50 protein-coding genes (2 of these 50 only partly in view) are annotated in these 56380 nt (G+C 67.0%); 30 read left to right on the top strand and 20 right to left on the bottom strand.

The genetic code is table 11. The annotated features are described in order from the left end of the window. A protein-coding gene (locus GV161_RS07905; RefSeq protein ID WP_152015228.1) for a M20 family metallopeptidase crosses the window boundary here: on the bottom strand, positions 1-1090 show its 5' portion. The gene continues 335 nt to the left of window position 1, outside the view; the window shows 1090 of its 1425 coding nt (coding positions 1-1090); the start codon lies at positions 1088-1090; the stop codon falls past the left edge of the window. A 143-nt stretch (positions 1091-1233) separates the two neighbouring features. On the opposite strand from GV161_RS07905, the gene GV161_RS07900 reads away from it, so the two are divergent. After that, positions 1234-2388, top strand: a complete 1155-nt coding sequence (locus GV161_RS07900; RefSeq protein ID WP_244624136.1) for a glycosyltransferase family 4 protein — start codon at positions 1234-1236, stop codon at positions 2386-2388. A gap of 2 nt (positions 2389-2390) precedes the next feature. After that, a complete protein-coding gene (locus GV161_RS07895; RefSeq protein ID WP_152016208.1) occupies positions 2391-3056 on the top strand; it encodes a methyltransferase in 666 nt (221 codons plus the stop codon). A 17-nt stretch (positions 3057-3073) separates the two neighbouring features. Here GV161_RS07895 and GV161_RS07890 read toward each other — a convergent pair whose 3' ends face one another. From GV161_RS07890 to GV161_RS07875, 4 genes are all read right to left on the bottom strand, one after another. After that, positions 3074-3289 carry a DUF1059 domain-containing protein gene (locus GV161_RS07890; RefSeq protein WP_152015230.1) on the bottom strand — a complete coding sequence of 72 codons (216 nt, stop codon included), beginning with the start codon at positions 3287-3289 and terminating at the stop codon, positions 3074-3076. A 221-nt stretch (positions 3290-3510) separates the two neighbouring features. Further along, positions 3511-4218 carry a L,D-transpeptidase gene (locus tag GV161_RS07885; RefSeq protein ID WP_152015231.1) on the bottom strand — a complete coding sequence of 236 codons (708 nt, stop codon included), beginning with the start codon at positions 4216-4218 and terminating at the stop codon, positions 3511-3513. A gap of 140 nt (positions 4219-4358) precedes the next feature. Beyond that, positions 4359-5426, bottom strand: a complete 1068-nt coding sequence (locus GV161_RS07880; protein ID WP_201302997.1) for a patatin-like phospholipase family protein — start codon at positions 5424-5426, stop codon at positions 4359-4361. Beyond that, positions 5423-6208: a 3-hydroxybutyrate dehydrogenase gene (locus tag GV161_RS07875; RefSeq protein ID WP_152015232.1), complete on the bottom strand. Its 786-nt coding sequence runs from the start codon at positions 6206-6208 to the stop codon at positions 5423-5425. Before GV161_RS07875 ends, GV161_RS07880 begins: the two co-directional genes overlap by 4 nt. 126 nt (positions 6209-6334) lie before the next feature. Between GV161_RS07875 and GV161_RS07870 the strand changes: the two genes are divergently transcribed. The 3 genes from GV161_RS07870 to GV161_RS07860 all read left to right on the top strand — a co-directional run bounded on the left by GV161_RS07870 (position 6335) and on the right by GV161_RS07860 (position 10475). After that, positions 6335-6895, top strand: a complete 561-nt coding sequence (locus GV161_RS07870) for a transcriptional repressor (protein WP_152015233.1) — start codon at positions 6335-6337, stop codon at positions 6893-6895. Between the two features lie 156 nt (positions 6896-7051). Continuing rightward, a complete protein-coding gene (gene ispG, locus GV161_RS07865) occupies positions 7052-8329 on the top strand; it encodes a flavodoxin-dependent (E)-4-hydroxy-3-methylbut-2-enyl-diphosphate synthase (protein ID WP_152015234.1) in 1278 nt (425 codons plus the stop codon). A gap of 160 nt (positions 8330-8489) precedes the next feature. Continuing rightward, the gene (locus GV161_RS07860; protein WP_152015235.1) at positions 8490-10475 is read left to right on the top strand and encodes a potassium transporter Kup; all 1986 of its coding nucleotides are present in this window, start codon (positions 8490-8492) and stop codon (positions 10473-10475) included. Between the two features lie 4 nt (positions 10476-10479). Here the strand turns inward: GV161_RS07860 and GV161_RS07855 are convergent, their stop codons facing one another. Further along, positions 10480-11433, bottom strand: coding sequence for a polyprenyl synthetase family protein (locus GV161_RS07855; protein WP_244624137.1), 954 nt, complete (start codon positions 11431-11433; stop codon positions 10480-10482). Positions 11434-11516: 83 nt separating this feature from the next. On the opposite strand from GV161_RS07855, the gene mtgA reads away from it, so the two are divergent. Both mtgA and rpmF read left to right on the top strand, forming a co-directional pair. After that, the gene (mtgA, locus tag GV161_RS07850; RefSeq protein WP_244624138.1) at positions 11517-12230 is read left to right on the top strand and encodes a monofunctional biosynthetic peptidoglycan transglycosylase; all 714 of its coding nucleotides are present in this window, start codon (positions 11517-11519) and stop codon (positions 12228-12230) included. 141 nt (positions 12231-12371) lie between these two features. Beyond that, positions 12372-12557: a 50S ribosomal protein L32 gene (rpmF, locus tag GV161_RS07845; protein WP_057189713.1), complete on the top strand. Its 186-nt coding sequence runs from the start codon at positions 12372-12374 to the stop codon at positions 12555-12557. A gap of 77 nt (positions 12558-12634) precedes the next feature. Here rpmF and GV161_RS07840 read toward each other — a convergent pair whose 3' ends face one another. Then, entirely contained in the window at positions 12635-12853 is a 219-nt protein-coding gene (locus tag GV161_RS07840; protein ID WP_152015238.1) for a hypothetical protein, read from the bottom strand. A gap of 167 nt (positions 12854-13020) precedes the next feature. On the opposite strand from GV161_RS07840, the gene GV161_RS07835 reads away from it, so the two are divergent. After that, positions 13021-14715, top strand: coding sequence for a GGDEF domain-containing phosphodiesterase (locus tag GV161_RS07835; protein ID WP_152015239.1), 1695 nt, complete (start codon positions 13021-13023; stop codon positions 14713-14715). A gap of 35 nt (positions 14716-14750) precedes the next feature. Here GV161_RS07835 and phaR read toward each other — a convergent pair whose 3' ends face one another. Beyond that, entirely contained in the window at positions 14751-15326 is a 576-nt protein-coding gene (gene phaR, locus GV161_RS07830; RefSeq protein ID WP_152015240.1) for a polyhydroxyalkanoate synthesis repressor PhaR, read from the bottom strand. A 249-nt stretch (positions 15327-15575) separates the two neighbouring features. Here phaR and GV161_RS07825 point away from each other — a divergent pair, with 249 nt between their 5' ends. From GV161_RS07825 to GV161_RS07810, 4 genes are all read left to right on the top strand, one after another. Next, positions 15576-16754, top strand: a complete 1179-nt coding sequence (locus GV161_RS07825) for an acetyl-CoA C-acetyltransferase (RefSeq protein WP_152015241.1) — start codon at positions 15576-15578, stop codon at positions 16752-16754. Positions 16755-16767: 13 nt separating this feature from the next. Beyond that, positions 16768-16983, top strand: coding sequence for a DUF1737 domain-containing protein (locus GV161_RS07820; RefSeq protein ID WP_152015242.1), 216 nt, complete (start codon positions 16768-16770; stop codon positions 16981-16983). 40 nt (positions 16984-17023) lie between these two features. Then, the gene (gene phbB / locus GV161_RS07815; protein WP_152015243.1) at positions 17024-17749 is read left to right on the top strand and encodes an acetoacetyl-CoA reductase; all 726 of its coding nucleotides are present in this window, start codon (positions 17024-17026) and stop codon (positions 17747-17749) included. Positions 17750-18129: 380 nt separating this feature from the next. Continuing rightward, the gene (locus tag GV161_RS07810) at positions 18130-21267 is read left to right on the top strand and encodes an autotransporter outer membrane beta-barrel domain-containing protein (protein WP_152015244.1); all 3138 of its coding nucleotides are present in this window, start codon (positions 18130-18132) and stop codon (positions 21265-21267) included. Positions 21268-21300: 33 nt separating this feature from the next. On the opposite strand, the gene GV161_RS07805 is transcribed toward GV161_RS07810, so the two are convergent. Then, positions 21301-22500 carry an MFS transporter gene (locus tag GV161_RS07805; RefSeq protein ID WP_152015245.1) on the bottom strand — a complete coding sequence of 400 codons (1200 nt, stop codon included), beginning with the start codon at positions 22498-22500 and terminating at the stop codon, positions 21301-21303. Between the two features lie 94 nt (positions 22501-22594). Next, positions 22595-23254, bottom strand: a complete 660-nt coding sequence (locus GV161_RS07800) for a GntR family transcriptional regulator (RefSeq protein WP_152015246.1) — start codon at positions 23252-23254, stop codon at positions 22595-22597. 44 nt (positions 23255-23298) lie between these two features. Between GV161_RS07800 and GV161_RS07795 the strand changes: the two genes are divergently transcribed. Next, on the top strand, positions 23299-24465 hold the full coding sequence (locus GV161_RS07795; protein ID WP_152015247.1) for a pyridoxal phosphate-dependent aminotransferase: 1167 nt from the start codon (positions 23299-23301) through the stop codon (positions 24463-24465). A gap of 8 nt (positions 24466-24473) precedes the next feature. On the opposite strand, the gene GV161_RS07790 is transcribed toward GV161_RS07795, so the two are convergent. Continuing rightward, on the bottom strand, positions 24474-25460 hold the full coding sequence (locus GV161_RS07790; RefSeq protein WP_152015248.1) for a GlxA family transcriptional regulator: 987 nt from the start codon (positions 25458-25460) through the stop codon (positions 24474-24476). A 122-nt stretch (positions 25461-25582) separates the two neighbouring features. Between GV161_RS07790 and GV161_RS07785 the strand changes: the two genes are divergently transcribed. Then, the gene (locus GV161_RS07785; protein WP_152015249.1) at positions 25583-26413 is read left to right on the top strand and encodes an alpha/beta hydrolase; all 831 of its coding nucleotides are present in this window, start codon (positions 25583-25585) and stop codon (positions 26411-26413) included. 178 nt (positions 26414-26591) lie between these two features. Further along, positions 26592-27479: a DMT family transporter gene (locus tag GV161_RS07780; protein ID WP_152015250.1), complete on the top strand. Its 888-nt coding sequence runs from the start codon at positions 26592-26594 to the stop codon at positions 27477-27479. Position 27480: 1 nt separating this feature from the next. Here GV161_RS07780 and GV161_RS07775 read toward each other — a convergent pair whose 3' ends face one another. From GV161_RS07775 to gloB, 3 genes are read right to left on the bottom strand one after another with little or no spacing between them, the layout of a single operon-like run. Then, positions 27481-28242: a GNAT family N-acetyltransferase gene (locus GV161_RS07775; protein WP_152015251.1), complete on the bottom strand. Its 762-nt coding sequence runs from the start codon at positions 28240-28242 to the stop codon at positions 27481-27483. Positions 28243-28244: 2 nt separating this feature from the next. Next, complete coding sequence (locus tag GV161_RS07770; RefSeq protein WP_152015252.1) at positions 28245-28700, bottom strand: cupin domain-containing protein; 456 nt, start codon at positions 28698-28700, stop codon at positions 28245-28247. 19 nt (positions 28701-28719) lie between these two features. Next, positions 28720-29484 (bottom strand): hydroxyacylglutathione hydrolase, encoded by a 765-nt coding sequence (gloB, locus tag GV161_RS07765; protein ID WP_152015253.1) that lies wholly within the window; start codon positions 29482-29484, stop codon positions 28720-28722. A 153-nt stretch (positions 29485-29637) separates the two neighbouring features. On the opposite strand from gloB, the gene GV161_RS07760 reads away from it, so the two are divergent. The 4 genes from GV161_RS07760 to GV161_RS07745 all read left to right on the top strand — a co-directional run bounded on the left by GV161_RS07760 (position 29638) and on the right by GV161_RS07745 (position 34232). Further along, positions 29638-30408, top strand: coding sequence for a class I SAM-dependent methyltransferase (locus tag GV161_RS07760; protein ID WP_152015254.1), 771 nt, complete (start codon positions 29638-29640; stop codon positions 30406-30408). A 118-nt stretch (positions 30409-30526) separates the two neighbouring features. Next, the gene (locus GV161_RS07755; protein ID WP_193219556.1) at positions 30527-31480 is read left to right on the top strand and encodes an acetyl-CoA carboxylase carboxyltransferase subunit alpha; all 954 of its coding nucleotides are present in this window, start codon (positions 30527-30529) and stop codon (positions 31478-31480) included. A 198-nt stretch (positions 31481-31678) separates the two neighbouring features. Beyond that, entirely contained in the window at positions 31679-33100 is a 1422-nt protein-coding gene (locus tag GV161_RS07750) for a murein L,D-transpeptidase family protein (protein ID WP_152015256.1), read from the top strand. Positions 33101-33314: 214 nt separating this feature from the next. Further along, positions 33315-34232, top strand: a complete 918-nt coding sequence (locus GV161_RS07745; protein ID WP_159650188.1) for a TorF family putative porin — start codon at positions 33315-33317, stop codon at positions 34230-34232. Positions 34233-34304: 72 nt separating this feature from the next. Here GV161_RS07745 and GV161_RS07740 read toward each other — a convergent pair whose 3' ends face one another. Next, positions 34305-35126: a helix-turn-helix transcriptional regulator gene (locus tag GV161_RS07740; protein WP_152015258.1), complete on the bottom strand. Its 822-nt coding sequence runs from the start codon at positions 35124-35126 to the stop codon at positions 34305-34307. A 104-nt stretch (positions 35127-35230) separates the two neighbouring features. On the opposite strand from GV161_RS07740, the gene GV161_RS07735 reads away from it, so the two are divergent. Beyond that, the gene (locus GV161_RS07735) at positions 35231-36436 is read left to right on the top strand and encodes an MFS transporter (protein WP_152015259.1); all 1206 of its coding nucleotides are present in this window, start codon (positions 35231-35233) and stop codon (positions 36434-36436) included. A gap of 18 nt (positions 36437-36454) precedes the next feature. After that, complete coding sequence (locus GV161_RS07730) at positions 36455-37024, top strand: exonuclease domain-containing protein (RefSeq protein ID WP_152015260.1); 570 nt, start codon at positions 36455-36457, stop codon at positions 37022-37024. Here GV161_RS07730 and GV161_RS07725 read toward each other — a convergent pair. Beyond that, positions 37014-37589, bottom strand: coding sequence for a YcxB family protein (locus GV161_RS07725; RefSeq protein ID WP_152015261.1), 576 nt, complete (start codon positions 37587-37589; stop codon positions 37014-37016). The two genes, GV161_RS07730 and GV161_RS07725, sit on opposite strands and share 11 nt — an antisense overlap. Before the next feature lie 141 nt (positions 37590-37730). Here GV161_RS07725 and GV161_RS07720 point away from each other — a divergent pair, with 141 nt between their 5' ends. Continuing rightward, positions 37731-38519: a fumarylacetoacetate hydrolase family protein gene (locus tag GV161_RS07720; RefSeq protein ID WP_244624139.1), complete on the top strand. Its 789-nt coding sequence runs from the start codon at positions 37731-37733 to the stop codon at positions 38517-38519. A gap of 33 nt (positions 38520-38552) precedes the next feature. On the opposite strand, the gene secA is transcribed toward GV161_RS07720, so the two are convergent. Further along, positions 38553-41399, bottom strand: coding sequence for a preprotein translocase subunit SecA (gene secA, locus GV161_RS07715; protein WP_152015262.1), 2847 nt, complete (start codon positions 41397-41399; stop codon positions 38553-38555). Between the two features lie 304 nt (positions 41400-41703). On the opposite strand from secA, the gene GV161_RS07710 reads away from it, so the two are divergent. The 5 genes from GV161_RS07710 (at position 41704) to mutT (ending at position 45780) form a co-directional block, all read left to right on the top strand. Next, positions 41704-42564 carry a peptidylprolyl isomerase gene (locus GV161_RS07710; protein WP_152015263.1) on the top strand — a complete coding sequence of 287 codons (861 nt, stop codon included), beginning with the start codon at positions 41704-41706 and terminating at the stop codon, positions 42562-42564. A 129-nt stretch (positions 42565-42693) separates the two neighbouring features. After that, entirely contained in the window at positions 42694-43947 is a 1254-nt protein-coding gene (argJ, locus tag GV161_RS07705; protein WP_152015264.1) for a bifunctional glutamate N-acetyltransferase/amino-acid acetyltransferase ArgJ, read from the top strand. Continuing rightward, positions 43916-44857 (top strand): DMT family transporter, encoded by a 942-nt coding sequence (locus tag GV161_RS07700; RefSeq protein WP_152015265.1) that lies wholly within the window; start codon positions 43916-43918, stop codon positions 44855-44857. Before argJ ends, GV161_RS07700 begins: the two co-directional genes overlap by 32 nt. After that, positions 44854-45369 carry a carboxypeptidase regulatory-like domain-containing protein gene (locus GV161_RS07695; protein WP_152015266.1) on the top strand — a complete coding sequence of 172 codons (516 nt, stop codon included), beginning with the start codon at positions 44854-44856 and terminating at the stop codon, positions 45367-45369. Before GV161_RS07700 ends, GV161_RS07695 begins: the two co-directional genes overlap by 4 nt. 6 nt (positions 45370-45375) lie before the next feature. Further along, on the top strand, positions 45376-45780 hold the full coding sequence (gene mutT, locus GV161_RS07690; RefSeq protein WP_152015267.1) for an 8-oxo-dGTP diphosphatase MutT: 405 nt from the start codon (positions 45376-45378) through the stop codon (positions 45778-45780). A 134-nt stretch (positions 45781-45914) separates the two neighbouring features. Here mutT and GV161_RS07685 read toward each other — a convergent pair whose 3' ends face one another. Together GV161_RS07685 and gltB are read right to left on the bottom strand one after the other, a co-directional pair. Next, a complete protein-coding gene (locus tag GV161_RS07685; protein WP_152015268.1) occupies positions 45915-47339 on the bottom strand; it encodes a glutamate synthase subunit beta in 1425 nt (474 codons plus the stop codon). Between the two features lie 4 nt (positions 47340-47343). Next, positions 47344-52080: a glutamate synthase large subunit gene (gltB, locus tag GV161_RS07680; RefSeq protein WP_152015269.1), complete on the bottom strand. Its 4737-nt coding sequence runs from the start codon at positions 52078-52080 to the stop codon at positions 47344-47346. Positions 52081-52772: 692 nt separating this feature from the next. On the opposite strand from gltB, the gene GV161_RS07675 reads away from it, so the two are divergent. Both GV161_RS07675 and GV161_RS07670 read left to right on the top strand, forming a co-directional pair. Next, entirely contained in the window at positions 52773-53831 is a 1059-nt protein-coding gene (locus GV161_RS07675; protein WP_152015270.1) for a low specificity L-threonine aldolase, read from the top strand. A 102-nt stretch (positions 53832-53933) separates the two neighbouring features. Continuing rightward, entirely contained in the window at positions 53934-54734 is an 801-nt protein-coding gene (locus GV161_RS07670; protein ID WP_152015271.1) for a hypothetical protein, read from the top strand. Positions 54735-54811: 77 nt separating this feature from the next. Here GV161_RS07670 and GV161_RS07665 read toward each other — a convergent pair whose 3' ends face one another. Next, positions 54812-55273, bottom strand: coding sequence for an Hsp20 family protein (locus GV161_RS07665; protein WP_152015272.1), 462 nt, complete (start codon positions 55271-55273; stop codon positions 54812-54814). 177 nt (positions 55274-55450) lie between these two features. On the opposite strand from GV161_RS07665, the gene GV161_RS07660 reads away from it, so the two are divergent. Then, positions 55451-56380, top strand: partial view of an alpha/beta hydrolase gene (locus GV161_RS07660; RefSeq protein ID WP_152015273.1) — the 5' portion only. The gene runs 138 nt beyond the window's last position; the window shows 930 of its 1068 coding nt (coding positions 1-930); its start codon is at positions 55451-55453; its stop codon lies off the right edge, out of view.

Below are 56380 nucleotides of genomic sequence, written 5' to 3'. Positions count from 1 at the left end.
GCGGCACCGTGAAATCGGCGAGCTCGGCATCGGTCTTCTGCACGCCGATCGCGCGCCAGACGGCGGCGATGTCCTTCTGCGACAGGGTCGCGCGAATCTGGCGGGCGAACTCCTTGTCGGCGTCGTCGAAATGCGGCGGGCCGAGATCTTCCATGATGCCTTGCAGCGCCTGCTCCAGCGGGCCGTTGCCGACGACATTGGAGACGGCGGAGACGATCTTCATCTCCATCGTCGTCTCGGTCATCAGCGCCGCGCCCTCGGCGATCTTCTTGACCCGGCCGACGAGCTCGAGCATCCCCGGCAGGTCGCGGGCGCGGATCGAATAGCGCACGCGGGCATGGGCCTGGACGACGTTGGGGGCGATGCCGCCGGTGTCGAGCAGGGCGTAGTGGACGCGGGCATCGCTCGGCATGTGCTCGCGCATATAGTTGACGCCGACGCTCATCAGTTCGACGGCGTCGAGGGCGCTGCGGCCGAGCTCGGGCGAGGCGGCGGCATGCGAGGCGCGGCCGGTGAAGATGAAATCGGCGCGGGTATTGGCCAGCGAGAGCGGCGGGGTGACCTCCCAGAAGCTGCTCGGGTGCCAGGAGATGGCGATGTCGGCATCCTTGAAGGCGCCGGCGCGGACCATGAAGGCCTTGGCGGCGCCGCCTTCTTCGGCCGGGCAGCCATAATAGCGGACGCGGCCGGGCAGCTTGTTCTCGGCGAGCCAGTTCTTCATCGCGGTCGCAGCGAGCAGGGCGGCCGAACCGAGCAGGTTGTGGCCGCAGCCATGGCCGTGGCCGCCGGTCTCGATCTCGCTGTGCTTGGCAACGCCCGATTCCTGGCTGAGGCCGGGCAGGGCGTCATATTCGCCGAGGAAGGCGATGACCGGGCCGCCTTCGCCGGCCTCGCCGATCACCGCGGTCGGGATATCGGCGACGTTTTCGGTGATCCTGAAGCCCTGGTGCTGGAGCTCCGCGACATGCTCGGCGACCGAGCGCTTCTCGGTGTAGCAGACCTCGGGAATGGCCCAGACCCGGTCGCTGAGCTCGATGAAGCGCTCTTTGCTGGCGTCGACGTGACGCCAGAGGTCGTTGCGATTGTCCATGTCTTGTCTCGCTGGAGAGGGAAGCCTCGCCTCCTTTTCGCAAGCGTGGCGGCAGGCGTCCAGCAACCGCAGGGCATGGCGGACCTGCCTCGTGACTTTCTTATGCGCTTGCTTTTCGGCGCGGCATCGGCCTGATGCGCGCCATGGCCCGCCAGAAGCTGTTGTTCGTCGCCACCGAGGACTGGTTCTTCGTTTCGCATTTCCTGCCGATGGCTCGCGCTGCGGCGGAGATGGGGCTCGACGTTGCGGTGATCGCGCGGGAGCGCAATCACCGCAAGGCGATCGAGGCGACGGGCGCAAGGCTGATCGCGCTCGAGGCCGAGCGGCGCTCGCTCTCGCTGGTGGCGCTGGTCAAGCAGGTCATGGCGCTGAAGCGCCTGATCGAGCGCGAGAAGCCCGATATCCTGCACTGCATCGCGCTGAAGCCGATCGCGCTCGCCGGCCTCGCCGGACGGCTTGCCGGGGTCGAGCGGCGGGTCTACGCCCTGACCGGCCTCGGCTTCCTCGGTGCGCGCGAGGGCGCAGCCGCCGATGCGGCGCGGCTGGCGGCGAAATTCTGGCTGCGCGAGGCGGTCGACGGGCCGCAGGTCCGTTTCCTGTTCGAGAATCCCGATGATCCCGTCACTCTTGGGCTCGATCCGGCCGATGCCGGCAAGGTCGCAATCGTCGGTGGCGCCGGCGTCGACCCGCTGGTCCTGATGCCGGAGCCGATGCCGCCGCAGCCGCCGCTCAAGGTCGCGCTGGTTGCCCGCATGCTCTGGTCGAAGGGTGTGGACCTTGCGGTCGAGGCGGTGACCTTGGCGCGCAAGCAGGGTGCGCGGGTCGAGTTGACGCTGCACGGAGCACCCGACCCGTCCAATCCCAAGGCGGTGCCGGAGGCGACCTTGCGCGAGTGGTCGGCGCGGCCGGGGATCACCTGGGCCGGCCCGACGCGCGATATCGAGGGCGTCTGGCGGGGGCACCATGTCTGCTGCCTGCCCTCGCGCGGCGGCGAGGGCCTGCCGCGGACCTTGCTGGAAGGCGCCGCCTGCGGGCGGGCGCTGCTGACCACCGACGTGCCGGGCTGCCGCTCCTTCGTCCGCACCGGCCAGGATGGCTTCGTCGTGCCGGCCAACGACACTGCCGCATTGGCGCAGGCGCTGGTGACGCTCGCTGCTTCGCCCTCCCAGGTCGAGCGCATGGGCGTGAGCGCGCGCGAGCGCCTGCTCGCCGGCTATACCGAGCGCGACGTGATGGACGGGGTGAAGGGCCTTTATCGCTCCCTGCTCGGCCAGCGCCAGGCGGATCTGGTCGCGTGACTATGGTCGACGCCACGCTGGATCGGCTCGCTTTCATCCGTGCTCATACGCGGCTCTTGCCGGTGCCGCATGCGCCGGAGATTTCGCTGCATGTCGCCGAGGAAGCGACCGAACTCTGGCAGAAGACAGAGGACGAGCTGGCGACGATCAGCCTACCGCCGCCGTTCTGGGCCTTCGCCTGGGCCGGCGGGCAGGCGCTGGCGCGCTATATCCTCGACCATCCCGAGACCGTGCGCGGCAGCCGCGTGCTCGATTTCGCCAGCGGCTCCGGCCTTGTCGCCATCGCGGCGGCAAAAGCTGGGGCGGCTGAGGTGATCGCCGCCGATATCGACGCCTTTGCCGCCGCCGCGATCGGGCTCAACGCCCAAGCGAACGGCGTCTCGATCGAGGCCCGCCTCGACGATCTCATCGGTCTCGACCAGGGCTGGGACGTCATCCTCGCCGGCGACATCTGCTATGAGCGCGAGCTGGCGGCGCAGGTGATCGACTGGCTCTCGGGCCTCTCGCAGCGCGGCGCGACCGTGCTGATCGGCGACCCCGGCCGCAGCTATCTGCCCAAGGACAGGCTCGCCGAGGTCGCGACCTATCAGGTGCCGGTGACGCGCGCGCTGGAGGATGCCGAGATCAAGAAGAGCTCGGTGTGGCGGCTGGCGGGCGAGGGGCGATAGAGGGCGGAAGCCCCCGCTCAGGCGGCCCGGCTCGGCGCTTTCTCCGGGGGAATGCCGTCCTTGATGACGCTCCTGAGCATATCCCGCAGTTCGGACGTATCCTGATGCCCGTGTACCTTGACGGCATGCTGGACGGCGGCCTCCAGCAGTTCGCCTTCGGAATCGGCGCCGATCGCGATTGAGCAGTTCATTTCGCTCGGGAATTCACGGCAGTCGATGAATTTGCGTCCCATGGCATCCTCCCGATTGGAAGATCCGGCGCCCTTCAGGTCAAAGGGCTGCCGCGCTCACGATACGCCCAAGCGTGACAGCCGCAAAAGCGATATGCGGCCCGACGGTGGCGGTAAGCGCGACTATTCAGTCTACTGCGCCATTGATCATTGGGCTCACCGCGCATGAAAAAGGGCGCCGCCGACACCGGCAGCGCCCATACCGAAAGCGCGATGACGCCGCCTCAGGCCGGCAGCACGACCACCTTCGTCTTGACCGGCGTGTTGTTGTACAGGTGGATCATGTCCTGCGTGAGCAGGCCGATGCAGCCGCTGGTGATGCCGTTTCCGATCGATTCCGCATCGAGCGAGGCGTAGATCGTGTAGAGCGTGTAGGCGCCGTTCTGGTAGAGATGGAGCGTGCGTGCGCCGAGCGGGTTGTCGAGGCCGCCCGGCATGCCGCGGGCGTATTTGGCCGCTTCCGGCTGGCGCTTGATCATCTCCTTAGGCGGCGTCCAGGTCGCCCATTCGGACTTGCGCCCGACATAGGCGTCGCCGGTCCAGCGGAAGCCGTCGCGGCCGACATTGGCGCCATAGCGGGTTGCGTTTCCGCCGTCCTCGACGCGGTAGACGTAGTAATTGCCGGGATCGACGATGATCGTGCCCGGCGCTTCCTTGGTGTTGTAGGCGACCGTCTTGCGGAAATATTTCGGATCGACATGAGTGACGTCGATCGCCGGGATCGGGAATTTCTCTTCCGGCACCGGCCCGTAGAGCTTCTGCGCCTCGGCGAGGCTCATGCCGTCGGTCGTGCAACCGCCGAGCGCGAGCGCGCCGAGACCGGCGGCCGAGCCGGCCAGGAAGGAGCGGCGGCCGATGAGGCCCGCCGGGCGCCCGAGCAGGGCGATCTCGTGCATCTTGCGGGCATCGGCCTTGCTATCGTCGATGATCATGTTCCTGGACTTCCCATGTCCTGCTGCCTGGCGAGAGACTACGCTGGCATACACGCGTTGAACGTCTTGGCTGGGCCGAGATTGCCGTCACGCCAGTTGGCTGGCAAGCCGGGCCTTTACCGTATTAGCGGCTTCACGTCTTACGAAATCGCTTCCTTCAGGTCCAAGGTCCCCTGTACGCCGATGGCGGCGTAATTGCGCTTCAGCCAGCGTTTCGCCGCGGTGCGGCCGAGGTCGCGCAGGCTGAGCAGGAAATTCCATTCCGAATTGAGGCGCGAGGAGGAGGTGAGCTGTGCCAGCGGCAGGCCGCCATCGATCCGGTGCATCAGCACGCGCTTGTAGTCGCCGGTCGAGAGCTTGCCGTCGTCGACCAGGCGGTTGACGAAGTCGATGGCGCGCAGTTCGCGCAGCAGCGAGGCGTTGAAGGTGATCTCGTTGAGCCGATCCTGAATCGCCCGCGCATTGGTCGGCAATTCCCGGCGCTCGAGCGGGTTGATCTGGACCAGCAGGATGTCGTCACCGGCGGCCTCGTAGAACAGCGGGAAGAGTGGGGGATTGCCCATATAGCCGCCGTCCCAATAGGCCTCGCCTGATATCTCGACCGCCTGGAACAGCATCGGCAGGCAGGCGGAAGCCATCAGATGGTCGGCGGTCAGTTCCTCGCGCGTGAAGATCTTGATCTTGCCGGTGCGGACGTTGGTCGCCGAAATGAAGAGATTGACGTCGGCGCAGCCATTGACCTTGCCGAAGTCGATCAGGTCGGCGATCACGCCGCGAAGGGGATTGATGTTGAGCGGATTGACGTCATAGGGGCTCGCCACCTTCGACAGGAGCTCGAACCAGATCAGCCCCGGCGGGCGCCCATCGGTCCAGGCACCGAGCATGGTGTCGAGCAGCGAACGCTCCGAGCCGCCATATTTGCCGTCGACGCTGATCCGGCGCCAGAAGTTCTCCAGCGCCGTGCGGGCACCGTCGCTGCCGCCGTCGAGCCAGCCCTCGGTCAGCACCACCGCGTTCATCGCGCCGGCGCTGGCGCCGGTGATCGCCTCGATGGCGATGCGGCCATCGGCGAGGATCTCGTCGAGCACGCCCCAGGTGAAGGCGCCGTGCGCGCCCCCGCCCTGGAGCGCGAGGTTGACCGATTTCTCGGCCTTCGGCCCCGCCAGGCCCTTGACCTGCGGGACGCGGCTGCGCTTGCGGCCGGTCACGCGGCGGTCCAGCCGCCATCCATCGGCAAGGTGGTGCCGGTGATCGACTTGGCCGAATCCGTGCAGAGGAAGACAGCGAGCGCCGCGACCTGCTCGACGGTGACGAACTCCTTGGTGGGCTGGGCCAGCAGCAGCACGTCGTTGATGACCTGCTCCTTGGTCAGGCCACGGGCCTTCATCGTGTCGGGGATCTGCTTCTCGACCAAAGGCGTCCAGACATAGCCCGGCGCGATCGCGTTGACGGTGATGCCCTTGGTCGCGACTTCCAGCGCCACCGTCTTGGTGAAGCCGGCGATGCCGTGCTTGGCGGCGACATAGGCCGATTTGAACGGAGAGGCGACGAAGGCGTGGGCGGACGCGGTGTTGATGATCCGGCCCCAGCCCTTTTCCTTCATCTTCGGCAAAGCGGCGCGCGTGGCGTGGAAGGCCGAGGACAGGTTGATCGCGATGATCTGGTCCCATTTCTCGATCGGGAACTCGTCGACCGGGGCGACATGCTGGATGCCGGCATTGTTGACGAGGATGTCGATCGCGCCGAACTCCTTCTCGGCCTCGGCCACCATGGCGGCGATCTCGTCCGGCTTCATCATATTGGCGGCCGAGTAGCGCGCCTTGACCTTGAAGTCGGCCTCGATGCCAGCGCGTTCCTTCTCGATCGCGTCGGCATCGCCGAAGCCGTTGATCACGACATTGGCACCTTCGGCAGCGAGTGCGCGGGCGTAGGCGAGGCCGATGCCGGAGGTGGAGCCGGTGACGAGGGCAGTGCGATCTTTGAGGAACATAGGGCGGCTCCTGACATTTGGCCTGAGAACGCTTAACTTACCGGCGAAGGCTGGCATTGTGCCAGTGAGGGAGCGTCGGTCACCAGGACGGTGCCCGATGTGCTATTGCAACGCAACATGACGAAAATGCAGCCTGCAAGTGACGCCCATCACCACGATCACGCCCATGATCATGAGCATGGTCTCTGTCAGCATGCGCACGATCATTCGCGCCACGCCGCCACCGGACTGGCGCGGGCCGAGAAGGTCTGCCGCGAGCGCGGCCTGCGCCTGACGCCGATCCGGCGCAAGGCGCTGGAGGCGCTCTATTCCGACCACAAACCGGTCGGCGCCTATGATCTGGCGGACCGGATCTCGCCGCCGGGTGGACGTCGCCTCGCGCCGATCTCGATCTATCGGGCGCTCGACTTCCTGGTTGAGCAGGGTTTCGTGCACCGTTTGAGTTCGCGCAACGCCTTCATCGCCTGCCCGCACGGCCATGGCGCCAATGAGGCGGTGGCGTTCCTGATCTGCGAGGTCTGCGGAGGCGTCGACGAGGACGCCTCGCCGGCGATGCGTCAGGCGATCAGGGGCATGGCCGAAGGCCGGCACTTCCAGACCTCCTATCAGGTGGTCGAAATCGTCGGCCGCTGCGAGCATTGTCGCGACGCTGGAGCCCGTTCCGATCAGCTTGCGTTGCAAGCATGATCGGCAAAACGGTCTCCATCTAAAAGTGGGAGACGGATTCACCGATCAGGTTTATTCAACCTGATCGGACCCGGCTCCGGGCAGCTTGACGATCATCCTGCAAGGGCGCAGTGCAGCCGCGACGAGCCGCTGCCGGCCAAGGATCCGGACCATTCCATGAGCGACCAGCCGCTGACATGCCTGCCCGAGGGGCCTGACGCCGCTCCGGCGCCACGCAAGCGCACCGTGCCGGTGATGGTCGGCCATGTGCAGGTCGGCGGTGGCGCGCCGATCGTCGTGCAGTCAATGACCAATACCGACACCGCCGACATCCCGGCCACGGTCGGGCAGGTTGCGGCGCTGGCGCGGGCCGGCTCGGAGCTGGTGCGCATCACCGTCGACCGCGACGAGGCGGCGGCGGCGGTGCCGCATATCCGCGAGCGGCTCGACATCCTCGGCATCGACGTGCCGCTGATCGGCGATTTCCATTATATCGGCCACAAGCTGCTGAGCGACCATCCGGCTTGCGCTGAGGCGCTGGCGAAATACCGGATCAATCCCGGCAATGTCGGCTTCAAGGACAAGAAGGACAAGCAGTTCGGCCAGATCGTCGAGCTCGCGATCAAGCATGGCAAGAGCGTGCGGATCGGTGCCAACTGGGGCTCGCTCGACCAGGAACTGCTGACGGCGCTGATGGACATCAACGCGGCTGCGCCAAAATCGCTCGATGCGCGCGCGGTGATGCGCGAGGCGATGGTGCAGTCGGCCCTGCTCTCTGCCGAGCGAGCCGAGGAGATCGGCTTGGCCAAGGACAAGATCATCCTCTCGGCCAAGGTCTCGGGCGTGCAGGACCTGATCGCGGTCTACCGCATGCTGGCTGAGCGCGGCGACTATGCCATCCATCTCGGCCTGACCGAGGCCGGCATGGGCTCGAAGGGCCTCGTCGCCTCCTCGGCGGCGCTCGGCGTGCTGCTGCAGGACGGGATCGGCGACACCATCCGTTTCTCGCTGACGCCGGAGCCGGGCGGCGACCGGACGCTGGAGGTCAAGGCCTCGCAGGAATTGCTGCAGACCATGGGCTTTCGGGCCTTCGTGCCGTTAGTCGCGGCCTGCCCGGGCTGCGGGCGAACGACCTCGACGGTGTTCCAGGAACTGGCGATGGACATCCAGAGCTGGATCTCCACCTCCATGCCAGAGTGGAAGACGCGCTATCCCGGCATCGAGGCGCTCAACGTCGCGGTGATGGGCTGCATCGTCAACGGCCCGGGCGAATCCAAGCACGCCGATATCGGCATCTCGCTGCCGGGCACGGGCGAGACTCCGACCGCGCCGGTCTTCGTCGACGGCAAGAAGGTCGCGACCCTGCGCGGACCGTCGATCGCCGCCGACTTCAAGACGATGGTCGAGGATTACGTCGAGCGGCGCTACGGCGCCCGCGCTGCCGCGGCCGAATAGGCGCAGGCGACTATTCAATCGTTTGAAGCGATTCACGGCACGCGTGGCGCGAAAGTGGCTGTCGCCAGCGTGGAACTGCTCTAGCGTCTTTGCTTGGACAGACATGCCGTGCTAGAGGCCCCGGCCTTTCGCTGCATTGCAGCACCCGCGGAGCGCCCTGATGGGTCATGACCAGCAGCACCCGCCGGCCTCCAAGCCGGATGGGGATCGCTTCGGGCTCGAAGAGCCGGCCGGCAACGGCCACTCCACGCAGAGTTACGCCGCATTGGCGCTCGGGGCGCTCGGCGTCGTCTATGGCGACATCGGCACCAGCCCGCTCTACGCGCTGCGCGAGACGATCCTGGCCGCGACCGGCGCAGCCTCCGGCGGGCATGGCGGCGGCGCCGAAGTCGTCCTGACCGGCCCGCTGCCGCGCGCCGCGGTAATCGGCGTGCTCTCGCTGATCCTGTGGTCGCTCGTCGTGGTGGTCACGCTGAAATACGTCGTGCTGCTGCTGCGCGCCGACAACAACGGCGAGGGTGGCACGCTGACCCTAGTCGCGCTGGCACAGCGTGCGCTCGGGCGCACGCGCGGCGGCATCGTGCTCTTCCTCGGCATGGCCGGCGCGGCGCTGTTCTATGGCGATGCGGTGATCACGCCGGCGATCTCGGTGCTCTCGGCGGTCGAGGGACTGAAGCTGGTGACGCCGGTGCTCGACGACTACGTCATCACCATCGCTTCGGTGATCCTGATCGCGCTGTTCCTGGTGCAGAGCCGCGGGACCGGCAAGGTCGCCAACTTCTTCGGCCCGATCATGACGATCTGGTTCCTGACGCTGGCGGGGCTCGGCATCTACCATATCTCCGACGATCTCGGCGTCTTCGCCTCGATCAATCCGTATTACGGCGTGCGCTTCTTCTTCGACCATCCCGGGCTGTCGCTCGCCGTGCTCGGCAGCGTCTGCCTTGCGGTGACCGGGGCCGAGGCGCTCTATGCCGATATGGGCCATTTCGGCCGCGGCCCGATCCGCAGCGCCTGGATCTTCCTGGTCTTTCCGGCGCTCTGGCTCAACTATCTCGGCCAGGGTGCGCTGATCCTGTCCGACCCGACGGCGATCGATAATCCGTTCTACAAGCTCGCCCCGCCGGCGCTGATCCTCCCGCTGGTGATCATGGCGACGCTCGCCACCATCATCGCGAGCCAGGCGGTGATCACCGGTGCCTATTCGCTGACCCGGCAAGCGATCCAGCTCGGCCTGCTGCCGCGCCTCGAGATCCGCCACACCTCCGAGCACACCTCCGGCCAGATCTACATCCCGCGCATCAACATCCTGCTGCTCTTCACGGTGCTGCTGCTGGTCTGGACCTTCAAGACCTCGTCCAACCTCTCGCATGCCTATGGCATCTCGGTGTTCGGCGCGATGCTGGTCGACTCGCTGCTCGCCTTCATCGTGATCTGGCGCGGCTGGCGCTGGGGTCTGGCGGCCGCTGTGGCTGTGATCCTGCCCTTCCTCATCATCGACGTCGCCTTCTTCTCGGCAAACCTCTTGAAGCTGCTCAGCGGCGGCTATGTGCCGGTGCTGTTCGCCATGGCGCTCGTCCTCCTGATGTGGACCTGGGTGCGCGGCACCAAGATCCTGTTCGACAAGACCCGCAAGACCGACGTGCCGCTGCTCGAGCTGGTCGGCATGCTGACCAAGAGCCCGCCCTACCGGGTCAAGGGCATGGCGGTGTTCCTGACCAGCGACCCCGAGACTGCACCTGCCTCGCTGCTGCACAACCTCAAGCACAACAAGGTGCTGCACGAGCGCAACGTCATCCTGACCGTGCGCTCCGCCGACACCCCGCGCGTCGCCGAGAGCGAGCGCGTCAGGCTTTCGCGGATCACCGACGATTTCTGGCGCGTCGAGATGGTCTACGGCTACATGGAAAGCCCGAACGTGCCGAAGGGGCTGGCCATCCTGCGCAAGCAGGGCTTCAAGTTCGACATCATGTCGACCTCGTTCTTCCTGTCGCGCCGCTCGATCAAGGCCTCGCCGCAATCGGGCATGCCGATCTGGCAGGACAACCTCTATATCGGGCTGACCAAGAGCGCGACCGACGCCACCAACTTCTTCCAGATCCCCACCGGCCGCGTCGTCGAGGTCGGCACGCAGGTCACGGTCTGACGCATCAGCTCTTGCGCTGCGCGCTGAACTGCGCCGCCGCGCGCAGCAGCGCCGCCTCCGGGCCGAAGCCGGCGATCGCCGCAATCGCCTCGTCGCTCAGCCGGTCGCGCTCGCGCTTGGCCGCGTCGATGCCGAGCGCGGCGACGAGCGTCGCCTTGCCCTTGGCGTCGTCCTTGGCCGTCGCCTTGCCCATCTGCTCCGGGCTCGCTTCGATATCGAGGATGTCGTCGGCGACCTGGAAGGCTGCGCCCAGCGCCTTGCCGTAACGCTCCAGCGCCGCCATCCGCGTCGGATCGGCCTGGCCCAGGCGAGCGCCGATCAGGACGCTGCCGGCGAGCAATGCGCCGGTCTTCATCGCCTGCATCCGCCGGATCTCGGCCTGGCCGAGCTTCTCTGCTGTATCGTCGCCGCCAAAGCGCCCCTCGGCGGCAAGGTCGAGCATCTGGCCGCCGACCATGCCGCCAAGCCCGAGCGCCCGAGCGAAGAGCAGGATGATCGCGGCGCGTGTCTCGCCGTCCGGATGGGTCCTGGGATCGGCGATGACGTCGAAGGCGAGTGTCAGCAGGCCGTCGCCGGCGAGGATCGCGGTCGCCTCGTCATAGGCCTTGTGCACGGTCGGGCGGCCGCGGCGGGTGTCGTCGTCGTCCATGGCCGGCAGGTCGTCATGGACCAGCGAATAGCAGTGGGCGAGCTCGACGGCGGCGCCGGCGCGCAGCGCCTGCTCGGCGGGAACGCCGAAAAGCTTGGCCGTCTCGACCACGAGGAAGGGACGAAGCCGCTTGCCGCCGCCGAGCGCGCCATGGCGCATCGCGGCGAGGAGCCGGGCAGGGCGATGAATCTCGCCGTTCTCGGATTTCTCCTGCAACAGGGTATCGAGCAGGGCTTCGATCGCTTCTGCCGTCTCCGACAGGGCGCTGGTCAGGGCCGGTGCGGGGGCGGTTGGTTCCGCGGAACTCATCATCGTCTCTCGCGTTGGCTGGCCGAGCTTGCGCGGGGCTTGCCGGAGGCGGCCGTAATCGTCAAGCGTGGGGGATGACGCAGATGGCAGAGAACCCGACTCCGCGACGCGGGAGTCTCGCGGGTCGGATCGTTCGGGGACTAATCCGGCTTGTGCTGGTGGTGGCGATCATCTTCGCCGCGCTGCTGCTGCTCTACCGTTTCGTGCCGCCGCCTTCGACGCTGATGCTCGGCCGCTGGCTGACGTTTCGCTCGGTGGAGCGCGACTGGGTGCCGCTCTCGCAGATCTCGCCCTATCTGATCCGCGCGGTGATCGCCTCCGAGGACCAGCGCTTCTGCTCGCATAACGGCGTTGACTGGGGCGAGCTCAACGCCGTGCTGCAGGATGAGGATGGGCCTAGCCGCGGCGCATCGACGCTGACGATGCAGACCGCCAAGAACCTCTTCCTCTGGCCGGGTCGTTCCTATCTCCGCAAGGGGCTGGAGCTGCCGATCGCGCTGGCGATCGACCTCGCCTGGCCGAAGCGGCGGGTGATCGAGGTCTATCTCAACATCGCCGAATGGGGCGAGGGCGTCTTCGGGGCAGAAGCGGCGGCCCAGCGCCATTTCGGCAAGCCCGCCTCGCGCCTGACGCCGGCAGAGGCCGCCAGGCTGGCGGGGGCCCTGCCGAACCCGATCCTGCGCAACCCGTCGCGGCCGAGCCGGGCCTTGCTGGCGGCCGCCGGCCGGGTGCAAAGGCGGATGAACCAGCTCGGGCCGCTTGGAAATTGTGCGCTTCCGGCCGGTGCCAGCACGTAGGCGCCACTTTTTCCGCCGTATGGTCTAGCCAGAGCGCGCGTGAGCGTGTAAGTGCCAGCCCTCATCACGAATGTGACGTCGTCGCGACAGTGGTGCGGGTGAAATGCCCCGCCTCGCGCGAAGGCATGATGGAGAGTACCGATGGCCGTTCCGAAGAGAAAGACTTCGCCGTCGAAGCGCGGCATGCGCCGCTCGGCCGACGCGCTGAAGCAGCCCACCTATATCGAAGACAAGAACTCGGGCGAGCTGCGCCGTCCGCACCATATCGACCTGAAGTCCGGCATGTATCGCGGCCGTCAGGTGCTGAAGGCCAAGACCGAGGCCTGATATGGCGGGGCCGTGCGGCCCCAGTCTTTGAGACCGAAGAGCGCCGGCCGAAAGGCCGGCCTTTTTGCGTTTGTGCTTCAGGCCGAGCGCAGAAGCTTGAGAGGGGGGTGGCGACGCGCCATTCCTTCATAATAGCGGCGGGCGCCGATGAAGGGCGTCTCGCGGTCGCGGCCGGCGAACGGGCCGATCCCAGCCTGGCTCGCGGCGAGCTGGACGAGGAAGGCGGCGGGAACACTCGGTGTGGGGTCTTCCTGCTCCGTGAAGGAGGCCGCTGCGGGCTGTCCTGTCTCGATCATCGTGCCGCTCCGGAACATCTGGGGGTTCGGGAGCGAATCCTTGCAATCGGGGCGCCGGCCTTAACCGGCCGTTAACGCCGCCTCCTGCATCGTTTCGGGACAGTTTCCCGCCATTCCGCAATCAGGACGGGGCGGCTCTCCAACCCGTCGTCCGAGGCAGCCGCATCATGTCTGCGCCGTCCCTGTTCGGTTCCCGCGACGAGAGGATCGTCGAGCCGCGCAGCCTGCTCTCATCGATCGGCGAAGTGGCTTATAGCTGGGATATCGGCAGCGACACGCTGAGCTGGGGCCCGAATGCGGCCGAGGTGCTCGGTCCTGTTCCACTAGCCGTGCTGCAGCGCGGCCTATCCTTCGCCGGGCTGGTCGAGCCCGGGAGCGGGCGCAGCCGCTACGACGCGATCTTCTCCTCGGGCGGGCATGATCTCGGCGACGGTGCGGTCTATCGCACGCGCTATGCCGCCGATCTCGCCGGTCGCAAGATGTGGATCGAGGATGCCGGGCGCTGGTTCGTCGGGATCGACGGCCGCCCCAGCCGCGCGCGCGGCGTGCTCAGGCTGGAGCGGGCAGTACGGCCGGAGGAACTGACCGCGACCGATGCCGATCTCTGCGATCGCAATGTGCTGGTCGAGCGCGTCGACGAGGCCCTGGCCGAGCATCTGCCGGCGGAACGCTCGGTCGTCGTGCTGGTCGCGGCAATCGGCGAGCTCGCGCGCCTCAATGGTGAGTTCGGCCATGAGGGCACCGAGGAGATCATCGAAGAGGTGCGTCAGCGCCTGCATTCGGTGATGCGCCGACGCGACCAGCTCATGCACTATTCCGGCAATCGCTTCGCCATCCTGCTCAGCAGCTGCCCGGCGAACCAGATCGAGGCGGCGGCGGAGCGCTTCATCAAGGCTGTAGCCCGCTCGGCGGTCGAAAGCTCACGCGGGATCGCGCTGGTCAGGCTGCGCGTCGGCGCAGCGATCGCCCCGGACCTGACCCGTGAAGGCGCGACGCTGGTCAAGGCGGCCGAAAGTGCGCTCTCAGGCGCCGAGGCGGCGGGGCTCGACAATGCGGTGATCGCGCGCCGGCCGGTTGTGGCCGAGGGCGGCGGCGGCGCGCCGCGGCTCGACCTCGAAGCCGTCGCCGCGCTGAACGAGCGTAGGGTGCGGCTGGCCTTCCAGCCGGTGGTGACGGCGAAGGGCCGCACTCTGGCCTTCAACGAGGCGCTGCTACGGGTCGAGCGTCCCCAGGGCGGCTTCCTCGCCGCGGCGGAGCTGGTGCCCCTGCTCGAAAGGCGGGGCCTGGTGAATCTGTTCGACCATCGCGTGCTCGAGCTCGCCATGACGCATCTGGCGGAACGGCAAGACGCGGTGCTGTCGATCAACGTCTCGCCGCGCACACTGGCGGAGGCCGACTGGATCGAGGGGTTCGAGGCCAGCGCCGCGGCGAACCCGATCGCGGCGAAGCGCCTGATCGTCGAGGTCACGGAGACGGCGACGATCGAGGATCCCGAGCGGATGGCCAAGCTCTTGACCAGGATCAAGCAGCGCGGCGCCCGGGTGGCGATCGACGATTTCGGCGCAGGCCACACGTCGCTGCGGCATCTGCGCGCCTTTCCGATCGACATCCTCAAGCTCGACGGCGCTTTCACGCAGAACCTGCGGCGTTCGACCGATGATCGCTTCTTCGTGCGCACCCTGCTGGAGCTGGCGCATCATCTCGGCGTCGAGACCGTCGCCGAATGGGTCGACGACGAGCTGCAGGCTTCGATGCTGTGCGATTGGGGCGTCACCTATCTGCAGGGACACCTGGTCGGCAAGGCCGAGCTGAGCCTGCCGGACGAAACGCATGACAGCCCGCCGCTGCGCGCGGCGGGCTGATATCGCGGGCGATCAGCTCCAGGCGGAATTGCCGCTCACTTGTCCTTGGCGAGCTTGTCGAGCCGCTCGCGCATCTCGTTGAGCTCACGCTTGAGATCGCCGAGCTCGCCGTTCTCGCCCTGGGCCGGCGCTTCGCCCCGGCCTTTCGCGGCGGCAGCCGCCGCGAACGGGTTGAACAGGCGGAAGGCCTCGGTGAACATCTGCATATTGGCGCGCGTCTGGGCCTGGAGTGCATCGATCGCGCCAGTGCCGAAGGCCTTGCTCATCTGCTCGCGGATCTTGTTCTGGTCCTGCGTCAGATTATCCATCGAGAATTCGAGATAGCGCGGCACCAGGGCCTGCATGCTGTCGCCGTAGAAGCGGATCAGCTGGCGCAGGAAGGTGATAGGCAAGAGGTTCTGCCCGTCCTTGCTCTCCTCGTCGAAGATGATCTGGGCCAGTACCGAGCGGGTGATATCCTCGCCGCTCTTGGCGTCGTAGACGACGAAATCCTCGCCCTTGCGCACCAGCCCGGCCAGATCTTCCAGCGTCACATAGGAGCTCGTACCCGTATGGTATAGCCGGCGATTGGCGTATTTCTTGATGACAGTCGGTTCTTTGTCGCTGGCCATCGACCCCACACGGCTAGTTGCGGACAAGCCCGAGGGATCGGGCAAGGCCGGAGAACGGTCCCGGAAGGAACGATAACTCTTCGGCTGCCTGCTGCAAGTTTTTTGAGCGCATGGCGAGATCGAGCCCAGTTTGCCTCGAAGATGAGCTTGGCTACTCAGCCCGCTTGACGGCGTCGTTTCACCCTTCGAAGGTGTGGAAGACATGCCGCTGCGCCGCCTGGCCGGCGAGCGAACCGGAGGAAGAGCCCCATGGCTGAGAATGACATCGTGATCGTCGGCGCAGCGCGCACGGCGGTCGGCTCCTTCAACGGCGCCTTCGCCAATACGCCGGCTCACGATCTCGGCTCGGCGGTGATCAGGGAGGTGCTGAAGCGCGCCAAGGTCGATGCCGGCGAAGTCGACGAGGTCATCCTCGGCCAGGTGCTGACGGCGGCACAGGGTCAGAACCCGGCGCGCAAGGCGGCAGTCGATGCCGGCGTGCCGCAGGGCTCGACGGCCTGGGGCCTCAATCAGGTCTGTGGTTCGGGCCTGCGGGCGGTGGCGATCGGCATGCAGCAGATCGCCAATGGCGATGCCAGCATCATCGTCGCCGGCGGCCAGGAATCGATGTCGCTCTCGGCGCATGCCTCGCATATGCGCGCCGGCACCAAGATGGGCGACGTCAAGTTCATCGACACGATGATCAAGGACGGCCTCTGGGACATCTTCCACGGCTATCACATGGGCACCACGGCGGAGAACGTCGCGTCCAAATGGCAGATCAGCCGCGAGGAGCAGGACCGCTTCGCCGTCGGCTCGCAGAACAAGGCCGAAGCCGCCAGGAAGGCCGGCCGCTTCAAGGACGAGATCGCGCCGATCACGCTCTCGACGCGCAAGGGCGACATCGTCGTCGACACCGATGAATACATCCGCGACGGCGCGACGCTGGAAGCGATGGCCAAGCTGAAGCCGGCCTTCTCGAAGGACGGCACGGTGACCGCCGGCAACGCCTCGGGCCTCAATGACGGCGCTGCCGCGCTGGTGCTGATGACGGCGAAGGAAGCGAGCAAGCGCGGCTTGACCCCGCTGGCCCGCATCGCCTCCTGGGCGACGGCCGGCGTCGATCCGGCGATCATGGGCTCGGGCCCGATCCCGGCCACCCGCAAGGCCCTGGAGAAGGCTGGCTGGAAGGTCGGCGATCTCGATCTCGTTGAGGCGAACGAGGCCTTCGCGGCGCAGGCGCTGGCGGTGAACAAGGATCTCGGCTGGGATCCCTCGATCGTCAACGTCAATGGCGGCGCGATCGCGATCGGCCACCCGATCGGCGCCTCCGGCGCGCGCGTGCTGGTGACGCTGCTGCACGAAATGGCCAAGCGCGACGCCAAGAAGGGCCTCGCCACGCTGTGCATCGGCGGCGGCATGGGCATCGCCCTGGCGGTGGAGCGCTGAGCAGCTCTCCGCCATGCCGAAGCAGACCACGCTCTATCGCTATCTCACCGGTCCCGATGACGCTTCGTTCTGTCATCGGGTCTCGGATGCGCTGAGCCGTGGCTGGATGCTCTATGGCCACCCGACCCTGACCTATGACGAGAAGACGGGGCGGGTGATCTGCGGGCAGGCGATCATCAAGGATGTCGACCGGGCCTACGAGCCCGGTCTCGATCTCAGCAAAGAATAACGCGGCCTTCATAGCCGCGTCTAAGAGGGAGAAGACGACGATGGCTAAGGTTGCACTGGTGACGGGTGGGTCCCGTGGCATCGGGGAGGCGATTTCGAAGGGCTTGAAGGCGGCCGGCTACACCGTGGCGGCAAGCTATGCCGGCAATGACGAGGCCGCGGCCAAGTTCACCGCCGAGACCGGCATCAAGACCTATAAATGGGACGTCTCGGACTATGAGTCCTGCGTCGCCGGGATCGCCAAGGTCGAGGCCGAGCTCGGGCCGGTCGACGTGCTCGTCAACAATGCCGGCATCACCCGCGACGGCATGTTCCACAAGATGACCAAGGAGCAGTGGGACGCGGTCATCAACACCAACCTCAACTCGCTCTTCAACATGACCCGCCCGGTCTGGGAGGGCATGCGCACCCGCAAGTTCGGCCGCGTCATCTGCATCTCGTCGATCAATGGCCAGAAGGGCCAGATGGGCCAGGTCAACTACTCCGCCGCCAAGGCCGGCGACATCGGCTTCGTCAAGGCGCTGGCGCAGGAGGGGGCGCGGGCCGGCATCACGGTGAATGCGATCTGCCCCGGCTATATCGGGACCGAGATGGTCAAGGCGATCGATCCGGCCGTGATCGAGAAGTCGATCCTGCCGCACATCCCGGTCGGGCGCCTCGGCGAGCCCGCAGAGATCGCGCGGGCGGTCGTCTTCCTCGCCAGCGACGAGGCCGGCTTCATCACCGGATCGACGCTCTCCGCCAATGGCGGCCAGTACATGGCGTGAACCCCTCCAGGCCGCCGCTTCGGCATGCGATGCGGCGGCCTGGATCTTCCCTGTGGTCGGCGCAATCTGGCCGCGCTTTTCTGGTTTCTTATTTCAAATACGTGCAATTCGACCATGTGCCGAGCGCAACTCGGAGTGGGCAGAGCCAGGGTTGAGATGGGCTTAAAAATTTAAATATTCCAGTGCCTTATCGTATTCTCAAGTCTCCCCCAGGCCAAATTCCGTTAATTCTCCCTTAATCATCCCGCCGAAACTTCGCTGGACCCCGAGTTTGGAATCGCTTCGACTATCGAGAGGCGATCGAGGGTTGCCTTTGGTGTTCTGCAAGCGAGGTCCAGCAGGCCGCTCGAAGTTATAGGCCGGGAAAAAGGGGGAAGCCGTTGAAGTCTGCAAGGGCACGCTGTCTCGCATTGCTGTCGACCTCGTCGCTGGTCGCCTACGCACTCCACGCAGACGTTGCCTTGGCGGGCTGCGGCGCGACCAGCGCCGGCAACGACATCGTCATCTGCAATGCCGGCACCGCTCCCGATCCGACCGCTGCGCCGGTCGATCTCCAGGCTGGCAACGACACGCTCACTGTCGACAGCGGGACCTATAATGGCGGCATCACCGGCGGGGCCGGAACCAAGACGGTCACCTTCAATGGCGGAACCATTGCGAATTACACGAATACCGTCGGCACCAGCCTGATCACGCTGCCCGGGGGCAGCACCGTCACCGTGACCGGAGGCGTCACCACCGGAGCGGGCGCCGACAGCTTCGAGATCAATGCCGGAGCCGTCAACGGCGCCGTCAACCAGGGAAGCGGCATCGACAGCTTCATCATGACTGGCGGCACCATCGGCTCGCTGGCGCAGGGCGACCAACGCGACACGTTCCTGATGACGGGTGGGACGATCGTCGGCGCGCTCGAGGATGGCGACGTGGCGACGATGACGGGCGGCACGATCGGCCGTGTCGACATGAAGCTCGACAACAACATCTTCGACATGTCGGGCGGCCGGATCATCGGCAATCTGGTCACCGGCTTCGGCAATGATACGATCACTGTCTCGGGGGGCTCGATCGGCGGCAATATCAGCGTCAGCGGCGGCACCGACAGCGTCACCGTGACCGGCGGCGCGATCGGCGGCGAGATCCGGATGAGCGCCGGCAACGACACTTTCCTCTGGCAGGGCGGCGGCACGATCGGCGGCCTGATCGACATGGGCGATGGCGACGATACCGCCACATTGCGCAATCTTGGCGATGCCAATATCTCGGCGACGCAGACGATCACGGGCGGCAGCGGAACCGACCTCCTGGTGCTCGCCGGATCAGGCCCCTCGGCGATGAACGCCAGCCTCGTCACCGGATTCGAGCGGCTGGACAAGATCGAGGCGGGTACCTGGACCCTGAGTGGCTCCCTGACCGATTTCCAGCTCGTCACCGTGCAGCAGGGCACGCTGCGATTGACCGGCGACAACTCCGCCTTCGCAGGCCGGACGATCGTCGATCCGGCAGGCATCCTCGAAGGTCCGGCCCTCGGTATCACGCCGGCCGTCACCAATAACGGCCTGGTCCGTTTTACCCAGCCGGATGTCGGCACCTATGCCGGCACCATCAGCGGCACGGGCGCGGTCGAGAAGACTGGTGCGGGCACAACGATCCTGACGGGCACAAACACCTATGGTGGCGGCACCACCATCACGCAGGGCACGCTGCAGCTTGGTGCTGGCGGGACAAGTGGCAGCATCGTCGGTGATGTCGCGAACAATGGCATGCTCGCCTTCAACCGCTCCGATCTGGTGACATTCGCTGGTATCATCTCCGGAACCGGCGCGGTCAGGCAGGACGGCTCCGGCACGACGGTGCTGACGAGCGTCAATACCTACACAGGCGCAACGAACGTCACGGCCGGAACGCTTGCGGTCGGCGGTGCCGCCAGTCGCGGCGCGGCGCTCGCTGGAGGCGGCCCGGTTTCGGTCGCAGCCGGCGCGACCTTCGGCGGCTATGGCCGCGTTGCCGGCTCGGTGACGAACAGCGGCACCCTTGCGGTAGCCGATGCGCTGGCGGCCTTTGCCGGCGCTGGCAAGGGCAATTTCACGATCGGGGGCACGTTGGCCAATGCCGGTAGGGCGCAGGTCGGCGGCAGTGGTATCGGCAACACCCTCACCGTCTCCAGCTATGTCGGCCAGGGCGGCACCGTTGCGCTCAACACCTATCTCGGCAGCGACGGTTCGCCTTCGGACTTGCTGGTGGTCAATGGTGGCACGGCGAGCGGGACCTCACAGCTCGCGATCACCAATGTCGGAGGACCCGGCGGCGCAACCAGCGGCGACGGCATCCTGGTGATCGAGGCGACCAACGGCGCGACGACGAATCCGACCGCCTTTTCGCTGGCGGGGCCGGTTGCGGCTGGCGCCTATGAGTACATCCTCTTCCACGGCAGCAGCACCGGCGGATCGAGCGAGAACTGGTATCTGCGCAACACGGTCGTCGCGGAAACGGGTGGCTCGGATACGCAGGCCGCGCCCGGCTCGCCGAATTTCCCCGATGTGCCCGCAGGCTCGGATCCGATTCCGCTGTATCGTCCGGAGGTCGCCGCCTATGCCGCGGCTCCGGCGATGGCGCGGCGCCTCGGCGTCGCGACGCTCGGCACCTTCCATCAGCGCCGCGGCGAGCAGGGTCTGCTGAACGCACAAGGCAGCTTCGCCGCCGGCTGGGGGCGCGTCTTCGGCGAACGGACCGAGCAGCGTTGGCGCGGGGCCGTCGATCCGGAATTCGACGGCCGTATCTGGGGGCTCCAAACCGGTCTTGACCTCTATGGGATCGACCGCCCGAGCGGCCATCGCGACCGCTTCGGCCTGTTCTTCGGCTATGGGCGCGCCGAGGGTGATATTCGCGGCTTCGCCATCGGCCAGCGGCGCAGCCCGGTCGGCAAGCTCACCCTCGATGCGAAGAGCCTCGGCGCCTACTGGACGCATCTGGGGCCGACGGGATGGTATGTCGACGCCGTGCTGATGCACAGCTGGCACGATGGCGATGCGCGCTCCAACCGGGGTGTTCGTGGCGACATCGGGGGCAGCTCGGTGACGGCCTCGCTGGAAGGCGGCTATCCGATCGCGCTCGGGGCAGGCTTCATCCTCGAGCCGCAGGCGCAACTGATCTGGCAGCATCTGTCGTTGGACCGGACCCGTGACAGGTTCTCGGCGGTGAGCTTCGACAATGGCGACAGTCTCACGGGGCGGATCGGTGCTCGTCTGCAGACTAGCGTCCTGCTGGGCGGGGCCGAGCTTCAGCCCTATCTGACAGCCAACCTCTGGCACAATTTCAGCCGCACCGACAAAGTTCTGTTCGACGCGACCGATGTGATCCCGACGCGATTCAGGGGGACCTCGCTGGAGGTCGGCGGCGGCGTGATCGCCAAGCTCACCGCCAATGTCAGCCTCTATGCAACGGGCGGTTATGTGACGGCGCTCGGCGACGACAAGGGCCACAGCCTGCGCGGCAATCTCGGGCTGCGCGTCACCTGGTGAGGTCCGCCATGCGCTGCGGGCGGCGCGAGCTTCTCAGCTGCGCGCAGCCTTCGGCAGCAGGAAGGTGAGCAGGCCGAAGGCCGGCAGCCAGGCGCAGAGCCAGAAGACCTGGACGATGCCGATCTTGTCGGCGAGGGCGCCGAGCCCGGCCGCGGCCAGGCCGCCGAGGCCGAAGGCGAGGCCATAGAACAGCCCGCCGACCAGGCCGACGCGATGCGGCACCAGGTCGATCGCGTAGATCAGGATCGCCGAGAAAGCGCTCGCCATGATGAAGCTGATGATCACGCTGAGGATCGCGGTCCACATGAGGTCGGCATAGGGCAAAGCGAGCGTGAAGGGCAGGCAGCCAAGGATCGAGAGCCAGATCACGCGGTGGCGGCCGATCCGGTCGCCGATCATGCCGCCGATGATCACGCCGAAGGCGCCGACGACGAGATAGAGGAAGAGCAGGATCTGCGAGAGCTGCAGCGAGACCTGGAAACGCTCGATCAGATAGAAGGTGTAGTAGGAGGTGAAGGCCGCCGAATAGGCGTTCTTCGAGAACAGGATGACGATCAGCACCGCCATGGCGAGCAGCACCTTGCCACGCGACATGCCATGCGAAGCGATGTCGTCGGCATGCGCCTTGGAGGCGACCTGCTCCTTGCGGAAGGCGGAATAGCGCGAGCCGATCCAGGCCATCAGCAGCATGGCGACCAGTACGATGCCGGAGAACCAGGACAGGCTCTGCTGGCCGTTGGGCACGACGACGGCGGCGGCGAGCAGCGGGCCGATCGCATAGCCGGCATGGCCGCCGACCTGGAAGACGCCTTGCGCCAGTCCCTGCCGGCCCGCCGCTGCATGGCGGGCCATGCGGGTCGCCTCGGGATGGAAGACGGCCGAACCGGTGCCGACCAGGGCGGCGGCGATCAGCACCATGCCGTAGCTGTGGGCGAAGGCGAGCGAGAGCAGGCCGGCCAGCGTCGCGCCCATGCCGGCGACCATCGCATAGGGCCAGGGCTTCTTGTCGGTGACATAGCCGAGGAGCGGCTGCAGCAGCGAAGACGTGACCTGGAAGGCCAGCGTGATCAGGCCGATCTGCACGAAGTCGAGCTGATAGGTCTGCTTGATCAGCGGGTAAACCGCCGGGATCATCGACTGGATGAGGTCGTTGAGCAGATGGGCGACGCTGAGGGCCGCCAGGACCGGCATCAGCGGGCGGGCGGCGGTCGTCGGCAAGGGGAGCGTGGTCATGGCGCACGCATGCGCCTGCGCGCGAGCGCGGTCAATCGCCGCACGGCGCGCAGGTTGCATGGCGGCTATCGCACACGCGCGCGCCGAAGGCGCGTCAGGGCGATGCCAGCAGTTGCGCCGCGAGCGCTTCGCCCGCTGCGAGGATATGGGCTTCGAGCGCCTGGGCGGCCGGTTCGATCCGTCCCGCCGTCAGTTCGGCGAGGATGTGCCGGTGCTCGGCCTCCGAGCGCGGCTGCCAGTCGAGGCCCTGCCAGGTCGCGAACAGGAAGCGCGCGCTCGTCCGTTGCAGGTCCTCGATCGTCGCCAGCAGGCGTGGCAGGCCGCAAGGCGCGGTTATGGCGTGATGGAAGCGGCGATTGGCCGCCTCCCAGACCAGGGCCGCATTGCTCGCCTCTGCTTCGGCGATGGCCGCTGCGGCTGCTTCCAGATCGGCTGCGGCGAGCTTCGGGAAGCCGCGGCGTAGCGCGAGAGCCTCGAGTGCGGCGCGCATCGCCGTCACCTCCAGCACGAGCCCCGGTTCCAGCGGCGCGACCCGCACGCCGCGTCGCGGCTCGCTGACGAGCAGGCCCTGTGCCTCCAGCGTGCGGAAGGCCTCGCGCACCGGCACATGGCTGGCGCCGAACTCGGCCGCGACATGGTCCTGCCGCACCGCAACTCCCGGCGCCAGCGCTCCGGTGAGGATGCGCTGCGACAGGCTTCTGGCGATGCGGCTGGTCAGCGAGGCGCCGGCCTCGCTTTCATCTTGAAAGCTCATGGCACACATGTTTTCATAGATAATATATGAAATGAGGTTTCACGATGACACGCTCTCGTCCAGACCGCCTGCGCCATATCGCCGGAATCGGCGTCGACCGCATGGGATCAATCGCCGATGCTTCGGGCAAGGATTTCCTGCGGCTGGAGAATCTCGACACCGACATCCCTCCCGATCCCGCGGCGATCGCGCGTACGGTGCGGGCCGCCAGCGAGGATGCCGACAACAGCTATCTGCCCTTCGTCGGCCAGGTGCGCCTGCGCGATATCGCAGCGCGCCATGTCTCGGCGATCTCCGGGGTGAGCTATAGCGGCGAACGCAACTGCGTGATCTCGGCCGGGGGGCTCTCCGGCATCCTCAACGTGCTGCTGGCGACGATCGAGATTGGTGACGAGGTGATCGTCACCGATCCGACCTATGCCGGGCTGATCAACCGCATCAGGCTCGCCGGCGGGGTGCCGCGCTTCACGCCCTTCGGCTTCGAGCCGGGCGGCGAATGGCGGCTCGATCGCGAGGCGCTGCGCGCCAGCATCGGGCCGAAGACGACCGCAATGCTGCTGATGTCGCCCTCGATGCCCTCAGGCGGCTGCCTGGATGCCGGCGACTGGGCGCTCGTCGCAGAGCTCTGCGTCGCGCATGACCTGCTGCTGATCGTCGACACCGCGATGGAACGGCTGCTCTTCGACGGCCGGCCGGCGCTGCATCCGGCCGGCTTGCCCGGCATGGCGGAGCGGACGATCACGGTCGGTTCCTCGGCCAAGGAGCTGCGCATGATCGGCTGGCGCGTCGGCTGGATCGTGGCGCCGGAGGCGTTCATGCCGGATCTCGTCGCCGTCTCACTCGCCAATGTCGTCGTGCCAGTCGGGATCGGGCAGGATGCGGTTGCGACTGCGCTCGAGAATTCCGCCGTGACGCTGGCGCCTTATGTCGACGAATTGCAGGCGCGGCGCGATTGTGTGCTCGACGAGCTGCACGGCCTGCCGGTCGGTGTCCCCAGCGGCGGCTGGTCGCTGCTGCTGCGCGTCTCGGATTTCGGGCTCGACGGCGCGGCGATGTCGGAGCGGCTGCTGGAGCAGGGCGTTTGCGCCACCGCCATGGCCGGCTGGGGCGAGAGCCATGGCGCACAATATATCCGCTTCGTCTATGCCAATGAGCCGGTCGAGCGCCTACGCAGGCTTGGCGCTCGCGTTCGCGCGGCGCTTGGCCTGTAGCTGCCTGTTCAGGCGACGGCGACACCGAAGCGGCGGCGGTAATCGGCCGGGGCGAGCCCGGTAATGCGCTGGAAGAGCTTGCGGAAGGCCGAGGCATCCTCATAGCCGACATCCCAGGCGATCTGCGCGACCGGGCGGCGGCTCAGCTCCAGCGCCTCGCGCGCCTTGGCGATGCGGACCTGCTGGGCGTATTCGGTCGGGCGCAGGCCCGTTGCCTTGCGGAAGCGGCGCAGGAAGGTGCGCTCCTCCAGCCCGGCCCGCTTCGCCAGCGCCGGCACGTCGTGATCCCTGGCCCCGCTCGCCTGCAGCCAGTGCTGCACCTTGAGGATCGCGGCGTCGCCATGGTCGAGCCGCGGCACGAAATGGCCATAGGGCTGCTGCGTGCGCCCGGGCGGATCGATCAGCAGGAAGCGCGCGGTCTCCAGCATCACGCTGGGTCCGAGCAGGCGCTCGACCAGCGTCAGGCCGAGATCGGTCCAGGCCAGGATGCCGCCGGCAGTGATGATGTCGCCATCGTCGATCACCATGCGGTCGGTATCGACCTTCGCGGCGGGGAAGCGCGCAGCCAGCTCCTTGGCGAAGGCCCAATGCGTCGTCGCCTCGCGGCCTTCGAGCAGCCCGGCCTCGCCGAGCAGGAAGGCGCCGGCGCAGACCGAGCAGAGCGTCGCACCCGCGCCATGGCGCTCGGCCAGCCAGCGGGCAAGACCGTTCATCGGCTGCATCTTCGCCGGCATGATCAGGCTCGGCGGTGCGATGAGGTGGCTCGGATCGTGCAGGGGGCCGGGATGGCTGTCGAAGACGCATTCCACACCGGCGCCGCCCGTCTCCTGCTGCCAATGGCTGACGCGGATCGCAGGCGCGTCAGGTCCGCCGCGCTCCTGGCTCATCTCCCCGGCGATCCGGAACAGGTCGGTCAGGCCGTAGACGGCCGCGAGCTGCACATCCGGATAGAGCAGGAGCCCGATCTCTGCGACTATCTGCTTTCCCGTCGTCATGCTGTCAGTTTTGCCCCGCTGATTGTCGGTTCCGCCAAGCGGCAGCATGCAATGCCCCGCCTATAACCGTCCACATCGAAGGGCGACGTTCCCGCCGCCCGGAAAGCCGAAGGAGAAGGCAGATGAGCACGATCGCCACCAAGGACGGCACCGAGATCTTCTACAAGGACTGGGGCCCGAAGGAGGCGCAGCCGATCGTCTTCCATCATGGCTGGCCGCTCAGCGCCGACGACTGGGACAGCCAGATGCTGTTCTTCCTGCACCAGGGCTTCCGGGTGATCGCGCATGACCGCCGCGGCCATGGCCGCTCCAGCCAGACTGCGATCGGCAACGAGATGGACACCTACGCAGCCGACGTTGCCGAGCTCGCCGCCCATCTGAACCTCAAGAACGCCGTCCATATCGGCCATTCCACCGGCGGCGGCGAGGTCGCTCACTACGTCGCCCGCGCCGAGCCCGGCCGCGTCGCCAAGGCAGTGCTGATCGGAGCGGTGCCGCCGATCATGGTCAAGTCCGAGAAGAATCCGGGCGGCCTGCCGATCGAGGTCTTCGACGGCTTCCGTGCCGCGCTCGTGGCCAACCGTGCCCAGTTCTATGTCGATATTCCTACCGGTCCGTTCTACGGCTTCAACCGCGAGGGCGCGAAGGTCTCGCAGGGCATCATCGACAATTGGTGGCGGCAGGGCATGATGGGCGGCGCCAAGGCGCATTACGATTGCATCAAGGCCTTCTCGGAGACTGATTTCACCGACGATCTCAAGGCGATCGATGTGCCGGTGCTGGTGATGCATGGCGACGACGACCAGATCGTCCCCTATGCCGACTCCGCCCCGCTCTCGGTCAAGCTGCTCAGGAACGGCACGCTGAAGACCCATGCCGGCCTGCCGCACGGCATGTGCACCACCCATCCCGAGGTGATCAACGCCGACCTGCTCGCCTTCATCAAGGGCTGAGGCGAGGGGGGCTGAGCTTTCGGTCTCCACTCTTTACGACAGGATTGCCGGCGGGGCCGCCAGATTGGCCCTGCCGGCATTTTTTTGCGTGCATGCCGGCCGCTGACGGTAAATGGGCTGGCGAGGGTGCGGTGCAGCGCTTATCGGGTCTCCAGTCGTCACGCTGAAACTCGTTCCCATGACCTCCCGTACTGCCACCGCAACCGGTGCCATCGCGATCCTGCTCTGGTCGACTTTGGCGCTGTTCACCGCCATGTCCGGGCGGGTGCCGCCCTTCCAGCTCGTCGGCATGACCTTCGTCATCGGCGGCGTGCTCGTGCTGGCGATCGCGGCGATGCGGGGGCGCCTGCATGTGGCGCGGCCGACCCCGGCCTCCTTCCTGCTTGGGCTCTATGGGCCGTTCGGCGACACGGCGCTCTATTATGCCGCGGTGAAGACGGCGCCGGCGGCCGAGGCCAATCTGATCCATTATCTCTGGCCGCTGCTGATCGTGCTGTTCGCGGCGCTGCTGCCGGGCGGGGGGCTCAAGGCCCGCCATCTGGTCGGGGCACTGATCGGCCTCGCCGCGACGGCGCTGCTGATCTCCGGCAGCCTCGGCTCAGGGGGCGCCGGCATCCAGCTCGGCCATGTGCTGGCGGCGCTCGGCGCCTTCGTCTGGGCGAGCTATTCGGTGCTATCTAGGCGCTTCGCCGGGGTGCCGTCGGAGAGCCTCGCCATCACCATGCTCGGTTGCGCGATTCCGGCCTTCGCCTGCCATCTTATCTTCGAGACGACCTTGTGGGCGCCAAGCGCGGTCGAATGGGGCGGCGTGCTCGGCCTCGGTCTCGGCTCGATCGGGCTCGCCTTCATCTGCTGGGACATCGGCATGAAGAAAGGCGATGTCGCCTTCCTCGGCGTCGCCTCCTATGCCGCGCCGGTGCTCTCGACCGTTGTCCTGGTCATCGCCGGCTATGCGCCGGCGAGCTGGCTGCTGGCGGTGTCCTGCGTCCTGATCGTCGTCGGCGCGCTGGTGGCGAGCTTCGGGCCGGCTGCGCGGGCTGTCGCGCCGAAGGCTGCCGGCGGTTAGGTCAGGTGTCGAGGATTCGGGTCTCGTAGGCGTAGACCGTACGGAAGCCGAGGCGCTTGTACATCTCGAAGGCGAGGCCGTTGCTCTGGTCGACCTGGAGATAGGCGAGACTGCAGCCCTGCGCCGCCGCCCAGCCCATCAGCCCGAGCATCATCTGCTTGCCGAGGCCCTTGCCGCGCAGGGCTTCGTCGACGATGACCGCACCGATCTCGGCCATGCCACGCTCGGCGACGCTCATCGCATACGCTGCCGGATGCCCCTCGTGCAGCAGTGTCGCGAAGGCGGCGGGGACGCGCACGCCGGAGACGATCGCGGCAAGATGCTCGCGATTGCGCTTCGCGCCAGTCTGGTGAGCGCAGACGCCATCGATCCAGGCATCGTCGGCCAGCGCGGTCGTGAGCATGCCTGGAACAGGCGTATGCAGGCCGGGATCAAGCTCGGCGACCATGCCGAAGGAGGCGGTCTCGATGCGGTAGCCGCGCTCAGTGAAGCGCCGGCGGGCGTCCTCGGCGACCAGAGGGGTGAAGCGGATGCGCGGCGGCAGGCCGGCCTGGCGATAGAGATTCTCGACGAAGGCCAGCGTCGCCTCGTCCATGTCGCCGCCCTGGCGCAGCGAGGAGGCCGAGTTGGCGCGGCCGGAATAGCCGTTGGCGAAGCGGACGACCCATTGGTCGACGACGAGCGTGGTCGGCGCCGGCCAGGCATTGACGATGCGGGTCTCGCAAGCGCCGACCAGCGCCAGATCGGTCACGGGCTTGTCCATGATCAGCCCCCGGCCGGCCGCGGCGTCGGCCGCCAGTTCGGCGGCGCCATCTCGAAGCCGGAGAAGGCGAAGCCCGGCGCGACCGTGCAGCCGACCAGCGTCCAGGCGCCGAGCGAGGTCGCGCTCTGCCAATGCCCGGCCGGCACGACGATCTGCGGGCGCTGGCCGGCGGCAAGGTCCTTGCCGAGATGATGGGCCGAGGCGTCGTGGCCGTTCGGCGAGAGCGTGATCACCATCGGCGCGCCGGCATAATGGTGCCAGATCTCGGCGGCGTCGACGCGGTGCCATTCCGAGGTCTCGCCGACATCGAGCAGATAGTAGATCGCGGTCGAGAAGCCGCGTCCCTCCGGCCCGGCGGGATCGCGGAAGGTCTCGCGATAATACCCGCCCTCGGGATGGGGCTTCAGCTCGAGCAGGCGGATGACCTCGGCGGCGCTGAGGCCGCTCAGCGTGTTCATCGCAGTTCAGAACCTGTTCTCAAAATTTGTTCTTGGCCTCGCGCAGCGCGGCGAAGACCTCGCCGGCCGGCTTGCCGACGATGCCGAGCGTCGCAGCGAGCGCCTGTTCGCCGGCGCGGAAGAATGGGTTGGTCGCTCGTTCCTCGCCGACCGTGGTCACGGCCCAGAAGCGTCCCTCGGCCTTCGCCGCCTCGGCCTCGGCGAGACGCGCCGCGACGGCGGCGTTGCTCGGGTCCATCGCCGCGGCGAAGCGGGCATTCGAGAGCGTGTAGTCGTGGCCGGTGATCAGCGTGGTCGCGTCCGGCAGAGCCATGACCCGTGACAGCGAGGTCCACATCGCCTCCATCCGGCCCGGCATGACGCGCCCGCAACCCATGACGAAGGCGACGTCGCCGACCAAAGCGAGCTTCGCCTTCTGGCTGACGAGGCTGACATGGCCCTCAGCATGGCCGGGCGTCGCCCAGGTTTCGAACTCATAGCTGCCGACCGAGACGCGGTCGCCTTCGCTGATGACGACGTCGACGGGGGCGCCTGCACGTGCGGCTTCCGGCGCGAACACCTTGGCGCCGGTCGCCTGCTTCAGCGCGGCGATGCCCTGGACATGGTCGGCATGCTCATGCGTCACCAGCACCTGGCTGATCGTCCAGCCCTTGGCCTTGGCGGCGGCGAGCACTTCGCCGGCATCGGGAACGTCGACAGTAGCGCAGGCGCCGGTGACGGGGTCGCGCAGCAGCGCGCCGGCATTGTCGCTGAGCGTGCGGAAGACATGGATGTCGAGTGGCATGGGGGAAACTCCGGCAGTCGGCGGTCGAGGTGACTGCTTGCCGCATGCGTCTCTCGGTATCAAGACAATCTGGCACGTGACTGCCAGCGCGTGACGACTGGCGCGCGAGTGCCACCCTTGCGCTCTTGCCCCTGCTGAGCCATCTCCGTCGGCATGGCCTTGGATGTCGTCGACCTGCGCAGCTTCTATGCCAGCCCGCTCGGGCATGTGGCACGGCGGACCGTCGGCCGGGTCATGCTGAGGCTCTGGCCGGATTGCCGGCGCCAGCGCCTGCTGGGCCTGGGATACGCCACGCCCTATCTGCCGCTGCTCGGCGTCGAGGCCGAGCGGGTCATCGCTTTCATGCCGGCGGCGCAGGGCGTGGTGAACTGGCCATCGCCCGGGCTCTCCGCCTCCGCTCTGGTCGAGCCGACCCTGCTGCCGCTGCCGACCGCCTCGGTCGACCGGGTGCTGCTGGTGCACGCGCTCGAGGAGACCGAAAGCCCCGAGGATCTGCTGGAAGAGGTTTCGCGGGTGCTCAGTCCGGGCGGGCGGCTGATCGTCGTCGTGCCGAACCGGCGCGGCCTGTGGGCGCGGATGGATACAACGCCCTTCGGCCATGGCCGGCCGTTCAGCCGTTCGCAGATCGAGGCCTTGATGCGCCGGGCCATGTTCTCGCCCGAGCACTGGGCCGAGGCGCTCTATGTCCCGCCGCTGCGCCGGCGCCTGTTCATGCGCTCGGCCATGGCCTGGGAGAAGGTTGGGGCCGGCTTGTCGCTGCCCTTCGCCGGCGTCTACGTCATCGACGCGACCAAGCAGTTCTACCGGCGCGCGCCGTTGCGCGCGACGCGGCGCAGCTTCGCCTTCCGGCCGGTCCTGCTGCCGCAGGGCCACCCTTCAAGCCGATTACCGCGGCAGGACGACGCGAAGATGCCGGCGGGTTGACAATTTCGCCGGGGCGCGGCCAAGGTCCGCCGCCTTTTTGACCGTTCCGTCGCCGCGACCCCTGGCGGCCGATGCTGCCGCCTCTTCCCTGGGAAAGCGGGACCTGATCTGGATGTCGATGCGAAGCTATCTTGATTTCGAAAAGCCGGTTGCCGAATTGGAGGCGAAGGCGGATGAACTGCGCGCGCTTGACGGCAAGGGCGACGGCTATTCACTCGCCGAGGAGGTCGGCAAGCTCGAAGCCAAGGCCTCGCAGGCGCTGAAGGACCTCTATGGCGCCCTGACGCCCTGGCAGAAGACGCTGGTGGCGCGCCATCCGCAGCGCCCGCATTTCCTCGACTATTGCTCGACCCTGATCGACGAGTTCACGCCGATGGCGGGCGACCGCGCCTTCGGCGAGGACGAGGCGATCGTCGGCGGCTTCGGCCGCTTCCGCGGCGAGCCGGTCTGCGTCATCGGCCAGGAGAAGGGCAACTCGACAGAGACCCGCATCAAGCATAATTTCGGCATGCCCAAGCCCGAAGGCTACCGCAAGGCGGTGCGCCTGATGGAGCTGGCCGACCGGTTCGGCCTGCCGGTGCTGAGCTTCATCGACACCGCCGGTGCCTACCCCGGCATCGAGGCCGAGGAGCGCGGCCAGGCCGAGGCGATCGCACGCTCGACCGAGACCTGTCTTGCCCTGCGCACGCCGAGCGTCGCGCTGGTGATCGGCGAGGGCGGCTCGGGCGGGGCGATCGCGATCGCGGCCGCGAGCAGGGTGCTGATGCTCGAGCATGCGATCTATTCGGTGATCTCGCCGGAAGGCGCGGCCTCGATCCTCTGGCGCGACACGGCGCGTGCCCAGGATGCCGCGACCGGCATGAAGATCACCGCCCAGGATCTGCTGCGCTTCGGTGTGATCGACAGGATCGTTACCGAGCCGACCGGCGGCGCCCATCGCGATCCCCAGGGCGCGATCGAGCGGGCCGGTGCGGCGATCGAGGCGGCATTGTCCGAATTCGCCGGGCTCGGCGCCGAGGAGATCGTCGATCGGCGGGCGCAGAAATACCTGGCGATCGGCCGGGCGCTGTAGCCCAGCCGATTGTGCGCAAGCGGGCGTTCGGCCCGGTGGGCGCTTTACCGCGGCTTCACCATATGGCCATCTGCGAGCCCCCTGTGGTAAGGAACGGTCAAGGCTAACGATCCTGCAACCAGTCGACGGGCATAATTTGGCCGCGTTGTCTGGGGCATTGTCGGCTTTGACGCGTCTGCGCGAAATGGGATTGACGACGTGGCTGTGAGACATTTCGCGCTGGCGGCGCTCCTTGGCCTCAGTTTGGCAGCCTGCGAAGAGGACCGCTATCGCGGCTCCGCGCGCCACAACATCCCGATTCCGTCGGCGACCTACACGCTGATGTCCGAGAAGGGCATGAGCAAGAGCCAGCCGATCGTGATTCGCTCCTACAAGAAGGAGTCGGAGCTCGAGGTCTGGAAGAAGCGCGCCGACGGTAAGTACGCGCTGCTCAAGACCTTCCCGATGTGCCGCTGGTCCGGCCAGCTCGGCCCGAAGGTGCGCGAGGGCGACCGCATGGCGCCGGAGGGCTTCTACGCCATCAGTCCGGCGCAGATGAACCCGAACTCGTCGTTCTACGTCTCGTTCAACATGGGCTATCCCAACGCCTATGACCGGGCGCATGGCCGCACCGGCGCGCATCTGATGGTGCACGGCGCCTGTTCCTCGGCCGGCTGCTACTCGATGACCGACGACCAGATCGGCGAGATCTACGCGCTGGTGCGCGAGGCTCAGAATGGCGGGCAGCGCGCCGTTCAGATGCAGGCTTATCCCTTCCGGATGACGGCGGAGAACCTCGCCAAGCACCGGCTCGACCCGAACATCGCCTTCTGGAAGAACCTGAAGGAAGGCTCGGATTATTTCGAGGTTGCCAAGGACGAGCCTTCGGTCTCGGTAGCCGGCGGGCGCTACGCCTTCAATCGCGACGGCGTCCAGGTCGACCCTTCGCTGACGCAGGCGATCGCGCAGAAGCGCCAGCAGGACGAGATCCAGGTCGCGGCGCTGGTGTCCAAGGGCACGCCCGCAGTCAAGCTGATCTATGACGACGGCGACCAGCATTCCTCGTTCAAGCGCCAGCTTGCCCAGTCTGGCGCCGATTCCTTGAACAGGTCGGTGGCCTGGGGCTCGCGCGATGTCGGCATCAGCCGCGTCGATTCGCTGATCGGCCCGCGCGTCGTGGTGCTCGACGACAAGGGCCGCACCAAGGCGACCGTCCGGGCCGAATCGGCTGATAACGACGCCGTGCTCGCCGCGGTCAGCAGCGCGCAGGTGGAGGAAGCCAAGCCAGTCGTCGCCGCTGCCGCGCCGACCAGGCCTGCGGCTGTTCAGCCCGCCGCCAAGCCGGCGAGCGATGCAGCGGCGCAGGTTGCCAAGGCGACCCCGGGCGAGGCCACCGCTGCCCCGATCCAGACGGCTTCGGCCGAGCCGGCGCAGCCCTCCTTTTATCAGCGCGCGCTGAGCTTCGTGCCGCTGCTCGGTGGCTCCTCGGAGCCGAAGGAGCAGACGCCGATCGCCTCGACCGTGCCGGAGGCGCCGCAGACGGTAACCGTGCCGCTGCCGCCGCGGCGCTCCTCGGCCCTGCGGACCTCGCAGCTCCAGCAGCCCGACGCCGTCTATGCGAGCCAGCCGACGGCTCGCTGAGCAGCCTGCAAATCGCCTGATGTAAAAAAGTCACGCCCGTGGCCAGCAATGGCCGCGGGCGCTTTTCTAGGCGCGGAACCTGCCGAAACCGGCAGATTTGCCTACCGGCGCGGCAGGCTGCCAAAAAGCTCGCCTTGCCGATATTGCGGCTGCGAAGGCCTAATCGTGGCGAATGCATGACTGGAGTCGTGCAGGGATCTCGATGGAGTTCGCGATGGCTGCCTTGAAAACTTCCGGCTTGCTGACGGGCTTTGCGCTTTCGATGGCGCTGACGGTTTCGGGTGCAGCGCTCGCCTCCGATCTGCCGAGCCGCAAGGGCGCTCCGCCCCCGCCGGTGGCACCGAGCATCACCTGGTTCGACATCGCCGTCAGCGTGAAGGGCATGACGGACTATAATTTCCGCGGCATCTCGCAGACGGACCGCAAGCCGGCGATCCAGGGCGGCGCCGAGCTGCAGTTCTACGACAACCTGGTCTATGCCGGCGTCTATGCCTCGAATGTCGACCTGGCGACGCGTCCGCCGGCCGAGATCGATTTCTACGCAGGTATCCGCCCGAAATTTGGCCCGGTCACGGTCGATGTCGGCGTCTGGCAGTACTACTATCCCAGCGAGAAGCAGTTCATCGATACGGCTGGCGTCTACTGGACGCCGCGGAACACCGACTACACCGAGGTCTACGGCAAGGTCAGCTATAATTTCGAGGACAAGCTGATCCTCGGGGCGAACCTGTTCTACGCCTGGGACTGGCTCGGCACCGGCGCCTCCGGCACCTATGCCTCGCTGACGGCGAAGTACAACCTACCCTTCCTGGAAGGCCTCTCTGTCTCCGGCGAGTTCGGCCATTACTGGCTCGGCACGACCAATCTGGCGATCTGGTCGACGGTGCCGCCGACCAACCTGCCCGACTACGCCTACTGGAACGCCGGTGTCTCCTACACCTGGAAGAACCTGACTGCCGATGTGCGCTATCACGACACCAACCTGTCGAAGACCGAATGCTTCGCGCTGACGGCCGATCCGCGCGGCGTCAGCTCCGGCTCGGGGCGCTCGAAATGGTGCGCCCCGACGGTGGTGGCGACGCTCTCCTTCGACATCACCGCCAGCAGCGTCGGCATCTTCGCGCCGAAGTGAGCGCCTTAGCCGCGCAGACTGCTTCAGGGCCGCTCGCGAGAGCGGCCCTTTTCCATGCCGGCTGCGGCGCCGCTATCGCGCCAGCGAGGCCCTCATGTAGTTGCGCGGCGCGGTGCCCAGCCGCCGCCTGAACATGGTCGTGAACGCCGCGACATTGTCATAACCCGCCAGCATGGCGGCTTCCGTGACCGGCATGCCTTCCGCCAGCCGGGGCAGGCAGGCGAACAGGCTGGCCTGCTGGCGCCAGGCGACGAAGCTGAGGCCGGTTTCGCGCTGGAAGAGCCGGGTGAAGGTCCGCCGGCTCATCGCCAGCTTCGCGGCCCAATCATCGAGGCGCTCATTGACCGAGGGTGCGGCCATATAGGCACGGCAGAGGGCGGCAAGCCGCCTGTCGGCGGGGATGGGCAGGCCGAGCGGCCGGATCGGCAGCGCGGCGATCTCGGCCGTCAGCAGCTCCAGGACGAGTGCGAGCTTGCGATGGCCGGGCGGCATGTCGCGCAGGCGGATCGCCTCGACGATCAGCGCGTGCGCGAGATCGGTGACGCCGAGCACCTGCAGCATGCGCTCGGCCAGGTCGTCATCTCCGGTGAGGAGATAGACCGACTTGATGCTGACATCGCTCAGCATCTCCACCGCGTGCTGCAGCCGGGCGGGGATGAGCAGGCCATGGCCTGGCGGGATCATCCAGCTGCCACGCTCGGTGTTGATCTGGACCACACCGGAGAAGGCGCAGAGGAGTTGAATCTGGCGATGGCTGTGCAGCGGGATCGTATAGCCGGCGGGATTGTCGGAGACACGGACCAGAACATCGCCGTCGGCGTCGGCAACCGTGCCGTGGATATGGCGATGGTCGGAATGGAGGGCCTCGACCTGTGGCTGCGGCAGCTTTCTCATCGATTGGCCCGGACACGAAAGAATTAGACCGGAACACGAAAGCAGGTCACGGACAAGCCCTGTAGAAGGAGCGCCGCCGAGAGTTCGCGCGCAGGGATACCGCCATGGTTGCAACGATCGAGGGGAGCCGTCCCCGCTTTGAGAAAACGACACTCTCCGTCCTCCTTGCGGTGAGCTTCTGCCATCTCCTGAACGACGTCATGCAGTCGCTGCTGGCCTCGCTCTACCCGCTGTTCAAAGCCAATTACGCGCTGGATTTCGTCCAGATCGGCCTGTTGACCATGGCCTTCCAGGTCACGGCCTCGCTGCTGCAGCCGGTCGTCGGCATGGTGACCGATCGCTGGCCGATGCCTTATTCGGCGCCGGCTGGCATGGCCTCGACCTTCGGCGGCCTGATCCTGCTCGGCAATGCCCATAACTTCACCGTGTTGATCATCGCGGCCTGCCTGATCGGGCTGGGCTCGGCGATCTTCCATCCGGAGGCGTCGCGGATCGCGCGGCTCGCCTCGGGCGGGCGGCACGGCCTGGCCCAGTCGCTGTTCCAGGTCGGCGGCAATCTCGGCTCGGCGCTGGGGCCGCTGCTGGCCGCCTTCATCGTCCTGCCCTTCGGCCAGGGCAGCGTCGCCTGGCTCTCGGTCATCGCGATGGCGGGTGTCGTCGTCCTGACGCGGGTCGGCTCCTGGTACGCCGCCCATCGCCGGGCGCAGGCCGGTCGTCCGCCGGCGAGCCGTGTCCTGCCGCTGCCGGGCGGGCGCGTCGCCTTCGCCCTGTTCGTGCTGGTGCTGCTGACCGCCACCAAGAACGTCTACATGGCGAGCATCTCCAGCTACTTCACCTTCTACGTGATCGAGCAGTTCCAGCTCGGCTTCCGCGACGCGCAACTGATGCTGTTCCTGTTCCTCGGCGCAGCGGCGGTCGGTACCTTCGCCGGCGGGCCGATCGGCGACCGCTTCGGGGCGCGCTTCGTGATCTGGTTCTCGATCCTCGGGGTCATCCCGTTCGCGCTGCTGCTGCCCTATGCCAACCTGTTCTGGACCGGCGTCCTCAGCGTGATGATCGGGCTGATCTTCGCCTCGGCCTTCTCGGCGATCGTGGTGTTCGCGCAGGAGCTGGTGCCGGGCCGCGTCGGCCTGATCGCCGGCATGTTCTTCGGCTTTGCCTTCGGCGCGGGCGGGCTGGGCGCCGCCTTCCTCGGCGGCTTCGCCGACGCCTATGGCATCACCTTCGTCTACAAGGTCTGTTCCTACCTGCCGCTGCTGGGGCTATTGACGATCCTGCTGCCGCGGCTGCCCCGGCGGGCGCATAGCTGAGGAGTTCGAAGGGGTCGCATGTCGCCATTCTACGTCGTGATGGATTGCGAGTTCGACGGGCCGACGCCGGGCGTCAATTCGATGCTCTCCTTCGGCTCCGTTGCCGTCGCGGCCGATGGCGCCATCATCGGCGAGTTCGAGGCGGTGCTGGCGCCGCTCGACGGCGCGGTGCGCGACGAGAATACGATGGCGTTCTGGGCCCGCCATCCGCAGGCCTGGGCGGCCGCGACAGAGAACCCAGAAAGTCCCATGGAGGCGATGCGGCGGTTCGTGGACTGGATCGGCGCGATCGAGGGCGAGCCGATCTTCGTCTCCCATCCGCTCGCGCTCGACGGGCCGTGGTTCGATTATTACCTGCGCCGCTTCATCGGGCGCCCGCTGCTCGAAGGGCCGTGGGTCCAGAGCCGCATCTTCAAGCACGCGCCGCTGTGCCTGATGTCCTTCGTCGCCGGCAGGACCGGGCGCGGGCAATGGGAGTGCGATGTCGAGCGTTATCCGGTCGAATGGCTGGGCTCGGTCGCGCACACGCATCGGGCGATCGACGATGCCCGCGGCTACGCCAACCTGCTGCGCTTCTTCACCCGCTGAGCTGATCGCTACGGGCGAGTGAGGTGAGGAAGTCGCGCTGTTCGGCCGTCAGCAGGCGCAGCGGGATCATAGTCGGCTGGCCAGCGCGCAGGTGCAGCAGCAACAAGCCGTCGGCGCTGCTGGCCTTGCGGATAGCGCTGCGCCCGATGAAGCTGCGCAAGCCATCGCGGCGGAACCAGATGCCGCGCTGTGTCGCCAGCAGACGCGTGCCGTTCCATTCCGTCTGGAAGGCGTCATAGACAGCCTTGCGCCGCCGTCTGTCGGCAATGCCCGCCGCCAGGCCTGGAGCGGTGATGCCGATCCAGTAGACCCCGAAGCAGAGTGCCGCGATGCCGGCGCCGGAGCGGGCCGTGGCGATGCCGCCGGCGATGGCGAGGAAGGTCGCTCCGGTCGCGACTGCGAGGCCCAGCCCGATGAAGGCGGGCCAGCCTTCCCAGATGGTCGGCCGGGCCTCGGCGAGAGTCTTCTGCGCCAGCATCGCGTCGAACCGGGCAAGCTCCTCCTCGGTATAATCGAGCGTGAGCGCGATATGCGCTGGTCCGGTCGTTTCGTCTGCTGTCGGCATGGCCGGCGGCCCTCGCTGTCGGGAGTTCATGGTCCCTTGCCATAGCGAGAGCAGATCTCGCGACCACCGTGCTCTTGCTGGTGTGGCCATCGGGAGTTCCGGCATGGCAGGTTGGCGGTTCCCGATAGTCGGAGTTCTGCCTTGTCCGAAACAGCCATTACCGCTTCAGCCGATGCGATTGCTACTGCGCGGCTGAGCCTGACACCTCTGGCGCCGCCGTCCGCGGGGGCCACGCCGCGCGACCTAGCGGAAGCCTATGCGGTGCGCGATGCGGTTCATGCGCGCCTTGCCGAAAGCCGTTTTGGCGCGCGGATCGGCTGGAAGATCGGCTGCACCACGCCAGTGATGCAGGCCTATCTCGGCATCGCCCACCCCTGCGCGGCCGGGCTCTTCGCCGGTACCACGCATCGCGGCGATGCCAGGCTTCGGCATGGCGACTTCGTCAAGGTCGGCGTCGAGTGCGAGATCGCGGTGCGGTTGACGAGCGATCTGCCGGAAGGGCCCTTCACGACCGAGAGCGTCCGCAGTGCGGTCGGAGCGGTGATGGCGGCGATCGAGATCGTCGACGACCGCTATGTCGAGTGGCAGGGAACGGGCACGCCGATGCTGGTCGCGGACGATTTCTTCGCCGCCGGAGCCGTGCTCGGCCGCGAGCATGACCCGGCCGCGCTGCCTGACCTTGCGACGCTGCGCGGGCGGGTCCTGATCGACGGGGTCGAAGCCGGCGCCGGCATCGGCGCCGACGTGCTCGGCCATCCCTATGCGGCATTGGCCTGGCTGGCGGAGCACGCCAGCGAGCGCCGGATGCCGTTACGGGCTGGCGAGACCGTCCTGCTCGGCAGCCTCGTCCGAACGCAGTGGGTCAGTGCCGGCGCGAGCGTCCGGATCGAGATCGATGCGCTCGGCGCGGTCGAGGCCAATTTCGCCTGAAGTCCGCGCCGGAGGATCACTCCGGCGCTATGGTCAGACGAACTGGCCGTGGCAGTGCTTGAACTTCTTGCCGGAGCCGCAGGGGCAGAGCTCGTTGCGGCCGACCTTGCCCCAGCTCGCGGGATCGGCCGGGTTGCGCTCGGCCACGGCGAGGTCGCCATCGGTCGCGGCGAATTGCGGCTGGCCGGCGAAGAAACCGGCAGGCGGCGGGGGCAGGGCATCGTTGCCGCCCTGGTCGAAGCCCTGACCGTCTTCCGGCGGCTGATCGAAGCGGACCTCGACGCGCATCAGATTGCCGGTGACCTGCTCGCGCAGGCGGCCGATCAAACTATCGAAGAGCTCGAAGGCTTCCTGCTTGTACTCGTTCAGCGGGTCGCGCTGGGCATAGCCGCGCCAGCCGATGACCTGGCGCAGATGGTCGAGCGTGACCAGATGCTCGCGCCAGAGATGGTCGAGTGTCTGCAGCAGCACCTGCTTCTCGATATAGGTCATCACCTCTTCGGTGTTGCGCTCGATGCGCGCCGTATAGTCCTCGTCGGCGAGCTTGCGGATGCGCTCGCGCAGTTCGGCGTCGGCGATGCCCTCTTCCTTGGCCCAGTCCTCGACCGGCAGTTCGAGGTTGAGATAGGTCGCGACGTCCTCGCGCAGGCCGGCGGCATCCCACTGTTCGGGATAGGCGTCTTCGGGGATGCGGCGCGAGACGGTGTCCTCGACGACGCCGTGGCGCATGTCGTCGATGGTTTCGCGCACGCTTGCCGCGCGCATGAAGTCGCGGCGCTGCTCGAACACGACCTTGCGCTGGTCGTTCATGACGTCGTCGTATTTCAGGATGTTCTTGCGGATGTCGAAGTTGCGCGCCTCGACCTTGCCCTGCGCCTTCTCGACCGCCTTGTTGATCCAGGGATGGACGATGGCCTCGTCCTCCTGCAGGCCGAGCTTCTGCAGCATGCCGTCCATCCGGTCGGAGCCGAAGATGCGCATCAGGTCGTCCTGCAGCGACAGGAAGAACTTGGAGCGGCCAGGGTCGCCCTGGCGGCCGCCGCGGCCGCGCAGCTGGTTGTCGATGCGCCGGCTCTCATGGCGCTCGGTGCCGATGATGTAGAGGCCACCCGGGCGCGTCATGGTCTTGGCCGGGCGCGAGCCCTTGGCCGGCTCGAGCTCGATCGTCTCGGAGGCGTTGAGCACGATCTCCTTGAAGCGGGCGACTTCGGCTTCGATCTCCGCGATCTTGGCCTGCTTCTCCGGCCCGTCCTCCATGCCGGCCGTCTCGATCGAGACGCGCATCTCGACGTTGCCGCCGAGTTTGATGTCGGTGCCGCGGCCGGCCATGTTGGTGGCGATGGTGATGGCGCCGGGGACGCCGGCCTCGGCGACGATGAAGGCCTCCTGCTCGTGGAAGCGGGCGTTCAGCACGGCGAACTGCTTGGTGCTCTTGCCGGTACGGGCGGCGGAGTAAAGGCTGTCGAGCGCGTTAGGCTGGCTGAAGTCGATCTGCTTGAAGCCGGCGGCGACCAGCATCTCGGCGATCTGCTCGGATTTCTCGATCGAGGCGGTGCCGACCAGCACCGGCTGCAGGCGCTCGCTGGCGCGCTCCAGCTCCTTGATGATCGACTTCACCTTCTCCGGGAAGCTGCGATAGACCTCGTCGTCGTCGTCGATACGGGCGACCGGGACATTGGTCGGGATCTCGACCACTTCGAGCTTGTAGATCTGCTCGAATTCGTCGGCCTCGGTGCCGGCCGTGCCGGTCATGCCGGCGAGCTTCTTGTAGAGGCGGAAATAGTTCTGAAAGGTGATCGAGGCGAGCGTCGCGTTCTCGGGCTGGACGGTGACGCTCTCCTTGGCCTCGAGCGCCTGGTGCAGGCCTTCCGAATAGCGCCGGCCGGGCATCATGCGGCCGGTGAACTCGTCGATGATCACCACCTCGTCATTGCGGACGATGTAGTCCTTGTCGCGCGTGAACAGCGAATGGGCGCGCAGCGCCTGGTTGACGTGGTGGACCAGGGTGACGTTGACGGAGTCGTAGAGGTCGCCTTCCTTGAGCAGGCCGGCCTCGCGCAGCAACTGCTCTATATGCTCGTTGCCGGCCTCGGTCAGCGCGACCGTGCGCTGCTTCTCGTCGACCTCGTAGTCGCCCTTGACCAGGCCGGGCAGGACCTTGTCGATCGCGACATAGAGGTCCGACTTGTCGTCGAGCGGGCCGGAGATGATCAGCGGCGTGCGGGCTTCGTCGATCAGGATCGAGTCGACCTCGTCGACGATCGCGAAATGGTGGCCGCGCTGGCTCATCTGCGCGACCTCGTACTTCATGTTGTCGCGCAGATAGTCGAAGCCGAACTCGTTGTTGGTGCCGTAGGTGATGTCGCTGGCATAGGCGCGCTGGCGCTCCTCGTCGTCGAGGCCGTGGACGATGATGCCGAAGCTGAGCCCGAGGAAATTGTAGATCTTGCCCATCCACTCGGCGTCGCGGCGGGCGAGGTAGTCGTTGACGGTGACGACGTGGACGCCCTTGCCGGCGAGCGCGTTGAGATAGACCGGCAGGGTCGCGACCAGGGTCTTGCCTTCGCCGGTCTTCATCTCGGCGATCGAGCCCTCATGCAGCACCATGCCGCCGATCAGCTGGACGTCGAAATGGCGCTGGCCGAGCACGCGCTTGGCGGCCTCGCGCACGGTGGCGAAGGCCGGCACCAGGAGGTCGTCGAGCTTGGCGCCGTCGGCGAGCTGCTGCTTGAAGGTTTCGGTGCGGGCGCGAAGAGCCTCGTCGGAGAGCTGGGACACCTCGGCTTCGAGCGCGTTGATCGCCGCGACGCGGGGTTGGTAACCCTTCACCCGTCGATCATTCGACGAGCCGAAGAGTTTCTTTGCAAGCGCGCCAAGCATGTCTGGCCTTTCAATAGCGAATCCGGCCTGCGCAGACCGCGCGGCCGAAGCGGTAACCTCTAGAATTCACGCGCGTGTTTAGACGGGCGCAGGCGCGTGGTCCAGCACGCGCTTATCCGCGCGCATGTAGGGTCCGGCGGGGTCGCTTCCAAGAGGCTTCGCCCGCCGGCGAGGCATTGCGGTGGATGAACCATGCTTGCCGGCTCGCGTTGATGTGCGATGCGCCGTCTTGCCAAGGCCGCGTTCTGCTGGCACTCAGCCGGCGAGATCGATCTTCGCGCCGTCCAGTCGAAAGGCCGCACCGATGTTGTCCTCCCGTCTCGCCTTGCTGTCGCTCGGCATCGCGCTGGCCGCTGTGCCGGCCCTCGCACAGCAGGACAAGCCCGTCGCCAAGGTCGACGGCATCACCATCACCGAGGGCGACCTCAAGCTGGCCGAGGAGGATCTCGGCGAGCGTACCGCGCAGATGCCGGAAGAGCGCAAGCGCGAGGAGGTGATCAACTATCTGGTCGACCTCAAGCTCGGCGCCAAGGCCGCGGCCGCCGCCAAGGTCGGCGACGGGCCGGAATTCGCCAAGCGCCTTGCCTATAACCGCGACAAGCTGCTGCTCGACGAATACCTCACGGTCGAGGCCAAGAAGGCGGCGACGCCCGAGGCGGCCAAGAAGCTGTTCGACGACACCGTCAAGGCGATGAAGCCTGAGGAAGAGGTCCACGCCCGCCACATCCTGGTGCCCGAGGAGGCGCAGGCCAAGGCGGCGCTGGAGCGGGTGAAGAAGGGCGAGGACTTCGCCAAGGTCGCGGCCGAGCTCTCCAAGGATCCGGGCTCTGGCAAGGAGGGCGGCGATCTCGGCTGGTTCGCCAAGGACCGGATGGTGCCGGAATTTGCCGAGGCGGCCTTCAAGCTCGAGAAGGGCCAGGTCTCCGAGCCGGTGAAGAGCCAGTTCGGCTGGCATGTCATCAAGCTCGAGGACAAGCGCAGCAAGCCGCTGCCGAGCTTCGACGAGGTCAAGCCGCAGATCGACCAGTATCTGGTCCGCAAGGCGCAGCAGGACATCATCGTGGCGCTGCGCGACAAGGCCAAAGTCGAGCGTCTCGACAAGCCGGCTGCCCCGGCGACGCCCGCGCCAGCAACCCCGGCTCCGGCCGAGCCGAAGAAGCCCTGATCGGCACGATTTTCATCGTACCGTCGTGATGCGCCCGGGCCATGCCCGGGCGTTTGCTTTTGGAGGGGCTCGGACTCTTGTCTTCGCGCCGTTGCTGCGGCACATCGGGCCAACCATACGAGGAGGCGCATGATGGCTGGCAAGGATGTTCCCGTTTCTCCGCTCGCGCCGAAGCGCCAGCCCAAGGTCCCGGCGGTGCCGGGCGTGCGCTTTGCCACTGCCGAGGCCGGCATCCGCTACAAGGGCCGCACCGATGTGGTGCTCGTCCTGCTCGACGAGGGCTCGCAGGCCGCCGGCGTCTTCACCCGCTCGAAATGCCCGTCGGCGCCGGTCGACTGGTGTCGGGAGAACCTGGCGCAGGGCAAGGCGCGCGCTATCGTCGTCAATTCTGGCAATGCCAATGCCTTCACCGGCCTGAAAGGCCGTGACTCGGTGGCGCTGACGGCGAAGATCGCGGCCAAGGCCGCTGGCTGCAAGGCGGAAGAGGTCTTCATCGCCTCGACCGGCGTGATCGGCGAGCCGCTCGACGCCAACAAGTTCGAGGGCGTGCTGGCCGATTGCGCCAAGCGCGCCGCCGACGGTCCCTGGCTCGACGCCGCCAAGGCGATCATGACCACCGACACCTTCCCGAAGGCAGTCTCGCGCAAGGCCAAGATCGACGGGCACGAGGTCGTCATCGTCGGCATCGCCAAGGGCGCCGGCATGATCGCGCCCGACATGGCGACGATGCTCTCCTTCGTCTTCACCGATGCGCCGATTGCGGCTCCCGTGCTGCAGGCCCTGCTGTCGAAGGGCGTCAAGGGCTCATTCAACGCGATCACGGTCGACAGCGACACCTCGACCTCCGACACGCTGATGCTGTTCTCGACGGGCAAGGCTAGGGCACGCGGCGTGCCGGAGATCACCGATCCGAACGATGCCCGGCTTTCCGGCTTCAAGCGGGCGCTGAACGCGCTTCTGCTCGAGCTTTCGCATCTGGTCTGCAAGGATGGCGAGGGCGCCCGCAAATTCGTCGAGGTCCGCGTCGTCGGGGCGCAGTCGGCGCGCTCGGCCAAGAGGGTCGCGCTCTCGATCGCCAATTCGCCGCTGGTCAAGACGGCGGTCGCCGGCGAGGACGCCAATTGGGGCCGCATCGTCATGGCGGTCGGCAAGGCCGGCGAGCCGGCCGATCGCGACAGGCTCGACATCTCCTTCGGTGCGATCAAGGTGGCGGAAGCGGGTGCGCGCGCCGGTTCCTATGACGAGCAGGCCGTCTCCGACTACATGAAAGGCGAGCACATCGTCGTCACCGCCAATCTCGGCCTCGGCCGCGGCAAGGCCACCGTCTGGACCTGCGACCTGACCAAGGCCTATGTTGAAATCAACGGCGACTACCGCTCCTGAGCCTTCGGGCCCGGTAGGCCCGAGCAGGACGTTCATCGTCGGTAACCTCGCTGTCTGCTCCTTTCTCTGGGGCAGCAGCTATCTGTTCATCAAGCTGATGGCCGGCGACGTCGCCCCTTGGGCGATCGCCGCCTGCCGCGGCCTGCTCGGCGCGACGACACTGGCACTCTTCGTCGCGGCGCGCGGTCAGAGCCCGCTGCCGCGCCGCCATGAGATCCGCCATTGGCTGGTGCTCGGCACGTGCAATGGCTGGCTGCCGAACGTGCTCGTCGCCTATGCGCTGATCCAGCTCGCCAGCGGCCCGGCGGCGATGATCCAGGCAGCGGGGCCGCTGGTCACGGCGCTGTTCGCGCATTTCCTGTTCTCGGAAGAGCATCTGAGCCGGCGCCGGCTTGGCGGCATCCTGGTCGGCATGGCCGGCGTCGCCATCCTGATCGGCCCGCGCCTGGTCGAGGGCGGCGGCACGGCGCTCAGCCTGCTCGCCATGGTCGGTGCGACGCTGTCCTATACCTGCGCCAACCTCTACACGCGCGCGGTGCCGCCACGAGCAGGCGATCCGATCCGGCTCGCGCTCGGCCAGCAGATGGTCTCCGGCACGGGAGCGCTATTGCTGACGCTGACCTTCTCCGGCTGGGGTGCGCTGCTGGCCCTGGCCCCGCATTGGCAGGCCGCGCTGGCGCTCGGCGTGTTCGCGACAGCGATGCCGGTGGCGTTCTTCATGCGATTGATCCGTGCGGCTGGGCCGACCCGGGCGGCGATGACCGGCTATCTCGTGCCGGCGGTCGCTGCCGTCCTGGGTGTATTCGTGCTCGGCGAAACGCTGGAGTTGCGGCAGATTATCGGAGGTTGCATCATCCTCGCAGGCGTCTTTCTGGTATCGACGGCGCCTGCGGGGGGACGAGCCAGATGATAAGGATAGCGTTCGCGCTGGGCCTTGCGGCCCTGCTTGGAGCCTGTGTCGCGCAGGGACCGTCATCGACGACGGCCTCCTCCTTCTCGGCGGAGGAGGCGGCCTTCATCCGAAAAGCCGGGACCGGCGTCATCGAGGGACATGCCTTCCGGACGCGCTCCAAGGGGCAGGTCGTCAACGCGGCTGGCGAGGTCGTCCGGCTGATCCCGGCGACGGCCTATGCCCGCGAGCGCTTCACTCGCGTTTTCGGCAAGGCCAAGTTCCTGCCACACTGGCGCTATCCGAGCGAGCAGGTCGATCCGCGCTATGCCGAGTTCACCCGCACGACCAAGACAACAGCGCGCGGGAAATTCAGCTTCGACAAGGTCGCGCCCGGCACCTATTTCGTCTCGACCCAGGTGATCTGGGGCGAGGAGGATCAGGTTTTCCGCGAGGGCGGCACGGTCTATGACGAAGTCACGCTGACTGGCAAGGAAACCGAGCCGGTCGAGGTCATCCTCTCGGGACATTAGCCTTTCGTGAAACTGCTGCTCGTCGTCGCCTGCGCGCTGGTCGATTCCGACAATCGCGTGCTCGTCACTCAACGTCCCGAGGGCAAGGCCCTGGCAGGCCTCTGGGAGTTTCCCGGCGGCAAGCTGGAGGCCGGCGAGCGGCCGGAGCCGGCGCTGATCCGCGAGCTTGCCGAGGAGCTCGGCATTACCGTCAAGGAAGCGTGCCTGGCGCCGCTGACCTTCGCCAGTTACGCCTATCCCGAGTTCCATTTGCTGATGCCGCTCTATATCTGCCGGCGCTGGGAAGGGACGGCGATGTCGCGCGAGGGGCAGGCGCTGAAATGGGTGCGTCCCGGCAAGCTGCGCGATCTCGCCATGCCGCCGGCCGACGAGCCGCTGATCCCGCCGCTGGTCGATCTGCTGGGGGCGTGAGCGCCAGCCGTCATTCTCGGGCGGCGCGCAGCGACGACCCGAGAATCCCGTGACAGGAAGGCGCTGGGTGGCGCCTCTTCCGGCTTGAGATGCTCGGGTCTTCGCCCGAGCATGACGTTGCCTTCGATTGCCGCTCAGCGCGGCAGGATGGTCTCGCCCATCAGGTGCTTGTCGATCGAGTGGGCCATCTGGCGGCCCTCGCGGATCGCCCAGACGACCAGCGACTGGCCGCGGCGCATGTCGCCGGCGGCGAAGACTTTCTCGACCGTGGTCTTGTAGGCAAGCATGTTGGCTTCGACATTGCCGCGCCCGTCGAGCTTGACGCCGAGCTTGGCGATGAGCCCGTCATGCACCGGCGAGACGAAGCCCATGGCGAGCAGGACGAGGTCGGCCTTGAGCTGGAACTCGCTGCCCTCGATCGGCTTGAAGCCGGCGTCGACCTTGGCGCAATGCAGCGTCTTCACCTTGCCGTTCTCGCCGGTGAACTTGACGGTGCCGACGGCGAAGTCGCGCTCGGCGCCTTCCTCATGACTGGAGGAGGTCCGCAGCTTCAGCGGCCAGTTCGGCCAGGTCAGCGCCTTGTTTTCCTTCTCCGGCGGTTGCGGCATGATCTCGAGCTGGGTCACCGAGAGCGCGCCCTGGCGCACCGAGGTGCCGATGCAATCCGATCCGGTATCGCCGCCGCCGATGACGACGACGTGCTTGCCGCCAGCGAGGATCGGCCGGGCGTTGCCCGTCGTATCAGGTTCGCCGCCATTGCGGCGGTTCTGCTGCGGCAGGAAATCCATGGCGAACTGGACGCCGTCGAGGTCGCGACCCTCGATCGGCAGGTCGCGCGGCTTCTCGGCGCCGCCGGTCAGGCCGATCGCGTCGTACTGAGCGAGCAGTTCCTGCGGATCGATGTCGATGCCGACATTGACGCCGTAATGGAAGACGACGCCTTCGGCTTCCATCTGGGTGACGCGCCGGTCGACATGCGACTTCTCCATCTTGAAGTCGGGAATGCCATAGCGCAGCAGGCCACCGGCGCGGCCCTGGCGCTCGTAGACATGGACCTCGTGGCCGACGCGGGCGAGTTGCTGCGCGGCGGCGAGGCCGGCCGGTCCGGAGCCGATGATGGCGATCTTCTTGCCCGTCTTGACCTCGGCCGGCTCTGGAACGATCCAGCCTTCTTCCCAGCCCTTGTCGACGATCGCGCATTCGATCGACTTGATGGTGACGGGTGTGTCCTCGAGGTTCAGCGTGCAGGACGCCTCGCACGGGGCGGGGCAGACGCGGCCGGTGAACTCCGGGAAGTTGTTGGTCGAGTGCAGGTTGCCGAGCGCTTCCTGCCACTTGTCGTTGTAGACGAGGTCGTTCCAGTCCGGGATCTGGTTGTTGACCGGGCAGCCATTGTGACAATACGGGATGCCGCAGTTCATGCAGCGCGCCGCCTGGTCACGGGTCGCCTCCCGGCCGAGCGGGATCACGAATTCCTTGTAGTTGCGAATGCGATCCGAGGCCGGACGATACTTCCGGTCGCGGCGGTCGATCTCGAGAAAACCGGTTACCTTGCCCATCGTGTCACTCCGCCGCGACCGAGACGCCGGCCTGGGCCCGCTCGATTTCCAGTAGTGCGCGCCGGTACTCGACCGGCATGACCTTGACGAATTTGGGCAGGTAGTCCGCCCAGTTCTCCAGGATCGCCTGTGCCCGCGCCGACCCTGTGTATTTCAGGTGGTTGGCGATGAGCTGGTGCAGGCGCTCGGCGTCATAGCCGGACATGTTGGCCATGACGTCGATGCGGCCCTTGAACTCGAGGTCGCCGCCATGATGGTAGAGGCGCTGGGTCAGCTCCTCCTCCTCCGGCACCGGCTCGAGATCGACCATGGAGAGATTGCAGCGCTTGGCGAAGCTCCTGTCCTCGTCGAGCACATAGGCGATGCCGCCCGACATGCCGGCCGCGAAGTTGCGGCCGGTCTGGCCGAGCACGACGACGACGCCGCCGGTCATATATTCGCAGCCATGATCGCCGGTGCCCTCGACCACCGCGATCGCGCCGGAGTTGCGCACGGCGAAGCGCTCGCCGGCGACGCCGCGGAAGTAGCATTCGCCGGAGATCGCACCGTAGAGCACGGTGTTGCCGACGATTATCGCCTCCTCGGCGAGCGCACGCGACTTCGGATCAGGGCGGATGATCAGCTTGCCGCCCGACAGGCCCTTGCCGACATAGTCGTTGGCCTGGCCGGTCAGGTCGAGCGTCAGGCCGCCGGCGACCCAGGCGCCGAAGCTCTGGCCGGCCGTGCCGGTCAGCTTGACCGTGATCGCGTCGTCCGGCAGGCCGAGCCCACCATGGCGCTTGGCAATCTCGCCCGAGATCATCGCGCCGGTCGAGCGATCGACATTGCGGATGGAGCTCTCGATCACGACCGGAGCGCCGCTGTCGAGCGAGGCGCCGGCCTTGGCGATCAGCGTGCGGTCGAGCACCGATTCGATCGGGTGAACCTGGCGCTCGACATTGCGAATGGCGACGCCCTTGCCCGGCTCCGGCTTGTGGAAGATGCGGGCGAAATCGAGCCCCTTGGCCTTCCAGTGGTCGATGGCTTCCTTCTTGTCGAGCCAGTCGGAGCGGCCGACGAGCTCGTCGAAGCTCTTGACGCCCATCTCCGCCATGATCTCGCGCACGTCCTCGGCGAGGAAGAAGAAGAAGTTGATGACGTGCTCGGGCTGGCCCTTGAAGCGCTTGCGCAGCACCGGGTCCTGCGTGGCGACCCCGACCGGGCAGGTGTTGAGATGACACTTGCGCATCATGATGCAGCCGGCGGCGATCAGCGGCGCCGTGGCGAAGCCGAACTCGTCGGCCCCGAGCAGGGCGCCGACGACGATGTCGCGGCCGGTGCGCAGGCCACCATCGACCTGCAGGGCGATGCGGCCGCGCAGCTTGTTCATAACCAGGATCTGGTGGGTCTCGGCGAGGCCGATCTCCCAGGGCGATCCTGCATGCTTGATCGAGGTCAGCGGCGAAGCGCCGGTGCCGCCCTCATAGCCGGCGATGGTGATGTGATCGGCGCGCGCCTTGGCGACGCCGGCCGCGACGGTGCCGACGCCGAGCTCGGAGACGAGCTTGACCGAGACGTCCGCCGCCGGGTTGACGTTCTTCAGGTCGAAGATCAGCTGGGCGAGATCCTCGATCGAATAGATGTCGTGATGCGGCGGCGGCGAGATCAGGCCGACGCCCGGGGTCGAGTGCCGGACCTTGGCGATACGCGCGTCGACCTTGTGGCCGGGCAGCTGGCCGCCCTCGCCGGGCTTGGCGCCCTGCGAGACCTTGATCTGCATCATCGCCGAGTTGACGAGATATTCGGTGGTGACGCCGAAGCGGCCCGAGGCGACCTGCTTGATCGCCGAGCGCATCGAGCGGCCATCCGGCAGCGGCTTGAAGCGCTCCGGCTCCTCGCCGCCCTCGCCGGTGTTCGACTTGCCGCCGATCGCGTTCATCGCCAGCGCCAGCGTCGAATGCGCCTCATGGCTGATTGAGCCGAAGGACATGGCGCCGGTGGAGAAGCGCTTGACGATCGAGACCGCGCTCTCGACTTCGTCGAGCGGGATCGGTGTGCGGCCGAGTTCGTCGGCCATCTTGACGTGGAACAGGCCGCGAATGGTCGAGAGCTTCTCGCTCTGGTCGTTGACCAGGTCGGAATAGGCCTTGAACTTGTCGCGGGCGTTGCCGCGCACGGCGTGCTGGAGCAGCGCGATGTTCTCCGGCGTCCAGGCATGCGCCTCGCCGCGCAGGCGGAAGGCGTATTCGCCGCCGATGTCGAGTGCATCGCGATAGATCGGCGAGCCACCGAAGGCGTCGCGATGGCGGCGCACGCTCTCCTCGGCGATCTCGGCGAGGCCGACGCCCTCGATCGAGGAGATGGTGCCGGTGAAGTACTTGTCGATGAACTGCGTGCGCAGGCCGACCGCGTCGAAGATCTGGGCGCCGCAATAGGACTGGTAGGTCGAGATGCCCATCTTGGACATGACCTTGAGCAGGCCCTTGCCGACCGACTTGATGAAGCGCTTGACCACCTCGTAGCGGTCGACCTCCGGCGGGAACTCGCCGGCCTCGAACAGCGCTTCGAGCGTCTCGAAGGCGAGATAGGGGTTGATCGCCTCGGCGCCGAAGCCGGCGAGCAAGGCGAAGTGATGGATTTCGCGCGGCTCGCCGGATTCAATGACGAGGCCGACCGAGGTGCGCAGGCCCTTGCGGATCAGGTGATGGTGGACCGCCGCCGTCGCCAGCAGCGCCGGGATCGGGATACGGTCGGGCCCGACCTGCCGGTCGGAGAGGATGATGATATTGTAGCCGCCATGAACGGCCGCTTCGGCGCGCTCGCACAGGCGCTCGATCGCGCCCTCCATGCCGGCCGCACCCTCGCGGGTCGGATAGGTGATGTCGAGCGTCTTGGTGTCGAAGCGATCCTCGTAGTGACCGATGCAGCGGATCTTCTCGAGATCGTCATTGGTCAGGATCGGCTGGCGCACTTCCAGGCGCTTGCGGCGCGAGGTGCCCTCGAGGTCGAGGATGTTCGGCCGCGGCCCGATGAAGGAGAGGAGGCTCATCACGAGCTCCTCGCGGATCGGGTCGATCGCCGGGTTGGTGACCTGGGCGAAGTTCTGCTTGAAATAGGTGTAGAGCAGCTTCGACTTCGAGGAGAGCGCCGAGATCGGCGTATCCGTGCCCATCGAGCCGACCGCTTCCTGGCCGGTCACCGCCATCGGCGCCATCAGGATCTTGGTGTCTTCCTGGGTGTAGCCGAAGGATTGCTGGCGATCGAGCAGGGCGACGTCGGTGCGCGATGCCCGTGCCTCGACCGGCGGCAGATCCTCCAGCACGATCTGGGTGCGCTTCAGCCAGTCCTTGTAGGGGTTGGCGAGGCAGAGCGTGCTCTTGATCTCGTCGTCGCCGATGATGCGGCCCTCTTCGAGGTCGATCAGCAGCATCTTGCCGGGCTGGAGCCGCCACTTCTGGACGATCTTCTCCTCCGGGATCGGCAGCACGCCGAACTCCGAGGCGAGCACGACGAGGCCATCGTCGGTGACGAGATAGCGGGCGGGGCGCAGGCCGTTGCGGTCGAGCGTCGCGCCGATCTGGCGGCCGTCGGTGAAGGCGATCGCGGCCGGGCCGTCCCACGGCTCCATCAGCGCCGCGTGGTATTCGTAGAAGGCGCGCCGGCTCTCATCCATCAGCGGGTTGCCGGCCCAGGCCTCGGGCACCAGCATCATCATGGCGTGGGCGAGCGAATAGCCGCCCTGGACCAGGAATTCGAGGGCGTTGTCGAAGCAGGCGGTGTCGGACTGGCCCTCATAGGAGATCGGCCAAAGCTTGGAGATGTCGGCGCCGAAGAGCTCGGAATCGACCGAGGCCTGGCGGGCCGCCATCCAGTTGACGTTGCCGCGCAGCGTGTTGATCTCGCCGTTATGGGCGACCATCCGGTAGGGGTGGGCGAGACGCCAGGACGGGAAGGTGTTGGTGGCGAAACGCTGGTGGACGAGGGCGAGCGCGCTCTCGAAGCGCTCGTCGGTCAGGTCCTTGAAGTAGTCGCCGAGCTGGGTGACCAGCACCATGCCCTTGTAGACGATGGTGCGGCAGGAGAAGGAGACCGGGTAATAGGTCGCCGTCGCCCGGTCATGGCGCTTGTAGACCTTGTTCGAGACCGACTTCCTGAGGACATAAACCTGGCGCTCGAACTCGTCCTCGTCGGTGATCTCGGCCGGACGGCCGACGAAGATCTGGCGATGGCAGGGCTCGGTCTCCTTGACGGCCTCGCCGAGGTCGCTGTTGTCGACCGGCACGTCGCGCCAGCCGAGGAAGATCAGCCCTTCCTCCTCGACCGTCTGGGCGACGATCTCCTCGCAGACCGCGCGGTTGTCGGCCTCCTGCGGCATGAAGAACTGGCCGATGGCGTAGTGGCCGGGCTCGGGCAGCTCGATGCCGGCCTTGGCGCACTCTTCCTTGAAGAAGCGATGCGGAATCTGGGTGAGGATGCCACAGCCATCGCCGAGCTTGGGATCGGCGCCGACAGCGCCGCGATGGTCGATATTGTGCAGGATCTGCAGGCCCTGCGCGACGATTGCATGGCTCTTGCGGTTCTTCATGTCGGCGATGAAGCCGACGCCGCAGGAATCCTTCTCATAAGACGGATCGTAGAGGCCCTGGCGGGCCGGCATGGCCGGATCGCGCACCTCGGGGAAGCGCTCGAAAGCGGCCGTCGTCGTGGTGGCAACTTTAGCAGTGGTGTTGGCCATCGCGCTCGCCTTCCTGCTCTCGCTCATCGTCGCCTCCGCCCGCATCGGTCCCGCAGCATCGGCTCGGGAGCCAGCCAAAGTCCACCGCCGCTCCGGCTTCCACCTTGCGGAGCAAGGATCGGGCCGGTCCGGCTTTATTCTCGGTTTGCGAAGGTTGCTTGCGCTGGTCTTGTCTTGCGCCCGCGTCCTCCGCAGGCGCCCCGGGCGTTAAGCCCTGCCGCGCCTGGTCACGCCGCCGTTTTGCGGGCGGCGCGCGTCGTACGGTTGGCTTTGGCTCTGTTTGCCGTACCTCCCGTCATCGTCCGCTCCATCCGCCTGCGCCGGGGCCTCGGCGAGGCCCGCTTCGAAAATGGGACAGCATCGCTGTCCTATTGCCTTGACCTTGCCAGAATTCCAATCTGGGCACAAGCGCCGATTTTGCGTTGCAGCGACATTTTATTGCGACCTCACTCGCTGGCCGGACATTTTCACATCATGATGGCTGGTGCGCCAAGCCGGAAGTTGTCGATCTTAAGAATCGGGGCTGCCCTGCGCGAGAGCCGGATCCGATCAGGTTGAATCAACCTGATCGGTGAATCCGTCGCTCACTTTGAGCTTGGAGACCGTTTTACCGATCGGCTTGCGGTGCAAGCAGATCGGAACGGGCTCCAGCATCGATTGCGCTGCGGCAGGAGGCTGCTTATCCCTCGGAACCTCGCAGCGGCCCGCCGGATATCCCCATGAACTTCATCAGCGACAATCTGGCCGGGGCGAGCGCGCCGGTGATGCAGGCTATGGTGGCGGCCAATGACGGCTTCGCCGCCGGCTATGGCAACGATGCCTGGACCAAGCGGGTCGAAGGGCGGTTCGCCGAGCTGTTCGAGCGGGAGGTCGCAGTCTTCCTGGTCACGACCGGCACGGCAGCGAATTCCCTGGCGTTGGCGAGCCTGGTCCAGCCCTGGGGGGCAGTGCTCTGCCATCACGAGGCGCATATCGCCGCCGACGAATGCGGAGCGCCCGAATTCTTCACCGGCGGGGCCAAGATCGTCGGCCTGCCGGGCGATGGCTGCAAGCTCGCACCGGAGGTCGTCATCGACCAGCTCGCGCGGATGCGCGCGGGCGCCGTGCATCAGGTCCAGCCGCAGATGTTGTCGATCACGCAGGCGACAGAGTGCGGGCTGGTCTACAAGGCGGAGGAGATCGCGGCGCTGAAGCAGGCGATCGCGCCGCGCGGGCTGAAGCTGCATATGGACGGCGCCCGCTTCGCCAATGCGGTCGCGGCGTCGGGTTGCACGCCCGCCGAGATCACCTGGAGGGCGGGTGTCGACGTGCTCTCCTTCGGCGGCACCAAGAACGGCGCCTTTGCAGCCGAAGCGGTGATCGTCTTCGATCCGGCGGATGCAGGTGAGATGCTGTGGCGACGCAAGCGTGCCGGGCACACCCTGTCCAAGGGCCGGCTGATCGGAGCGCAGTTCGAAGGGTTGCTGGCCGATGGCCACTGGCTCGACCTTGCCCGCCATGCCAATGCGATGGCCAAGCGCCTGGCCGATGCCGTCGCGGCTGCGGGCAAGCTGCGGCTGGCCTGGGCCAGCGAAGCGAACGAGGTCTTTCTGGTGCTGCCGCCACGGGTGCAAGCGGCGCTGGCGGCGCAGGGCGTGCAGTACATCGCCTGGTCGGATGGTGCGCTTCCTGTGGGGGAGAAGCTTCAGGCTGGCGAGGTCGTCGGCCGCTTCGTCTGCTCGTTTGCGACGCGAGCAGAGGAGGTCGACCGGCTCGCTGCTGTCCTGGCGACCGTCTAAGCGCCGGAAAGAGCCTGTTTCCCAGCCGATTCACGCCGCAAGCGCGCCGCAATCCTTACCGAGAACTGAAGGCTGCGAATTTCGTCTGGTAAAGGACAGACCATGGCAGTTTTGGTTTCGCCCGCCGCCGCGCCGCGCCGTTTGCGCCATCGGATGGCCGGCCTCGCCGTTCTGGCCGTGATGGCCGGCGCGAGTGGCCCGGCCCTGGCGCAGCTCGACGACTATGGCGGCGGCTACGCCCGTTACGGCTACGACTACGACGATGACTACGGCCCGCGCTACGATTACGCGCCGCGCCGGGCAGCGCCGATTCCGCCGCGGGCTGTCGGACGGATTGCGGCGCAGGAATTTGGTCTGCGCGAGGTGCAGCGGACGGTGCGCACCGGCTCGGCCATCGTCGTCGACGGCCTGGCGGCGAACGGGTCGCGGGTGCGGCTGATCATCGACCGCTTCAATGGCGAACTGATCGACCGGATTGTGCTGCAGCCGCCGCGGGTTGTCAGGCTCGATCCGCGCGAGGAGGAGCGCCCGGCGCCGAAGAAGCTGACGCCGCGCCCGCCCGAGCGGCCGGCCGCGTTGAAGCCGGCGCAGCCGCCGGCCGAGGCGAGCGCGCCGGCGACGGTCGTTCCGCCGTCACCGGCTGCCCCGAAGCCCGATGTGCCCACGACGAAGCCGGCTGCGGTACCCTCGGTCGCGCCGAGCGACATCGGCAAGCCGAAACTGGTCAATCCGCAGGATGTCCGCGGGGCCGAGGAGCCCGATCGCCTGCCGCCGCTGGCACGGGCGCATCCGAGCGGCATCCCGACGCCCGATACGACGCTGCCGCCGGTGCAGATCGAGGAGATGAAGACGGCGCAGCCGAAGCCGGAGACGCCGATAGCGCCGGTCAATCCGCCGAACTGAGGGCGGCAGGTCGGCAAACAAAGAGCCTCCCCGGTTTCCCGAGGAGGCTCTCGTGTTTTAGGGAGGCGAGATACTGGTTACGCCGCCTTCTTGGCCTCGATCACCTTGGGGGCGCTGCCGCCGATCGGGATCAGGCGCGGCTTCTTGGCCTCGGGGATCTCGCGGACGAGGTCGATATGGAGCAGCCCGTTCTCGAGGCTGGCGCCGGTGACCTGGACATAGTCGGCAAGCTGGAAGCGGCGCTCAAAGGCGCGAGCGGCGATGCCCTGGTGCAGGATCTCGCGCTTGTCGGCGTCATCGGCGGCTTTCTTCTCGCCGCGGACGGTCAGCGCGTTCTCCTTGCTCTCGATCGAGAGGTCGGCGTCGCCGAAACCGGCGACCGCGATCGAGATACGATAGGCGTTCTCGGCGGTACGCTCGATATTGTAGGGCGGATAGCTCGGGGCGTTCTCGACATTGGTGGCCTGGTCGAGCAGCGAGAACAGGCGGTCGAAGCCGACGGTCGAGCGATAGAGCGGGGAAAGATCGTAGGAACGCATGATTGTCCTCCAAGGGAAGCGACAGTTGATCACCCGCCTCATCATGAGCGCGGGCTTTGGGTAAGGCTCGCGCAGCCGCTTCACGGCCTGCGCAGCAATGATCTGGGTGACGTTTTCCGGCTTTTCAAGTCCGGGTCCAACTGGGCATAACGAAGCGGTGATCCTGCCGGAGTGTCGATGACCGAGGCCGAATTCTTCCATCAGCCGGATTACCCGGTGCCCGGCCATGGCAAGGTCTGGTTCGGCGAGACCAGCGACAGGGCGCGGCTGCGCCTGGCGAGCTGGCGGCCGAGCGTGCGCAAGGAGAGAGGCACGGTCCTGGTCGTGCAGGGGCGGGCTGAGTTCATCGAGCGCTATAGCGAGACGATCGCCGAGCTGCGTCGCCGCGGCTTTCATGTGCTGACCTTCGACTGGCGCGGGCAAGGCGGTTCGCAACGCTTCACCGGCCGGCTGCGCAAGGGACATATCGGTCGGCTGGTGCATTACGAGCGCGATCTCGCGCTGGTCGTGGCGCAGATGCAGGAGCGCCTGCCGCCGCCCTATTTCGTCCTGGCGCACTCGATGGGCGCGGCACTCTGCCTCGACGCTGCCCGGCACGAGGCGCTGCCAGTGGAGCGACTGGTCGCGATCGCGCCGATGCTCGGCATCGCCATGATCGAGAATCCGCGCGGCGCGCGCTGGCTGGCGCGGGTGCTGTACTGGCTCGGCTTCGGCAAGGCCTTCGTGCCTGGCGGCGGCGACACCGCGATCGGCACCAAGCCGTTCGAGGGCAACCGGCTGAGCTCGGACCCGGTCCGCTATGCCCGCAACGCTGCCCTGTCGGCTGCGGCGCGCGATCTTGCGATCGGCGACCCCAGCGTCGGCTGGATCCACGCCGCCTTCCAGTTGATGGATCGGCTGGCGCAGCCGCGCGCGCCGCTCGAGGTCAGGGTGCCGACCCTGATCGTCGCCGCCGGGCGCGATCCCGTGGTGTCGACGCCGGCGATCGAGCGCTTTGCGGCGAGGCTCAAGACGGGTTCCGCCCTGGTGCTGCCGACGGCGCGCCACGAGATCCTGATGGAGACCGACGCGATCCGGGCGCAGTTCTGGGCAGCCTTCGACGCCTTC

The organism is Bosea sp. 29B (genome assembly GCF_902506165.1).
Taxonomy (GTDB): domain Bacteria; phylum Pseudomonadota; class Alphaproteobacteria; order Rhizobiales; family Beijerinckiaceae; genus Allobosea.
Note: the sequence above shows the minus strand (reverse complement) of the source record. Positions and strands in the feature narration are given on the sequence as shown.

Bases quoted from the DNA above. Each gene is read 5' to 3' on its own strand.
- GV161_RS07725 (WP_152015261.1), bottom strand. From the start codon at position 37,589: ATGCCGACAGCAGACGAAACGACCGGACCAGCGCATATCGCGCTCACG.
- GV161_RS07695 (WP_152015266.1), top strand. From the start codon at position 44,854: ATGATAAGGATAGCGTTCGCGCTGGGCCTTGCGGCCCTGCTTGGAGCC.
- GV161_RS07665 (WP_152015272.1), bottom strand. From the start codon at position 55,273: ATGCGTTCCTACGATCTTTCCCCGCTCTATCGCTCGACCGTCGGCTTC.
- GV161_RS07860 (WP_152015235.1), top strand. From the start codon at position 8,490: ATGGGTCATGACCAGCAGCACCCGCCGGCCTCCAAGCCGGATGGGGAT.
- GV161_RS07800 (WP_152015246.1), bottom strand. From the start codon at position 23,254: ATGAGCTTTCAAGATGAAAGCGAGGCCGGCGCCTCGCTGACCAGCCGC.
- GV161_RS07710 (WP_152015263.1), top strand. From the start codon at position 41,704: ATGTTGTCCTCCCGTCTCGCCTTGCTGTCGCTCGGCATCGCGCTGGCC.
- GV161_RS07740 (WP_152015258.1), bottom strand. From the start codon at position 35,126: ATGAGAAAGCTGCCGCAGCCACAGGTCGAGGCCCTCCATTCCGACCAT.
- rpmF (WP_057189713.1), top strand. From the start codon at position 12,372: ATGGCCGTTCCGAAGAGAAAGACTTCGCCGTCGAAGCGCGGCATGCGC.
- GV161_RS07775 (WP_152015251.1), bottom strand. From the start codon at position 28,242: ATGGACAAGCCCGTGACCGATCTGGCGCTGGTCGGCGCTTGCGAGACC.
- GV161_RS07670 (WP_152015271.1), top strand. From the start codon at position 53,934: ATGGCAGTTTTGGTTTCGCCCGCCGCCGCGCCGCGCCGTTTGCGCCAT.
- GV161_RS07855 (WP_244624137.1), bottom strand. From the start codon at position 11,433: ATGAGTTCCGCGGAACCAACCGCCCCCGCACCGGCCCTGACCAGCGCC.
- GV161_RS07770 (WP_152015252.1), bottom strand. From the start codon at position 28,700: ATGAACACGCTGAGCGGCCTCAGCGCCGCCGAGGTCATCCGCCTGCTC.
- GV161_RS07785 (WP_152015249.1), top strand. From the start codon at position 25,583: ATGAGCACGATCGCCACCAAGGACGGCACCGAGATCTTCTACAAGGAC.
- gltB (WP_152015269.1), bottom strand. From the start codon at position 52,080: ATGAGCGAGAGCAGGAAGGCGAGCGCGATGGCCAACACCACTGCTAAA.
- GV161_RS07700 (WP_152015265.1), top strand. From the start codon at position 43,916: ATGTTGAAATCAACGGCGACTACCGCTCCTGAGCCTTCGGGCCCGGTA.
- GV161_RS07805 (WP_152015245.1), bottom strand. From the start codon at position 22,500: ATGACCACGCTCCCCTTGCCGACGACCGCCGCCCGCCCGCTGATGCCG.
- ispG (WP_152015234.1), top strand. From the start codon at position 7,052: ATGAGCGACCAGCCGCTGACATGCCTGCCCGAGGGGCCTGACGCCGCT.
- GV161_RS07875 (WP_152015232.1), bottom strand. From the start codon at position 6,208: ATGTTCCTCAAAGATCGCACTGCCCTCGTCACCGGCTCCACCTCCGGC.
- mtgA (WP_244624138.1), top strand. From the start codon at position 11,517: ATGGCAGAGAACCCGACTCCGCGACGCGGGAGTCTCGCGGGTCGGATC.
- argJ (WP_152015264.1), top strand. From the start codon at position 42,694: ATGATGGCTGGCAAGGATGTTCCCGTTTCTCCGCTCGCGCCGAAGCGC.
- GV161_RS07735 (WP_152015259.1), top strand. From the start codon at position 35,231: ATGGTTGCAACGATCGAGGGGAGCCGTCCCCGCTTTGAGAAAACGACA.
- GV161_RS07835 (WP_152015239.1), top strand. From the start codon at position 13,021: ATGTCTGCGCCGTCCCTGTTCGGTTCCCGCGACGAGAGGATCGTCGAG.
- GV161_RS07760 (WP_152015254.1), top strand. From the start codon at position 29,638: ATGGCCTTGGATGTCGTCGACCTGCGCAGCTTCTATGCCAGCCCGCTC.
- GV161_RS07900 (WP_244624136.1), top strand. From the start codon at position 1,234: ATGGCCCGCCAGAAGCTGTTGTTCGTCGCCACCGAGGACTGGTTCTTC.
- GV161_RS07795 (WP_152015247.1), top strand. From the start codon at position 23,299: ATGACACGCTCTCGTCCAGACCGCCTGCGCCATATCGCCGGAATCGGC.
- GV161_RS07745 (WP_159650188.1), top strand. From the start codon at position 33,315: ATGGCTGCCTTGAAAACTTCCGGCTTGCTGACGGGCTTTGCGCTTTCG.
- GV161_RS07730 (WP_152015260.1), top strand. From the start codon at position 36,455: ATGTCGCCATTCTACGTCGTGATGGATTGCGAGTTCGACGGGCCGACG.
- secA (WP_152015262.1), bottom strand. From the start codon at position 41,399: ATGCTTGGCGCGCTTGCAAAGAAACTCTTCGGCTCGTCGAATGATCGA.
- GV161_RS07885 (WP_152015231.1), bottom strand. From the start codon at position 4,218: ATGATCATCGACGATAGCAAGGCCGATGCCCGCAAGATGCACGAGATC.
- gloB (WP_152015253.1), bottom strand. From the start codon at position 29,484: ATGCCACTCGACATCCATGTCTTCCGCACGCTCAGCGACAATGCCGGC.
- GV161_RS07890 (WP_152015230.1), bottom strand. From the start codon at position 3,289: ATGGGACGCAAATTCATCGACTGCCGTGAATTCCCGAGCGAAATGAAC.
- GV161_RS07685 (WP_152015268.1), bottom strand. From the start codon at position 47,339: ATGGGCAAGGTAACCGGTTTTCTCGAGATCGACCGCCGCGACCGGAAG.
- phaR (WP_152015240.1), bottom strand. From the start codon at position 15,326: ATGGCCAGCGACAAAGAACCGACTGTCATCAAGAAATACGCCAATCGC.
- GV161_RS07780 (WP_152015250.1), top strand. From the start codon at position 26,592: ATGACCTCCCGTACTGCCACCGCAACCGGTGCCATCGCGATCCTGCTC.
- GV161_RS07825 (WP_152015241.1), top strand. From the start codon at position 15,576: ATGGCTGAGAATGACATCGTGATCGTCGGCGCAGCGCGCACGGCGGTC.
- phbB (WP_152015243.1), top strand. From the start codon at position 17,024: ATGGCTAAGGTTGCACTGGTGACGGGTGGGTCCCGTGGCATCGGGGAG.
- GV161_RS07820 (WP_152015242.1), top strand. From the start codon at position 16,768: ATGCCGAAGCAGACCACGCTCTATCGCTATCTCACCGGTCCCGATGAC.
- GV161_RS07755 (WP_193219556.1), top strand. From the start codon at position 30,527: ATGCGAAGCTATCTTGATTTCGAAAAGCCGGTTGCCGAATTGGAGGCG.
- GV161_RS07675 (WP_152015270.1), top strand. From the start codon at position 52,773: ATGAACTTCATCAGCGACAATCTGGCCGGGGCGAGCGCGCCGGTGATG.
- GV161_RS07870 (WP_152015233.1), top strand. From the start codon at position 6,335: ATGCAGCCTGCAAGTGACGCCCATCACCACGATCACGCCCATGATCAT.
- GV161_RS07840 (WP_152015238.1), bottom strand. From the start codon at position 12,853: ATGATCGAGACAGGACAGCCCGCAGCGGCCTCCTTCACGGAGCAGGAA.
- GV161_RS07895 (WP_152016208.1), top strand. From the start codon at position 2,391: ATGGTCGACGCCACGCTGGATCGGCTCGCTTTCATCCGTGCTCATACG.
- GV161_RS07790 (WP_152015248.1), bottom strand. From the start codon at position 25,460: ATGACGACGGGAAAGCAGATAGTCGCAGAGATCGGGCTCCTGCTCTAT.